Annotated in this window: 45 protein-coding genes (1 of these 45 running past the window's edge); 29 read left to right on the top strand and 16 right to left on the bottom strand. The window is 42.3% G+C overall.

The window, feature by feature from the left end:
* Positions 1 to 83: 83 nt before the first annotated feature.
* From ACFQZJ_RS08110 to ACFQZJ_RS08125, 4 genes are all read right to left on the bottom strand, one after another.
* Positions 84 to 440 carry a helix-turn-helix domain-containing protein gene (locus tag ACFQZJ_RS08110; RefSeq protein WP_379933717.1) on the bottom strand — a complete coding sequence of 119 codons (357 nt, stop codon included), beginning with the start codon at positions 438 to 440 and terminating at the stop codon, positions 84 to 86.
* Positions 441 to 466: 26 nt separating this feature from the next.
* Positions 467 to 736 (bottom strand): type II toxin-antitoxin system HigB family toxin, encoded by a 270-nt coding sequence (locus ACFQZJ_RS08115; RefSeq protein ID WP_449288672.1) that lies wholly within the window; start codon positions 734 to 736, stop codon positions 467 to 469.
* A gap of 69 nt (positions 737 to 805) precedes the next feature.
* The gene (gene nhaC, locus ACFQZJ_RS08120; protein ID WP_379933718.1) at positions 806 to 2,293 is read right to left on the bottom strand and encodes a Na+/H+ antiporter NhaC; all 1,488 of its coding nucleotides are present in this window, start codon (positions 2,291 to 2,293) and stop codon (positions 806 to 808) included.
* A gap of 68 nt (positions 2,294 to 2,361) precedes the next feature.
* Positions 2,362 to 3,585, bottom strand: coding sequence for an aminotransferase class I/II-fold pyridoxal phosphate-dependent enzyme (locus ACFQZJ_RS08125; protein WP_379933719.1), 1,224 nt, complete (start codon positions 3,583 to 3,585; stop codon positions 2,362 to 2,364).
* A 152-nt stretch (positions 3,586 to 3,737) separates the two neighbouring features.
* On the opposite strand from ACFQZJ_RS08125, the gene ACFQZJ_RS08130 reads away from it, so the two are divergent.
* Both ACFQZJ_RS08130 and lpdA read left to right on the top strand, forming a co-directional pair.
* Complete coding sequence (locus tag ACFQZJ_RS08130; RefSeq protein ID WP_379933720.1) at positions 3,738 to 4,196, top strand: Lrp/AsnC family transcriptional regulator; 459 nt, start codon at positions 3,738 to 3,740, stop codon at positions 4,194 to 4,196.
* A gap of 47 nt (positions 4,197 to 4,243) precedes the next feature.
* Complete coding sequence (gene lpdA / locus ACFQZJ_RS08135) at positions 4,244 to 5,650, top strand: dihydrolipoyl dehydrogenase (RefSeq protein ID WP_379933721.1); 1,407 nt, start codon at positions 4,244 to 4,246, stop codon at positions 5,648 to 5,650.
* Positions 5,651 to 5,757: 107 nt separating this feature from the next.
* On the opposite strand, the gene ACFQZJ_RS08140 is transcribed toward lpdA, so the two are convergent.
* Positions 5,758 to 5,988 (bottom strand): CDGSH iron-sulfur domain-containing protein, encoded by a 231-nt coding sequence (locus ACFQZJ_RS08140; protein ID WP_379933722.1) that lies wholly within the window; start codon positions 5,986 to 5,988, stop codon positions 5,758 to 5,760.
* 57 nt (positions 5,989 to 6,045) lie between these two features.
* Positions 6,046 to 7,239, bottom strand: coding sequence for a heparan-alpha-glucosaminide N-acetyltransferase domain-containing protein (locus ACFQZJ_RS08145; protein WP_379933723.1), 1,194 nt, complete (start codon positions 7,237 to 7,239; stop codon positions 6,046 to 6,048).
* Between the two features lie 116 nt (positions 7,240 to 7,355).
* On the opposite strand from ACFQZJ_RS08145, the gene ACFQZJ_RS08150 reads away from it, so the two are divergent.
* The 7 genes from ACFQZJ_RS08150 to ACFQZJ_RS08180 all read left to right on the top strand — a co-directional run bounded on the left by ACFQZJ_RS08150 (position 7,356) and on the right by ACFQZJ_RS08180 (position 18,001).
* Positions 7,356 to 7,892, top strand: a complete 537-nt coding sequence (locus ACFQZJ_RS08150) for an NADPH-dependent FMN reductase (protein WP_379933724.1) — start codon at positions 7,356 to 7,358, stop codon at positions 7,890 to 7,892.
* Positions 7,893 to 7,895: 3 nt separating this feature from the next.
* The gene (locus ACFQZJ_RS08155; protein ID WP_379933726.1) at positions 7,896 to 9,194 is read left to right on the top strand and encodes an anthranilate synthase component I family protein; all 1,299 of its coding nucleotides are present in this window, start codon (positions 7,896 to 7,898) and stop codon (positions 9,192 to 9,194) included.
* Between the two features lie 347 nt (positions 9,195 to 9,541).
* Positions 9,542 to 10,855 carry a tRNA lysidine(34) synthetase TilS gene (gene tilS / locus ACFQZJ_RS08160; protein WP_379933728.1) on the top strand — a complete coding sequence of 438 codons (1,314 nt, stop codon included), beginning with the start codon at positions 9,542 to 9,544 and terminating at the stop codon, positions 10,853 to 10,855.
* Positions 10,852 to 12,819 (top strand): protein-disulfide reductase DsbD family protein, encoded by a 1,968-nt coding sequence (locus tag ACFQZJ_RS08165; RefSeq protein WP_379933730.1) that lies wholly within the window; start codon positions 10,852 to 10,854, stop codon positions 12,817 to 12,819. Before tilS ends, ACFQZJ_RS08165 begins: the two co-directional genes overlap by 4 nt.
* 280 nt (positions 12,820 to 13,099) lie before the next feature.
* Positions 13,100 to 15,493, top strand: coding sequence for a penicillin acylase family protein (locus ACFQZJ_RS08170; protein ID WP_379933732.1), 2,394 nt, complete (start codon positions 13,100 to 13,102; stop codon positions 15,491 to 15,493).
* Between the two features lie 3 nt (positions 15,494 to 15,496).
* Positions 15,497 to 17,032, top strand: a complete 1,536-nt coding sequence (locus ACFQZJ_RS08175) for a YifB family Mg chelatase-like AAA ATPase (protein ID WP_379933733.1) — start codon at positions 15,497 to 15,499, stop codon at positions 17,030 to 17,032.
* 411 nt (positions 17,033 to 17,443) lie between these two features.
* Positions 17,444 to 18,001 carry an acyloxyacyl hydrolase gene (locus ACFQZJ_RS08180; RefSeq protein WP_379933735.1) on the top strand — a complete coding sequence of 186 codons (558 nt, stop codon included), beginning with the start codon at positions 17,444 to 17,446 and terminating at the stop codon, positions 17,999 to 18,001.
* A gap of 326 nt (positions 18,002 to 18,327) precedes the next feature.
* On the opposite strand, the gene ACFQZJ_RS08185 is transcribed toward ACFQZJ_RS08180, so the two are convergent.
* The 3 genes from ACFQZJ_RS08185 to ACFQZJ_RS08195 all read right to left on the bottom strand — a co-directional run bounded on the left by ACFQZJ_RS08185 (position 18,328) and on the right by ACFQZJ_RS08195 (position 20,950).
* Positions 18,328 to 18,756 carry a DUF6526 family protein gene (locus ACFQZJ_RS08185; protein WP_379933736.1) on the bottom strand — a complete coding sequence of 143 codons (429 nt, stop codon included), beginning with the start codon at positions 18,754 to 18,756 and terminating at the stop codon, positions 18,328 to 18,330.
* A gap of 811 nt (positions 18,757 to 19,567) precedes the next feature.
* On the bottom strand, positions 19,568 to 20,107 hold the full coding sequence (locus tag ACFQZJ_RS08190; protein WP_379933738.1) for a hypothetical protein: 540 nt from the start codon (positions 20,105 to 20,107) through the stop codon (positions 19,568 to 19,570).
* A 63-nt stretch (positions 20,108 to 20,170) separates the two neighbouring features.
* Positions 20,171 to 20,950 carry a 3-keto-disaccharide hydrolase gene (locus ACFQZJ_RS08195; RefSeq protein WP_379933740.1) on the bottom strand — a complete coding sequence of 260 codons (780 nt, stop codon included), beginning with the start codon at positions 20,948 to 20,950 and terminating at the stop codon, positions 20,171 to 20,173.
* A 611-nt stretch (positions 20,951 to 21,561) separates the two neighbouring features.
* On the opposite strand from ACFQZJ_RS08195, the gene ACFQZJ_RS08200 reads away from it, so the two are divergent.
* Positions 21,562 to 22,440 carry an alpha/beta hydrolase gene (locus ACFQZJ_RS08200; RefSeq protein ID WP_379933742.1) on the top strand — a complete coding sequence of 293 codons (879 nt, stop codon included), beginning with the start codon at positions 21,562 to 21,564 and terminating at the stop codon, positions 22,438 to 22,440.
* Positions 22,441 to 22,592: 152 nt separating this feature from the next.
* Here the strand turns inward: ACFQZJ_RS08200 and ACFQZJ_RS08205 are convergent, their stop codons facing one another.
* The gene (locus ACFQZJ_RS08205) at positions 22,593 to 23,708 is read right to left on the bottom strand and encodes a pyridoxal phosphate-dependent aminotransferase (protein ID WP_379933744.1); all 1,116 of its coding nucleotides are present in this window, start codon (positions 23,706 to 23,708) and stop codon (positions 22,593 to 22,595) included.
* A 203-nt stretch (positions 23,709 to 23,911) separates the two neighbouring features.
* Here ACFQZJ_RS08205 and ACFQZJ_RS08210 point away from each other — a divergent pair, with 203 nt between their 5' ends.
* From ACFQZJ_RS08210 to ACFQZJ_RS08230, 5 genes are all read left to right on the top strand, one after another.
* Positions 23,912 to 25,570 carry a solute:sodium symporter family transporter gene (locus tag ACFQZJ_RS08210; RefSeq protein WP_379933746.1) on the top strand — a complete coding sequence of 553 codons (1,659 nt, stop codon included), beginning with the start codon at positions 23,912 to 23,914 and terminating at the stop codon, positions 25,568 to 25,570.
* A 22-nt stretch (positions 25,571 to 25,592) separates the two neighbouring features.
* Positions 25,593 to 27,251 carry an alpha-glucosidase gene (locus ACFQZJ_RS08215; RefSeq protein ID WP_379933748.1) on the top strand — a complete coding sequence of 553 codons (1,659 nt, stop codon included), beginning with the start codon at positions 25,593 to 25,595 and terminating at the stop codon, positions 27,249 to 27,251.
* 340 nt (positions 27,252 to 27,591) lie between these two features.
* Positions 27,592 to 28,647, top strand: coding sequence for a Fe(3+) ABC transporter substrate-binding protein (locus ACFQZJ_RS08220; RefSeq protein WP_379933749.1), 1,056 nt, complete (start codon positions 27,592 to 27,594; stop codon positions 28,645 to 28,647).
* A gap of 114 nt (positions 28,648 to 28,761) precedes the next feature.
* Positions 28,762 to 30,354, top strand: coding sequence for an ABC transporter permease (locus ACFQZJ_RS08225; protein WP_379933750.1), 1,593 nt, complete (start codon positions 28,762 to 28,764; stop codon positions 30,352 to 30,354).
* Positions 30,338 to 31,351 carry an ABC transporter ATP-binding protein gene (locus tag ACFQZJ_RS08230; protein ID WP_379933752.1) on the top strand — a complete coding sequence of 338 codons (1,014 nt, stop codon included), beginning with the start codon at positions 30,338 to 30,340 and terminating at the stop codon, positions 31,349 to 31,351. Before ACFQZJ_RS08225 ends, ACFQZJ_RS08230 begins: the two co-directional genes overlap by 17 nt.
* Before the next feature lie 376 nt (positions 31,352 to 31,727).
* Here ACFQZJ_RS08230 and ACFQZJ_RS08235 read toward each other — a convergent pair whose 3' ends face one another.
* Both ACFQZJ_RS08235 and ACFQZJ_RS08240 read right to left on the bottom strand, forming a co-directional pair.
* Positions 31,728 to 32,297, bottom strand: coding sequence for a hypothetical protein (locus tag ACFQZJ_RS08235; RefSeq protein ID WP_379933754.1), 570 nt, complete (start codon positions 32,295 to 32,297; stop codon positions 31,728 to 31,730).
* A 10-nt stretch (positions 32,298 to 32,307) separates the two neighbouring features.
* On the bottom strand, positions 32,308 to 32,751 hold the full coding sequence (locus ACFQZJ_RS08240; protein WP_379933756.1) for a hypothetical protein: 444 nt from the start codon (positions 32,749 to 32,751) through the stop codon (positions 32,308 to 32,310).
* A gap of 209 nt (positions 32,752 to 32,960) precedes the next feature.
* On the opposite strand from ACFQZJ_RS08240, the gene ACFQZJ_RS08245 reads away from it, so the two are divergent.
* From ACFQZJ_RS08245 to ACFQZJ_RS08260, 4 genes are read left to right on the top strand one after another with little or no spacing between them, the layout of a single operon-like run.
* Positions 32,961 to 34,157, top strand: coding sequence for an Nramp family divalent metal transporter (locus tag ACFQZJ_RS08245; RefSeq protein ID WP_379933757.1), 1,197 nt, complete (start codon positions 32,961 to 32,963; stop codon positions 34,155 to 34,157).
* 57 nt (positions 34,158 to 34,214) lie between these two features.
* A complete protein-coding gene (gene pxpA, locus ACFQZJ_RS08250; RefSeq protein WP_379933759.1) occupies positions 34,215 to 34,934 on the top strand; it encodes a 5-oxoprolinase subunit PxpA in 720 nt (239 codons plus the stop codon).
* 17 nt (positions 34,935 to 34,951) lie between these two features.
* Complete coding sequence (pxpB, locus tag ACFQZJ_RS08255) at positions 34,952 to 35,689, top strand: 5-oxoprolinase subunit PxpB (protein ID WP_379933761.1); 738 nt, start codon at positions 34,952 to 34,954, stop codon at positions 35,687 to 35,689.
* Positions 35,682 to 36,521, top strand: a complete 840-nt coding sequence (locus ACFQZJ_RS08260; RefSeq protein WP_379933763.1) for a 5-oxoprolinase subunit C family protein — start codon at positions 35,682 to 35,684, stop codon at positions 36,519 to 36,521. Before pxpB ends, ACFQZJ_RS08260 begins: the two co-directional genes overlap by 8 nt.
* Here the strand turns inward: ACFQZJ_RS08260 and ACFQZJ_RS08265 are convergent.
* Positions 36,518 to 37,249 carry a nitroreductase family protein gene (locus ACFQZJ_RS08265; protein WP_379933764.1) on the bottom strand — a complete coding sequence of 244 codons (732 nt, stop codon included), beginning with the start codon at positions 37,247 to 37,249 and terminating at the stop codon, positions 36,518 to 36,520. The two genes, ACFQZJ_RS08260 and ACFQZJ_RS08265, sit on opposite strands and share 4 nt — an antisense overlap.
* 420 nt (positions 37,250 to 37,669) lie before the next feature.
* Between ACFQZJ_RS08265 and ilvD the strand changes: the two genes are divergently transcribed.
* The 8 genes from ilvD to ACFQZJ_RS08305 all read left to right on the top strand — a co-directional run bounded on the left by ilvD (position 37,670) and on the right by ACFQZJ_RS08305 (position 48,598).
* Complete coding sequence (gene ilvD / locus ACFQZJ_RS08270; RefSeq protein WP_379933766.1) at positions 37,670 to 39,346, top strand: dihydroxy-acid dehydratase; 1,677 nt, start codon at positions 37,670 to 37,672, stop codon at positions 39,344 to 39,346.
* A 90-nt stretch (positions 39,347 to 39,436) separates the two neighbouring features.
* Positions 39,437 to 41,170 (top strand): biosynthetic-type acetolactate synthase large subunit, encoded by a 1,734-nt coding sequence (gene ilvB, locus ACFQZJ_RS08275; protein WP_379933768.1) that lies wholly within the window; start codon positions 39,437 to 39,439, stop codon positions 41,168 to 41,170.
* Between the two features lie 27 nt (positions 41,171 to 41,197).
* Positions 41,198 to 41,782, top strand: a complete 585-nt coding sequence (locus ACFQZJ_RS08280; protein WP_379933770.1) for an O-methyltransferase — start codon at positions 41,198 to 41,200, stop codon at positions 41,780 to 41,782.
* Positions 41,783 to 41,937: 155 nt separating this feature from the next.
* The gene (gene ilvN / locus ACFQZJ_RS08285) at positions 41,938 to 42,465 is read left to right on the top strand and encodes an acetolactate synthase small subunit (protein WP_379933772.1); all 528 of its coding nucleotides are present in this window, start codon (positions 41,938 to 41,940) and stop codon (positions 42,463 to 42,465) included.
* Between the two features lie 66 nt (positions 42,466 to 42,531).
* Positions 42,532 to 44,007, top strand: coding sequence for a ketol-acid reductoisomerase (gene ilvC / locus ACFQZJ_RS08290; protein ID WP_379933773.1), 1,476 nt, complete (start codon positions 42,532 to 42,534; stop codon positions 44,005 to 44,007).
* Positions 44,008 to 44,050: 43 nt separating this feature from the next.
* Positions 44,051 to 45,301: a threonine ammonia-lyase IlvA gene (ilvA, locus tag ACFQZJ_RS08295; RefSeq protein ID WP_379933776.1), complete on the top strand. Its 1,251-nt coding sequence runs from the start codon at positions 44,051 to 44,053 to the stop codon at positions 45,299 to 45,301.
* Between the two features lie 11 nt (positions 45,302 to 45,312).
* The gene (locus tag ACFQZJ_RS08300) at positions 45,313 to 46,905 is read left to right on the top strand and encodes an NADP-dependent glyceraldehyde-3-phosphate dehydrogenase (RefSeq protein ID WP_379933778.1); all 1,593 of its coding nucleotides are present in this window, start codon (positions 45,313 to 45,315) and stop codon (positions 46,903 to 46,905) included.
* 421 nt (positions 46,906 to 47,326) lie between these two features.
* Positions 47,327 to 48,598: a serine hydrolase domain-containing protein gene (locus ACFQZJ_RS08305; RefSeq protein WP_379933780.1), complete on the top strand. Its 1,272-nt coding sequence runs from the start codon at positions 47,327 to 47,329 to the stop codon at positions 48,596 to 48,598.
* A 389-nt stretch (positions 48,599 to 48,987) separates the two neighbouring features.
* Here the strand turns inward: ACFQZJ_RS08305 and ACFQZJ_RS08310 are convergent, their stop codons facing one another.
* Together ACFQZJ_RS08310 and ACFQZJ_RS08315 are read right to left on the bottom strand one after the other, a co-directional pair.
* Positions 48,988 to 52,236: a WD40/YVTN/BNR-like repeat-containing protein gene (locus ACFQZJ_RS08310; protein WP_379933781.1), complete on the bottom strand. Its 3,249-nt coding sequence runs from the start codon at positions 52,234 to 52,236 to the stop codon at positions 48,988 to 48,990.
* 348 nt (positions 52,237 to 52,584) lie between these two features.
* On the bottom strand, positions 52,585 to 55,875 hold the full coding sequence (locus ACFQZJ_RS08315; protein ID WP_379933782.1) for an amidohydrolase family protein: 3,291 nt from the start codon (positions 55,873 to 55,875) through the stop codon (positions 52,585 to 52,587).
* A gap of 204 nt (positions 55,876 to 56,079) precedes the next feature.
* Here ACFQZJ_RS08315 and ACFQZJ_RS08320 point away from each other — a divergent pair, with 204 nt between their 5' ends.
* Positions 56,080 to 56,613: a hypothetical protein gene (locus ACFQZJ_RS08320; RefSeq protein WP_379933783.1), complete on the top strand. Its 534-nt coding sequence runs from the start codon at positions 56,080 to 56,082 to the stop codon at positions 56,611 to 56,613.
* 3 nt (positions 56,614 to 56,616) lie between these two features.
* Here the strand turns inward: ACFQZJ_RS08320 and ACFQZJ_RS08325 are convergent, their stop codons facing one another.
* Positions 56,617 to 57,216, bottom strand: coding sequence for a methyltransferase domain-containing protein (locus tag ACFQZJ_RS08325; RefSeq protein ID WP_379933784.1), 600 nt, complete (start codon positions 57,214 to 57,216; stop codon positions 56,617 to 56,619).
* Positions 57,217 to 57,550: 334 nt separating this feature from the next.
* On the opposite strand from ACFQZJ_RS08325, the gene ACFQZJ_RS08330 reads away from it, so the two are divergent.
* Positions 57,551 to 57,671, top strand: partial view of a S41 family peptidase gene (locus ACFQZJ_RS08330; RefSeq protein ID WP_379933785.1) — the start only. Its footprint extends 3,119 nt past the window's final position; the window shows 121 of its 3,240 coding nt (coding positions 1-121); the start codon lies at positions 57,551 to 57,553; its stop codon lies beyond the right edge, outside the window.

The following is a 57,671-nucleotide window of genomic DNA, read 5'->3' on the forward strand; positions in this document are numbered from 1 at the left end:
CAAACCCCGGATCAGTCAACAAGTCATATAGCGCTAGCCTATCGGCGCGCCATATGCTTAGTTATTATCTGCTGGCTTTTCCGCTAGTAGTCTTGAACCAATACTTCTGTAGGGATTTGTAGGGTAGAACTTAATTTTCTGATCATGTTCAAGGTCAGTTTGCGTTTCCTGTTAAGGATTTCACTCACCCGGCTTGTAAATCCGACTACCTCGGCCAAGTCCTTCTGTTTCATTCCCATTTGTTCCATACGGAACTTGATGGCCTCTATTGGGTCGGGCATTCCGATCGGATAATGCTCGTCCTCGTATTTTTCGATCAGGATGGATAGTACCTCCGCCTCGTCTCCTTCGGGAGTGTCCACCTCGGCGTGGAAAATCTTATCCAATCTCTTTAGTGCCTGATTGTAGTCCTCTTCGGATTTTATTGCTTTTATGTCCATATCAAATATTGTTTGCGTCGATTTTGTCATATTCTTTGTGGGTTCCGATAAATTCGGATGAACACCCATTTTCTTGGAAAGTTGATTTCGGTTAACAAACGGAATTTGTTCCCGCATATATTGAATACCACTCGGCTGTTTTTAAGGATGCCTGCGGACAGGTATTTTTCCTTTATCTGGTTCGGATTTTCCCAATCGGCCTTTGAGGCCTCTCTATACCATGAGGATAATTGCTGCTCCGATTCAGGATTTTTCTCCCAATATTCCCGCAATGTTCTTTTAGCTATAACCGTCAATTTACCATTTTGGTATTAAAGACAATAAAACAACTCCCAAAACGGTAATATTTTTTAGCTTGCAGCTACCTATTCGCTAACCTTATCGGCCAATTGTTTGATCTTGATTCCCAGTCCTGCAAAAATCAAGGTCATTATAGGGCTTAACCAATTAAAGATCGCAAACATGAAGTATTCGCCTACACTTACGCCCAACACCCCACTATGATAGGCGCCACAGGTATTCCACGGCACTAACACGGAGGTTACCGTACCGGAATCCTCTAAGGTTCTACTTAGGTTTTCTGGCGCCAGACCTTTGTCCTTGTAAGCTTTTGCGAACATTTTACCGGGCACTACGATAGCCAAGTACTGGTCCGACGCCGTTACGTTCAATGCCAAACAGCTGGCAACCGTACTTGCAAAAAGGCCAAACGTACTCTTTGCTAAGCTAAGCAGCGCAGCACTGATTCTTGCCAAAGCGCCGATTCCGTCCATAATGCCACCAAAAACCATAGCACATACGATAAGCCATATCGTACCAAGCATACCGGCCATTCCTTTTGCTGCGAACAGGTCTGTTAAGGCTTCATTATCCGTTGGTATCTCGGTGCTTACGGTAATGGCCTTTAATATGCCTTCATAACCGGATTCAAAGGTCAGTTCTTTCGCTTTGGTGATGCCCGCTACAACATCCGGTTGAAAAAATAGTGCGAATGCACCACCTAAAAGTGTTCCGATAAGCAGGGCCGCCAGTGGAGGTGTTTTCTTCACTATTAAAAAAATCACAACAATTGGCACCAGAAAAAGCCACCCACTAATGTTGAAACTTGCTTCTATCGACCTTAAAATACCATCTATATCCGCGGTTCCGGATGTATCTAGGTTCAGTCCTAAGATAATAAAAACGGTCAACGTAACTAAAATGGTAGGTACGGTCGTAATGGTCATGTATTTTATATGGCTGAACAATTCACCTCCTGCCATAGCCGGAGCCAAGTTTGTAGTATCGCTCAAAGGAGAAAGTTTATCTCCAAAATAGGCGCCGGAAAGGGCCGCTCCTGCCGTCATACCCAAGGAAATCCCCAAAGCATCTCCAATACCTATCAAAGCTATGCCTACGGTAGCGGACGTGGTCCAGCTACTGCCGGTAGCGACTGATATTATGGCACAGATAATCACACAGGCCGCAAGAAAGATAGTTGGATTCAAAATTTGGAGTCCGTAATAGATCATGGCCGGGATAATTCCGCTGATCAACCAAGTTCCTGCTAATGCGCCTACCATTAAAAGTATAAGTAGTGCGCCGGTGGTAGATTTGACATTTTCGGCCACTTCGGCAATCATAGTCTTATAGGAAACTTTGTTCCTGAATCCTACGATAGCTGCAACGGCACCACCTAATAAAAGTACAAACTGATTGGAACCGCTTAAGGCGTCATCTCCAAAGACATACACATTGTAGGCCAACATGCCTACTAGAACTATTACAGGAATCAACGCCTCCCATATACTCAACGCTTTGTTTTCGACAATGGTTTCGTTCTGTCTATGTTTATTCGGGTTTTGCTTGGCCATTAAATTTTGTTTGGTTATCCCGTAATATTACAACTTATGAAACGGATGTGCAAACAGAACAAAAGGTGTTATTTACGGAGTGTAATTTTATCCACTATAATTCCCAGCTGCTCCATACAGTCTTTCATCTGTTCGTAGGTTCTTTGGATATCGTTGTCCAATCCTATGGAGAAACGGATCAAACCGTCTCCCAAGCCCATTTCCTTTTGTTCTTCTATGGGAATTTCGGAAGAGGTAGAACTGCCCGGCGCACTGAACAGGGTTTTGTAGAATCCTAGACTAACGGCCAAATAGCCCAATTTTTTGTCTTGCATCAGTTCCATTAGCGCATTGGCTTGTTCCAGAGACCCCACATCTAGCGTTAGCAGACCGCCAAAACCATATTGTGGGTTCATTTGTTCTTTCATTTTCAAATGGCCCGTGTGGGTGGGAAGTCCGGGGTAAACGACCCGTAATCCGTCAGCTTCAAATTTTTGGGCAAGAAAAAGGGCGTTTTCACTGTGCTTTTGTATCCTGATGTGCAGGGTGCGCATATTTTTTAGGATGGATGCGGCGCGCTGACTGTCCAACGTACTGCCCAATAACATTCCGGCACCATGGTTCACGTCTTTTAGGCTAAGGCAGAAATCCGTTGTACCGCAAACAACACCTGCAACACAGTCACTTGTTCCGTTGATGAACTTGGTTAAGCTATGGATAACGATATCCGCACCCAAGGAAACCGGACGGATCGTAAGGGGAGAGAAGGTATTGTCAACTACTAACGGAATGTCTTGCTGATGGGAAATCTTGGCCAGGGCAGAAATATCGGCAACCTCCAATAGGGGATTGCTGACGCTCTCGCAATAGATCATTTTTGTTTTTGGCGTTATGGCCCTGGCCACGGCATCCATATCCGTAATATCGACGAACGATGTTTCTATAGCGAACTTTTTTAGGAAATTCTTCATAAAGGCATAGGTGCCTCCGTAGATAGTCCTACTGCTTACGATATGGTCACCTGCGTTACATAATTGAAGGATTACGGCCGTAATGGCGCCCATTCCGCTTGCGGTAACGTTGGCGCTCTCGGTGCCTTCCAAGGCGGCCAATGCCTCCCCTAGATACAGGTTGGAAGGTGAGGAGTGACGACTGTACAGATAGCAGCCTTCGGTATTACCTTCAAAGGTATCGAACATGGTCTTGGCCGATAAAAAGGTATACGTAGAGGAATCGGAAATGGAAGGGTTTACACCGCCATACTCTCCAAAATACTGTAAATCCTGTAAATCGTTCGCTGCTTTCCTGCTCATAATAGTATATTTTATAGGTAAACTTACTTTTTTGTGGATTAATTGTCAATGTTAAATCGGTTAAATGGATTTTAAAACTATTATTTAGGTATTTTTAGAAAATAAAACTGATTTGGGGAGCGTTTTGTCCTTAGAAAAGAAATCCTTTCATTATGAAGTTAGACAGTACCGATAAACAATTGATACGCTTGTTGCAGGACGATTGTAAAAAGACCACCAAGGAATATGCACTTCATTTGCAATTATCAACGACAGCGGTCTATGAACGCATTAAACGTTTGGAAAAAACGGGTACTATAAAGGCTTATGTCGCCTTAGTGGAGAAGGTCAAGGTAGCTAAAAACTTTACCGTATTCTGTCATATAAAACTGGTGCAGCATACGAAAGACAATATCAGGCAATTTGAGCGGGAAGTGGTGCAATTGACCGAGGTGGTGGAGTGTTACCACTTAAGCGGCGATTATGATTATCTTCTAAAAATCGTGGTCAAGGATATGGAGGACTATCGTAATTTTATGGTTTCCAAGCTTACTGCCATTAACCATATTGGGAGCACCCAGAGTTCGTTTACTATAAAAGAGGTTAAGCATTCTACGGCAATCCCGCTTTAAAAACAGAAAATAGTATTAATTTTACAGCAATTTGAAAAATAGAAAATATGAATCAATATGATGTAGCCGTAATAGGCTCTGGACCTGGAGGATATGTAGCTGCGATCCGTTGTGCCCAGTTAGGAATGAAGACCGCGATAATAGAAAAATATGACACCCTAGGGGGTACCTGTTTAAATGTTGGTTGTATACCTTCCAAGGCCTTGTTGGATTCTTCTCATCATTATGAAGACGCCGTAAAGCATTTTGAGAATCACGGGATAGAAATTCATGGGGAAATCAAGATCAATCTTGAAAAAATGATCGGTAGAAAGCAGGCTGTTGTGGATCAAACGACCAAGGGTATTGAATTCTTGATGGATAAAAATAAAATTGAAGTACTCCACGGTTTGGGAAGCTTTAAGGACGCCACCCATGTCCATATCGCAAAAGAGGACGGCAAAGTGGAAACGATCGGCGCTAAGAACATTATTATTGCTACGGGGTCCAAGCCTTCTACACTTCCTTTTATTACCGTAGATAAAGAGCGAATTATAACCTCTACCGAAGCACTGAAATTAAAGGAGATTCCGAAACACATGATCGTTATCGGTGGTGGTGTTATTGGGCTGGAACTTGGACAGGTATACAGAAGATTGGGTGCAGAAGTTACGGTGGTTGAATATATGGACCGCATTATCCCTACTATGGATGCCGCGCTCTCCAAGGAACTGATGAAGGTGCTTAAAAAGCAAAAAGTGAAATTCGCACTGTCACACAAGGTGAAATCCGTGGAACGTAAAGGCGACAAGATTACGGTAAAGGCAGACGACAAGAAGGGCAAGGAGGTTGTTTTTGAAGGGGATTACTGCCTGGTTTCCGTGGGAAGAAGTGCGTTCACCAAAGGATTAAATTTAGAAGCGGCCGGCGTTGAGTTGGACGATCGTGGCAGGGTAGCGGTAGATGGTCATTTGAAAACCAGCGTGGATAACATATATGCCATTGGCGACGTGGTAAAAGGCGCCATGTTGGCACACAAGGCCGAAGAAGAAGGTACCTTGGTGGCAGAGCAATTAGCGGGACAAAAACCCCATATCGATTACAATTTAATACCCGGTGTGGTCTATACTTGGCCAGAGGTTGCCGCTGTAGGCAAGACCGAGGAACAATTAAAGGAAGCCGGTGTGGCCTATAAAGTTGGACAATTTCCCATGCGTGCCTTGGGCCGTGCCAGGGCAAGTACGGATATTGACGGATTTGTAAAAATACTCGCCGATAAAGAAACGGACGAAGTCTTGGGCGTACACATGATCGGTGCCCGTTGTGCGGATTTGATTACCGAGGCAGTTACCGCCATGGAGTTCCGGGCATCTGCCGAGGATATTGCACGCATGAGCCATGCGCACCCCACTTACGCAGAAGCAGTAAAGGAAGCAGCTTTGGCAGCAACGGAAGACCGTGCTTTGCATATTTAAACGTAGCTAAGACTTTAGTCAACACTGTGTATATTAACAAAAAAAGCAGCCCGAAAACGGCTGCTTTTTTACTTTTAAAACTTCAAAAATTTTAACTTGACTAAAGACTAATTCTTATGGCTCCCATCACAATAGGGAGGATTACTTGTCTTCTTACATGTACATAAAAAGGCCGATTTATCTTCTGTTACGCTAAACCCCAAAGAAGGCGGTTTGTTATGTGCTCTATGTGCACCATCGCAAAAGGGCTGGTTGGCACTGTGGCTGCAGGTACACCAAGCGTATCTTTTGTCTTTTTCTAATTCTACTTGAATGGGAGAGTAGTTGTTATCGCTCATTTTTATTATTTTTTTGGACAAATTAAGCCAAAGAAGCGACAACTAAAACAGCGCAGCTCAATTCTTAATGAGTCCAAATAATTTGGCCAGCTTTAGGGAGAGGTTACGCAGGGTGCCAAAACCGTATATCAGTCCATTTTCAAGGGCTAGTCTGGCACTGTTGAAATAGGAACGCATCGTTTTTTTAATGGATATTTTGTTGTCCTCATAACGTAGGGCCAAATAGGAGCACAATACCATGAAGAGTATCGCTCCGCTTACCGCAATGTAAGGGCTAACGGAGTGGTTAAAGAAACCGTAGAGTCCAAGCCCCGTAAAGCTACCATAGAGTACTACGAAATGGATAACATAGATAGACAAGGTGCTCTGCCCCAAGCGCAGCAAGGTCTTATTGGTAAGGAAACTTCTGAATAACATGAACAGGGCAAAGACCAAAAGAACGTCGCCCAGACGGATAAAAAGATAGTTGTTATAAAATATATCGGCAAACAATGACGTACCCGTGGCCCGCGAAAGTGCCCAAAAAGCATCCGAGGAATAGAAAATGAGTAAGATGCCAAAAGCAGTGCAGACCATAATAGCCATTGGATATAGGTACTTATAATACTTGTATTTATGAAAAAGTACAGCGGTAAAACTACCAAAAGTGGCATAGCCCAACCAGGGTAAAATAGTGAATACGGAGCCGTTCGCTTTTGTAAAATAGTTGGCGATCCATTGCGGAAGCCACTGAAAACTGGCCGATTTGTACCAGGGTTCAAAAAGGAACAGCACCAAGGTGGTGGCCACTAAAACTGCAGGCAGCAGCCATTTCTTGCCGTTGGCCGTAATCAAGTAAAATCCGATAATGGCAAGAATGGATAGACCTATACAATGCAGCACGTCCACCAAATAAAAAGAACTGTACACTTCTCCTTTAAAGAGCCCAAAAATATTTAATCGAAGGAGGTAGCCAATGGCCAGCAACTCCAACCCACGTCTGATTCCTTTTTTTATCCTAGGGTTGTCCCACCCTATTTCTGGTACTTTTATTAATAAATAAGTAAAAATAAAACCCGAAACGGTAAAGAATACCGGAGCGGTGATACCCCTAAAGTATTTCCAGATACCGAACAGTAGGTTGGAATCGTTACGAAAGGCGTTGTCCAACAAGCCATCTATAAAATGACCTTGTAGCATCATTAGGATTGCCCATGCGCGAATGGCATCAATAAAATATAGGCGTGTATTTTTGGTGTTTAATTTGGTCATACTAGTGCTATATACTTCAATACGAGTACGTTTGGACGTTCCGGTCGGCAAAATTAGACAAAATACTGGCAACAAAGCGGTATTTGAGGTATTTTCGTAATTCAAAAAAAAGTCACATGTCATATATATTAGGATTCGCAGGAAGCAATTCGTCCACTTCCATAAATTACCAGCTGGTGCGCTTTACGGCATCCTTGGTACAAAATAATGAAGTAAACCTGCTAAACATGGCCAAACATTCCTTTCCCATGTTTAGCGAGGACTATGAAAAAGAAAGGGGCCATCCGGATGCAATCGTTTCCTTGAGCAAGAACATACAAGGAGCGGCAGGAATCATCTTATCTGTAAACGAACACAACAGTAATCCATCGGCCTATTTTAAAAATGTGATAGACTGGCTTTCTAGGGTGGATAGGGATTTTATTAGGGATACCAAGGTATTCCTAATGGCCACATCTGGCGGAAAGCGTGGGGCGCAGAGTTCATTGGAAGTATCCGACAAATTGCTTTCACGTTTTGGTGCTATTGTGACGGATACGTTTTCCCTCCCCGGTTTTGCGGATAATTTTGATGTGGATAAAGGTATTTTAGATACGCCCTTGGCTGCCGAACACGCAAAAAAACTTCAGTCTTTTTTAGATGCAATCCGCTAGTTGTTGAGAACTACCATTTGTTTTACTGTTGCCGATGTTCAAGGGTTTAAGGATGCGCTCCTGGAGTGGTCCCGCCAGTACCATGAGGTGGCTTGGTTGGATAGTAACGGACATAAAAGCTCTTATAGTTCCTTTGACGCGCTCTTGGCCGTGGACGGACTTACAGGAATTTCTACCGATGCACAACATGGTTTTAAAGACCTGTCCGAATTCCAAAGCCAAGCGAACGACTGGATTTTTGGCTACCTATCCTACGACCTTAAAAATGATGTAGAGTACCTGTCCTCTAAAAATTATGATGGTGCGGAATTTCCGGAACTCTATTTTTTTCAGCCCAAAAAAATAATTAGTATGCAGGGGGAAAAGGTCGAGTTCTGTTATCTAAATATGGTAGCCGATGAAATAGAAACCGATTTTGAGACCGTGACCAAGGGAACATTTCGGCCCGAGGAAGTGAATGCTTCGGTTGGTGCCGTACATATTAAAATGCGAATTTTTAAGGACGAGTATTTTTCCAAGGTCAACAGGATGCTGTCCCATATTCACAAGGGGGATATCTATGAGGCCAATTTTTGTCAGGAATTTTATGCCGAGAACTTGCAGATCGATGCCATAAGGACCTACAAAAAACTCAATACCATTTCAAAACCACCGTTTGCCACGTATGTTAAACTTTTCGATAAACATTTGCTGTGTGCCAGTCCGGAACGGTATTTAAAAAAAACAGGAACAAAAGTAATTTCCCAACCCATAAAAGGCACCGCCCCCCGTTCTAAACATGATGAAATTGATGCCCAACTTATCAGTAATCTACAAACAGATGAAAAGGAGCGGTCCGAAAATATTATGATCGTAGATTTAGTACGGAACGATCTTTCCAAAAGTGCTCTAAAAGGAAGTGTTGTGGTTGAGGAGCTTTGTAAGGTCTATTCTTTTGACCAAGTACATCAAATGATCTCTACGATATCGGCGACTGTGCCAGATGATGCCGACCCCATAAAATTGCTCAAAGAAACTTTCCCCATGGGCAGCATGACCGGTGCGCCTAAAGTGAGTGCCATGAAGATTATAGAGGAACTGGAATCCTTTAAACGAGGCCTGTACAGTGGGGCAGTAGGCTACTTTACACCCGAGGGCGATTTCGATTTTAATGTGGTCATTCGTAGTATTCTATACAATGCAACCAATAAATATGTGTCCTACGCAGTAGGCAGTGCCATTACGGCCAAATCGGTTCCCGAAAAGGAATACCAAGAATGCCTATTAAAGGCCAAGGCCATGCGGCAGGTGTTAGAGGAGTAGGGGCAAGGTGTTAACTGCAAATACAAAAATCAAACACAAACTAAATGAGCAAGCCCGCCCCCCGCAGGAGAGTTCAAGTGTCAAAATATAAACTACGCCCTACCTGCTTATTTCAACAGATTGCCACATCGCTTTAACCTTTCTAAATCATTTCAACCTTCGTTCCGCTCCTCGTAAAAACGAACAACCAAATTTAGTCCGCCACTTAGTACTTATTACTGCCACTGCTAATTGCTACCTGTCCTACTGCCCACTTTTTTGCTTTCTACTAGCCTCTAATGCCTCACACCTAAATCCGCAGGTATAAAATCTCAAGCCTAACCTAACCAAATCCTTACCTTTGCCAAATGCTTACCAAGTTTAAAGCACATATAGACCTAAATTTTCCTTTACTCCCAAATAACAGGGTGCTGATCGCCTGTAGTGGGGGTCTGGACAGTGTGGTGTTAAGTCATTTATGTCATGCGGCCGGGCTTACTTTTGCCATTGCACACTGTAATTTTAGATTGCGCGGAAGGGACAGTGATGCCGATGAAGCTTTTGTCAAGGAATTGGCCCAGCAACTTGGGGCTGAGGTTTTAGTTACCCATTTTGATACGCTTGGTTTTGTGAACCAACAAAAGGTTTCCGTACAAATGGCGGCTCGTGAACTTAGATATACTTGGTTTGAAGAGCTTTTAGAAACCCATGGTTTTGAAAAAGTGCTAACGGCCCATCACTTGGACGATGCGCTAGAAACTTTTCTTATCAACTTATCAAGAGGTACGGGAATAGACGGACTCACAGGCATGCCGGAGCAAACGGAAACTATTGCCCGTCCGCTTTTGAAGTTCTCTAGAGTAGAACTCTTAGCCTATGCAAAAGCAAACGGATTAACGTGGAGAGAAGATGCCAGTAATGCCGACGTTAAGTATTTACGCAACAAAATTCGTGCTGAGGTAGTTCCAGCACTAAAGGAATTGCATCCCAACTTTTTGGAGAATTTTAAAAAGAGCATAGGCTATTTGGATCAGTCCGCCATTATTGCCGAAAACCATATCGCCCAAATTAAAGATACTTTGTTTCTTCCTAAAAACGGATTATTTAAAATAGCCATTGGACGATTAAAAGAACTAAATCCGTTGGAGGGCTACCTCTACGGACTCTTTAAGGACTATGGTTTTACGGATTGGGAAAACCTTACCGATTTGTTGGGGGCGATGAGCGGAAAATATATGGAATCCAGTACGCACAAATTGTTAAAAGATAGGGAGTATCTCTGGCTTTCGCCTCTGGTCGGTACCACTCAGGGTAATGAAACCTACACGATTGCGAGAGAGGACACCAAGTTGACGGAACCCATACCAATGGAACTTTTGGAAGTACCCGAAAGAAATGAGAACACCGCAACTATAATTTATGTGGATAAAAATGCGTTAAAGTATCCGTTACAGGTAAGGAAATGGAAAAAAGGCGACTATTTTTATCCTTTGGGTTTCAAAGGGAAAAAGAAGTTGGCAAAGTTCTTTAAGGACGAGAAAGTGCCTGTAGCCCTAAAGGAGCGACAATGGCTGCTCTGTTCCGGCGAGGATATTGTTTGGATTATAGGAAAAAGGGCCGATGAACGCTTTAAAATTAAAGACGATACAAAGGTGGTTTTAAGAATAGAAGTGAAGTTATGAGATTAGTAATTTTAAGTATTTTCTTTGTTGCGTTACCCTTTTTTGGACTGGCTCAGGACGATGAAAACCCAGTAGTGTGGGAAACCAAAGTAAATCAACTTTCCGATACGGAGTATGAGCTTATTGTAGAAGGTAAGATCTTTGATGGTTGGTACGTCTTTTCCCAGTATACGGCGGAAGGCGGTTCCTTGCCTAGCGAATTCACTTTTAAGGAAGTAGGAACGGATTATGAACTTGTGGGGACTGCGGAAGAAAGCAAAACGGTGACCGAATACAGCGAAATTTTTGAAGTAGAGGAAACCTTTTTTAGGAAGGAAGCAATCTTTACCCAAAAGATAAAACTAATAAACCCGGATGTATCACAAATAAAGGTCAACCTGTTTTATCAAGTCTGTAAGGATGTCTGTATTCCCGCGGATATCGATTTTGTGTTTTCGCTAAACGGAGAGGCTGTCGCAACCAACGATGTCTTAAGCGTAGACGACCGGAGCAAGGCACTTTCAGCGGTTTTGAAATTGGACCTTAAAAATAAGGAACTGCTTACCCAGGGACAGGAAGAGATTGGAGCAAGTACCAGTTTATGGGTCATTTTTGCTTTGGGATTTCTAGGAGGGCTCATCGCCTTGCTTACGCCTTGTGTATTTCCAATGATTCCATTGACCGTATCCTTTTTTACCAAGCATTCCCATAAAAAATCCAAAGGCATCGCGAATGCTTTGCTCTATGGCTTTTTCATTGTATTGATTTACTTTTTGTTAAGTCTACCTTTCCATTTGTTCGATTCGGTAGACTCGCAAATCCTTAATACCATTGCCACCAATGTATGGCTCAATCTGGCCTTTTTTGCCATTTTTGTCTTTTTCGCTTTTTCCTTTTTTGGATATTATGAACTAACGTTGCCTAGCTCATGGGCCAATAAAATGGACGCTGCCTCCTCTAAAGTAGGCGGAGCTTTGGGTATCTTTTTTATGGCGGTTACTTTGGCGATTGTTTCGTTCTCCTGTACGGGACCTATTTTGGGCGGACTTCTAGTAGGAACGACCTTGGCAGAGGGCGATGTGGCCATTAACCTAACCGCAGGTATGACCGGTTTTGGCGTGGCGCTCGCCTTGCCTTTTGCTTTGTTTGCCCTATTTCCTGCGTGGTTAAATTCCCTGCCGAAGTCCGGAGGATGGATGACTACGGTAAAGGTAGTACTGGGTTTCCTGGAACTGGGTCTGGCCCTAAAATTCCTTTCCAATGCCGATTTAGTGGGGAATTGGGGTATTTTTAAAAGGGAGATTTTCCTAGGGATATGGATCCTGATTGGCCTGCTCATGACCTTGTACCTATTTGGAATAATACGATTTCCACACGATGGACCAAAACAAAAATTAGGCTTGGGCAGAAAAGTTACGGCCATTCTTAGTGCCGCGTTTACCGTCTATCTTATCCTTGGGGTAAGCAAGGTATCCAACCTCAAATTATTAAGTGGGTTTCCACCTCCGGAATTCTACAGTGTTTTTGAGCAGGAAAGCGACTGTCCCTTGGGCATTGAATGTTTTAAGGACTTTGAAGCAGGTCTGGCGCATGCTAAAGAAATCAATAAACCTATCTTACTCGATTTTACCGGATGGGCCTGTGTCAACTGCAGGAAAATGGAGGAGAACGTATGGAGCGAACCTGATATTTTCCCCATCCTTAAAAATGATTATGTGCTTATTTCCTTATATGTCGATGACCGAAAAGAGCTCCCAGAGGCGGAGCAGTTCAATTTTCAATATGCATCTGGCCGTGTAAAGCGCATCGAGAACATTGCACAGAAATGGGGAACTTTTCAGGATATTAACTTCAATGCAGTTTCCCAACCGTTTTATGTGTTGCTTTCACCCGATCTTGAGGTACTCAATTCGTCTATTCAAAATAGTGATTCGGACACCTACAGGAAGTGGCTTTTAGAAGGGCTTCGGAATTTTAGGGAGTAGCTTCGTCAAAAGCTTTTAGATAGTCACCTTTAATGTATCATTCTGGGGGAAATTCCTCGCCTTCAGGCGACGACTTTTGTAGCCCCCCCCGAATAGTTATCGGTCAATAGTTATTTGTTATTAGGTCGTAAAATTTGGGGTTTCGGTTCTTTAGTCGCCTTTAGGCGAAATAAAACCCATCGGTCTTTAGCCGATGGTAGTTTAGTAAAATACAGGGCTACACGCTTTTTTTGTCAAAATTTAGTCATACCTTCGGCACGTTATCCCCCTAAATATAGATATGAAAACGCTGAAGAAAATAGGTTTTATTTTACTGGTATTGGTTATTGTAATAGCCATAACCGGTGTAATTTTTATCCAAACTTTAAAACCGGAGTATTCCGGTAACAAAACCCTGCCAAAACTACAACATGAGGTGCAGGTGTACTATGATACTTACGGGATACCGCATATCTATGGAGCAACGCAGGAAGATGCCTTTAGGACCTTGGGTTATGTGCATGCGCAAGACCGACTTTGGCAGATGGAACTCTTACGTAGAATAGGAAGTGGTGGACTATCGGAAGTTTTTGGTGCTGATTTATTGGATACCGATAAATTTTTCTTGGCCTTGGGCATCGATGACGCCTCGGTGGTAACCGTATCCAAGTTGGATAAGAACAAGGAAGCCGTAAAAGTAGCTCAGGCCTACTTGGATGGTGTCAATCAATTTATTGCAGATGGGCCAACACCGGTGGAGTTTTATTTAACAGGTATCGATAAGACCCAATTTTCTTTAAAGGATATGTACAACACCATGGGGTATATGGCCTTTAGTTTTGCCATGGCCCATAAGACAGACCCACTACTTACCAATATAAAGGACAAATTGGGACCTGCTTACCTTGCCGATTTGGAAATAGCTTCGTCAACAGATCTAGAGTGGATAAAGAATTATCACCAAAAACCGGCGGACTCTATTCAAAATACGATTGCATCCCTAGTTTCAGATGCGCTTGGAGAATTGAATTTACCTCTGTTCGAGGGCAGTAATAGTTGGGTTTTGGCACCGGACAAAACAAGGAACGGAAAAGTAATTTTTACGAACGATCCCCATATTGGTTTTGCACAGCCCTCGGTCTGGTTCGAGGCGCACATAGAAACGCCCAGTTATTCCAAGTACGGTTACCACATGGCGGGCATTCCCTTTCCCGTTTTAGGTCATGACCGAAACTTGGCCTATGGGGTTACCATGTTCGAGAACGACGATGTAGATTTTTATTTTGAGGAAAACAACCCCTCCAACCCAAACGAATACAAAACCGTAAATGACTGGAAAGCCTATGAAATCGTTAACAAAACCATAACCGTTAAAGATGCGGAGGATGTTTCTTTTTCCTATAAGAAATCGGTTCATGGGCCTGTTTTAAACGGAATTGCGGATCAGGTTACCGGTGAGCGCCCTATAGCCATGTCTTGGGCATATACCCAGATGGAAAACGAGGTTATAGATGCGTTCTATGGTATTAGTCAGGCTAAGAACCTATCGGAATTCAAGAAGGCCCTGCCCAAAATTCATGCACCCGGACTAAATATGATGTATGGCGATGCAGAGGGAAACATTGGTTGGTTTGCCAGTGCCCAACTTTATGAAATACCGGACAGTGTAAACACCAAACTGGTTTTTGAACCCGGTACCGGTCTACCCTTGGATAAAACACTGTTGGATTTTTCCAAAAACCCACAAGCTGTAAATCCGCCATGGAACTATGTATATTCTGCCAACAATCAGCCCGATTCCATTGCCGGCATGTTGGTCCCCGGTTATTATCTTCCCGAGAACAGGGGCAAGCGTATCGTTGATCTTTTGGAGCCAAAGAACGATTGGGATTTGGATAGCGCCAGTGAAATGATCTTGGACGTAACATCTTCGGTCAACCCGGAAATTGTTCGGGAATTGGTCAAGAAAATAGATATTTCGGTACTTAGTGAATTACAGCTAAAGGCTTTGGACGAACTAAATGTATGGCAGGGCGATTATCCTCTGGAAAGCGTTGCGGCAACCATATTTACCCGATGGGAATATTTTCTACTGAAGAACACCTTTAAGGACGAGTTGGGCGAAGAACAGTTTACACAGTTTTTAAGCACCCATTTTCATAAAAGGGTGATTGCTCCCATGTCGGAGAAGTCTAGCTCTGTTTGGTGGGACAATGTGAATACATCGGACACCAAGGAGACCGCCGAGATGATTGTACAGGACGCATTCCTAAAGGCACTAACTTCTTTGGAAAATGATTTTGGTGCTGATTTATCCGCATGGACATGGGGCAAGGTACATACACTTGAACATCCACATCCGATCGGACAAGTGGAGGCCTTGAAGTCCTTCTTTAACGTGGGGCCCTTTCCGGTACACGGAACCCGGGAGGTAATCAATAATATGTATTTTGGCTATGATGGCACGAGAATGTACAAGACTAGTTCAGGACCTTCAACACGCAGGGTAATCGATTTCTCAGATGTGGAAAACAGTGTGAGTATCCTGCCTACGGGTCAGTCCGGAAATCCGTTTAGCAAACATTATAAGGATCAGTCACAATTGTATATCGATGGCAAATTTCGAAAAATGATGATGAACAAGGAAGAAATACAAAACTCCCAAGAAATCCTTATTTTTAGTCCAAAGGAATAAAGAATGCTTACAAAGGTGTACGGGAGTGCCGTTTTTGGGGTGGAAGCCACGACGATAACGGTTGAGGTAAATATTGATAAGGGTATAGGTTATCACCTTGTAGGACTCCCCGATAATGCCATCAAGGAAAGTAATTATAGAATAGCTGCCGCGCTGCAGAACAACGGCTATAAAATCCCCGGTAAGAAAATAACCATAAACATGGCACCTGCCGATCTTCGAAAGGAAGGTTCCGCTTACGACCTTACGTTGGCATTGGGTATTTTGGCGGCATCTAGTCAGATACAGTCGGAGGAAATAGAAAAGTACATTATAATGGGGGAACTGTCGCTAGACGGTAGTTTACAGCCCATAAAAGGAGCCTTGCCCATTGCGATAAAGGCACAGGAAGAAGGCTATACAGGCTTTATTCTGCCAAGCGAAAATGCTAAGGAAGCCGCTATAGTGAACGACTTAAAGGTGTACGGTGTCGATAACATCAAACAGGTATTGGAATTTTTTGATCAAGGCACGCCTTTAGAGCAAACCATTATAGATACCCGGGCCGAGTTTTATAAAAGCCTTGATTTTCCCGAGTTCGATTTTTCCGATGTAAAAGGACAGGAAAGCATTAAACGCTGCATGGAAATTGCCGCTGCAGGTGGACATAATATTATCCTGATCGGGCCTCCCGGTGCCGGTAAAACCATGTTGGCCAAGCGATTGCCTTCCATCTTACCGCCCATGACCCTGCATGAAGCCTTGGAAACTACCAAGATACATAGTGTCGTGGGAAAGATAAAAAACATGGGTTTAATGAACCAACGGCCGTTCCGTAGTCCGCATCATACCATTTCTGACGTTGCCCTTGTTGGCGGTGGTTCCTACCCGCAACCGGGCGAGATTTCACTTTCTCATAATGGCGTATTGTTTTTGGATGAACTACCGGAATTTAAACGAGGGGTGCTGGAAGTATTGCGCCAACCTTTGGAAGACCGTGAAGTTACGATTTCAAGGGCACGGTTTACGGTAACCTATCCGAGCAGTTTTATGTTGGTGGCCAGTATGAATCCGAGTCCCGGAGGCTATTTTAACGATCCGGATGCTCCCGTAACCTCTTCTCCGGCAGAAATGCAACGGTATTTGAGCAAGATATCCGGACCTTTGTTGGACCGTATCGATATCCATATCGAAGTAACGCCAGTACCCTTTGAGAAATTGTCCGAGGACCGAAAAGGGGAGGGGAGTGTAGAAATCCGCAAAAGGGTAACACAGGCCAGGGAAATCCAGACCCAACGGTTTAGAGAACTGGAAAACGTGCATTACAACGCCCAAATGAACACCAAACAGATACGGGAGTTCTGTCGTTTGGACGAGGCCTCCAAATCACTCTTAAAAAATGCCATGGAGCGCCTAAACCTCTCTGCACGCGCCTACGACCGTATTTTAAAAGTAGCCAGGACCATTGCCGATTTGGCCAACGAAGCCGAACTGAACGGGAACCATATCGGAGAGGCGATACAGTACAGAAGTTTAGATAGAGAGGGGTGGTTGGGGTAGAAGCCCGCTCCGCCCCCGATGGGGGAACTTTAATTCCCCTGCTGACGCGAGCAGAACTGGAACAGCAGAGGGCTTGTGCGAGCTTCGCGCTCGTAACGTCATCAAGAAGCAGGGCCGAGTAAAAGAGTTGAATAAGACGTAAAAAATAGTTGAGAAAAACAAAGGTTAAAAATTAATAAAATAGAAAGGCAAAGCTTTGTGCGCACGAGCGTGACGCTCGCGCTGGCTGGGGATTTAAAACGAAATTATTTAAACTTTCATTTGCATCCGTTCTTGTAGCCTCAAAATCGGGAGACTTTGCGGAGCCGGAAATGATTTTGCTCTTGTGGGCATCAATTAAAAATCATCGCCAAAGGGAGCAATAACCATAACCGTTACAATAATATATTTTGATCTAAGTTTTTGATAGGTATGAGGAATATTATAATAGCAGGTGTAATACTAGTTTCCGGTATAACGCAGGCCCAGTTTGTAAAGGAAAAATCTATAAACGTTCAAATTGGTTATGGCCTAAGCATTCCTTATAACAGTATGGATACGATAGGGGATGACGGTTTTTATGCTCAGGGAGAACTCGTTCTAAAGATAACTTCGTGGTTTCAGTTAAGACCTTATGCGGGTGTTGTATTTACGAACTCTAACGGTACAACGTTAGGTGGTAAACCTACTAACGAACTAGCGGAGTCTAATGCTTTTCTGCTCGGTGGTAAATTCCGTTTACGTGCTCCAATACCGTATGTTGCCCCATATGTTGAACTTGGAATAGGGACATCGGTCGGAAAATTTCAAACAAAGACCTTTTTTGATAATGTGACTTCCAAAGGTTTTATCTACCATATTCCTTTCTCGATTGGATTGGAGCTTGGTAAGAATAACAATGTTGATATAGGGTTAACTTACTATGCACAACCACAAATAAGGCAGTTTGTTGGTGCATTTGCGTTTGGGCTGTCTTTCCCACTAGATTAAATCAAAAGGCTTATAATAGAGCTAGTTTCCAACCAGTTCCAAAAAGAGTTGTTCATAACAAGCTTTTGTAAAAACCCTCTAGAGTCAGTTTGCAACTGATGCTTAACCGAGTAAGAAAACCACCAAAGTATCTATGCTGCCCCTGCTAGCGCAAGCGTCACGCTTGTGCCGTCATAAGTAAGTCTCCATTAACAACCTTTTACAACTTATCCCCCGCTACCGCCAACTTGCAGCTGGTTCGGTTACAAGTCAACTACTAGTTAAATTAAAAAGCCACGCTTTCGAAATTTGAAAGCGTGGCTTTTTGTGTAGTTGATTAGTACAATTCAAACCCTGTAAAAATCTGGTCTCCAATTTTTTATCAGCATTTTTATTTCTTTATTGGTTAAGTTTTCCTTAACTGCTTTTTCCACTAAGGGTAAAAACTCTTCATCACTTGCAAAACGCAGGGCTATGATTTGGGATATGTTTAGTTTTTTGGGGAATAATTTGCCCGTTAGTACATAATACCTCAAATTTTCCTCTGCTTTTATGGCTCTGTCCTGGGCTTTTAAAGGAAAGCTACGAACATACCATGCCATAATCAAAAATATAATAGCGATCAGTACTACCAAAGAGGCCAAATACAGGTTGTCACTACTGCTACGAATAAGATTGTTTACAGCCCCGATCAATAAAGCAAGTATCCCAATAAACAAGAGTCCATGAAACCCTTTAACGAGTTTACCATGATTTTTAAAATTCTGTTCTTTCATTTTTAAAGTTTGAGTTAAAGATAATGGTAATAATAACAAGTGCGTATCTAACAACTAGGGAAATCAAAAAACTGGTATACCTGCTAGTGGTCTTTACTTGGTTCACGAGAATTCGGGGTATTTGAAATTAAATTTAGAATGCTCTGCGCTACCTGAGATATATGCCCAGTAGGACATCCAGAAACCAGCGGCTGTAAAATAGAAGAAAAGAAATAGAATAAGTTAATACTTGTCTACGCTCAAAATTGGTCGTATAACAACGGTAATTTCTACGTATTCAAACCTAGTAATTATGAAGTTAAAGTAATAGGGTAACTAAGATTGTTTGGCTCTGTCAATCTCGTTGAGAATGGCTATAATTATTAAAACCATTACTACAAATGACATTACTATTTCTGAAACACTTAATGTGAATATGTCCATTAGTTAAATATTGTTCAATGAAAACGCCCTAATTCATGGCTTATTATACAGCTATTTAAAAAAATGGTTTTAAGTTTTATTCATTTCATAAGATGCTTGCCCTTTTAAAATAGCGAGACAATAAATGCTATGAAATAATGAGCGTTACAATACCAAATGTTAAGGCTAAGTTGCACAATTCCGATAAGGGTCGGCATATATGCCACGTTTTTGGTACATTAGATTCCCCAACGCTCTGGCATCTTCAAGCAAGCGTTTTCAAATAGGTAGACTATTTATATTTTAATAGCTATACTAAGCAAAACCCCATGCGCGGTAGTAGGCTAATCTGATACCAACTTTACTCGAGGTTTTAAAAATTGTTTTGGTTTTGGAAGGGATTGTTAATTTAGTCCAACAACTCCCATTCTTCTTTGGTGGCTCTGGTTTTTTGGTATTCCATGACCATCAGCCAAGTGGTACCACGTTTTACGAGTAGTGCATCAAAATGTATATATTGTTTTGGACTTTCGGTACCGGTGCCATCGTTGGATCGGAAGGCAAAAATCCCTGTTTCATGCGCTGTAGTTTCATCACCTACCCGCTGCAAAAATCGAAACTCCACGCTATTCTGTGTTTTGCCTGATTTGGTGTCAATGAAATCTTGCTTCCAATTTACTAGTGCTTTGGTGATGGACATAGATAATTTTTTTTCACCGGTAGTAAATACAACGACCGCATCTTCATGGTAAGTAGCCTTATACCCTTCAAAATCTCCCTCGTGTACAGTTCGAGAAACCTCATTCCAAAAGGTGTTCAGTTCTACTAGCCGCAATGAGTCGTTTAGGATTTGTGTTTCAGCCCTTGGAGCGCCATTAGGGTTGCTTGCGTAGGAATATGTAATTAACAGTATAAAAACTAGACTAAAAATTGTTATGTTTTTTTTCATGGGTATGGTTTACTGGGAACACGTCTATTTTTTGGTTTCCGTTAGTTGATTTTAAAACCTCTTTTAAAAATTGGTATTTGCTTTCTTTAGGTTTAGCTCTTTGATCCAAATATTCCGGTACAGTACATCATGCCCTTCGGCCTGTAATTTTATACCGCCTGGAGCATCCGTTAGTTCAACACCACCGTCCAAACCGGAGTTAACGCCGCCCCACACCTTATCAATGGGGAAATTTTCATGTACTTTTTTACCGTTAAAGTAAACGGTTGCCCTGGCCTTTTCGGTGCGGATCCCATTTTTAAACCGCGCTGCGCGAAACCTAACGTCGTAGGCGTTCCATTTACCAAGGCCGTTGTACGCATGGTAGGGCGATTCGGATTCATTGATAATGGCGCCCATACCGTGTTTGGTGCTGTCGCCGTCCAACACTTGAATTTCATATCGGTTTTGTAGGTAAACGCCACTATTTCCTCCTTCGTTGACAATCAAGAATTCTACGTGAAGCCTAAAATCGCGGTATTTGGTTTTGGTAACGATATCCGCCGCGCCGTACTTTCCATCGGCTGCGGCCGGGTCGTTGCTATTGACCGCGTTGCCGTCATCTACCGGGTCTTTTTCTATTTGCCATTTAATAGGTAAGGTAGCGGCCAATCTTGGTCCTTCCCAATAGGTCCAGTTTTCATCCAAAAGAGCTCTAGAACCATCAAATAGAATAGAGGCATCTTTAGGTACTTGGGCGGCCACACCTATATGTTTAGCCTTTTGGCCGTGTACGCCAATAGTTAATAACATAAATGTAAGGATGCCTGGGATACATGGTACTTTTTTTAAAAATTGCTTCATGTTTTTGTAAGTATTTGTGGAAGTTGTTTTGTGATGCTAGGAATATAAAAAATTGATTTTAAAATGCTTACGTGGTAATACTGGAACAAGGTAGTCAATTATCCCTTATTTTGGTTTAAGAAAAAGAGGAGTTTTAGTCTGGTATAATCTTGTTTTTAAGGTAAAAAAGAAGTGTATGCCATAACCACAAAATAGGGTGCCGCAACATGGATAGTGCTATCCAAGTCATTTTTGCCTTGAAGTGTAAAGTAATTGGATATATGAATCCACTGCGTTATTCATGATACTATATGCCGAAGTAAAATCTGACTTTTAATGAACGATACCCACGTATTGAAAAGGTTTTGTTATCTTAACGCTACAAAGTATGAAAGCATTGGTCGGTTTATACCAATTTAAGTTTTGAATCTCGTATTGAAAATTTGAATTATTTTTTTCTCAGTTTAGGAATGAAATCCAAGCATGGCATTAGCTATGGTTCTATTTTAAGACGATAAATGAGTAAAAAAGAAACTTGTTTTGTGCGACATCTAGAATTTAAATTGGTAATACCCCAACAACTCAAAAATTGATGTACTGATGCTACCAGCGATTAAAAAAAACCACCCATCATGAAAAAACATATTTTATTTGTACTGCTATGTACCATTACTTGTACTCTTTTTGCCCAAAGCAAGGTATTGGAAAGCTTACCTATGAAAAGCGAACTATTGAGCACGGATATTCATTACTCGGTCTATTTACCAGATGGTTATGCACATTCTGAACGCCATTATCCGGTGGTATATCTTCTAAATGGCTATACCGGTAACGAAACGGACTGGATAGAATCCGGAGGTATGCAACACATCGTAGACCATGAAATTGCAGAAGGAAACATCCAAAAAATGATCATTGTAATGCCAGACGGGGATGATAGGCTGTATATGAACAGAACGGACGGCACCTATCCTTATGAGGATATGTTGATCAAGGAGTTGCTGCCCTATATTAAAAGTACTTACCGTGTTCGTGAGGGGAAACGCTATACGGGCATTAGTGGTCTCTCCATGGGAGGCGCTGGTTCTTTAAAATTGGCTTTAAAGTACGATAAAATCTTTGGTGCTTGTGCCGCATTCAGTTCTGCCGTGTTTACCGAGGAAGAGGTAACGGATTCCGAACAAGAGGGTATGGATGGTTATGTAGCTAAAGCAATGCCGGATATGGTGGGTAAAAAAGGTAAAAAAAGACTGAACAAAAGCTATGAGGCTTATGACGTGCTCCACCTGGTGAAAACCAAAGATCCAGCACTCTTAAAAACGGTAAAACTCTATTTTGACTGTGGAGACGATGATTTTCTTACCTTGGGAAATGCCGAATTGCATAAAGAACTTACCCTAAGAAAAATACCGCATGAATATCGCGTTCGAGATGGTGCGCACACGTGGCCTTTTTGGCGCGAGTCGTTACCCATTGGATTAAAGTTTATCAGTGATTCTTTTTGGAAATAGCATTGTGCTAGGCAATCAGTATCTAAATCCTGCACGGAGATTGCCAAAGGGAGCGCTATCTAGCTAAGTAGATCTCTTAAAGTGCTAATACATTTGTTAAAAATGATTTGTATCGCTACGCTTCGCCCAAGGTCGTCATTAGCAAGTTAAGATTATCCCATTACTTTTCGCAAGGCTTTGTCAAAAAGAGCCATATCGTCCATTGTGCCGGTACTTATGCGTGCCCATTCGTAAAATGGGGGGAATGGTCTTCCGATCTGTACGTTTTCCTTTTCCATTTCGGGTATTAGTTCATCGATATGCCTTCCTGTTTTAAAGAAAACAAAATTGGTATGCGACTCAATGTACTCTAAGCCTAGGTCTTTCAAGGTTTTATAAACAGCACTTTTTGCCTCCATATTTTTAGCGATGCTAAACTTGTAAAACTCATCATCTATTAGGGCTTCCTTTGCCGCTTCTATAGCGAGGATATTGGTCATGGCCATGATGTTTTTCCTAAGCCTTGCCGCTATATCCGGTCTAGCGATCAAATACCCTATCCGTATTCCGGCCAAGCCATATACCTTGGAAAATGTTTTGGAGACGATTACGTTCATATTCTCCTTTACCAGGCTTACCATGGAAGGATAATCGGGGTCCGTAATAAAATCGTAATAGGCCTCATCGCTAAAAACCATGGTTTTCTTGCTTACCGATTGGCAAAAATCCTTGAGTTTGTTTTTGTCCAATAAAGTGCCTGTCGGATTGTTTGGATTACAAATGAACACCAATCCAGTTTTGGAGCTAATTCTGCGTTCCATCTCATCCAGGTCATGTCCCATCTGTTCATCAACCGGAACACGATGTATGTGTGCCCCAAAATTTTCTGCATAGGTCATCAAGGATTGAAACGTAGGCTCCGCAGCAACGATTTCTCCGCCGTGAAGGCCATAAGTCAACCCCGCAGCTTTAAGACCTTCTGTAGACCCTCCTGTAACAACGATATGTTTGGTGGAGACTCCTTCTTTTTCCGCAATCTGCTCCAATAAAGGCTTGAAAACCATTGACGGATATCTGCATGCGATATCAAATGCCTCCGTAATTTTTTTACGTACCGCTTTGGATGGGCCAAAGGGATTTTCGTTGGAATTTAATTTGGCCATTGGTTCCAAGGCAGTCTTATTATTGCTAGGCAGGTCCATGGCCATGGTACTTAATCCCCCTAAAAAAGTAAAACCGCTGGAAAGTCCTGCAGTTTTTAGCCATTGTCTACGATCAAAATTGTTCATATTAACTGAATTTTGGTTTAAGATACGATAATCTGGAATAAAGCGTGGTAATTAAAAAATACCTGACCATTGGTCATGAGTTTGCATTTCTATAACGTTTGCGCTACAATTTTGAGTCAAATCCGTGTCCGAAATCCATGAATTAGTTAGAAAACATCCTTATTTTTAGGGCATTGCCCATAACCAACTAAACATATCTAATTTTGGGAACACTCACCATTGCCTCTTTTTTAGGATTTACACTTTTTGTTGCCATTGTCGCTTGGTATGCCACGCGTAAAACGGATGAAAAATCTGCCGACGGCTATTATTTGGGTGGTCGTAGCCTTGGTGCGGTAACCATTGCAGGATCATTATTATTAACCAACCTTTCAGCGGAGCAAATCGTAGGACTTAACGGTCAGGCCTTCACTGAAGGGCTAATGGTCATGGCTTGGGAAACCTTGGCCGCCATTGCCATGATATTTACGGCTATTTATCTCTTGCCAAAATACATGAAAAAAGGAATTACCACGATTCCCGAATTCATAGAAAAACGATTCGACAAAGAAACAAAGGCACTATTATCCTTGTTGTTCCTATTTGCTTATGGCATTGTTTTATTACCTACCATTTTATATTCGGGTTCTCTGGCATTTAGTACCATGTTCGATTTACCCGAACTGATGGGCGTAGAACCATGGACCGTCATTTGGATCTGTGTATTGACCATAGGAAGTATAGGTATGGTCTATGCCATTTTTGGAGGATTAAAAGCGGTAGCGGTGTCTGATCTGATCAATGCGATCGGACTGTTGATCGGCGGACTCCTCATCCCTATTTTTGGCTTACTACTGATAGGCGACGGCGATCTAGGAAAAGGTTTGGGAATTCTTTGGGACACCAATCCCGATAAATTTCAAATGAAAGGCGCGGTGGATTCTTCCATACCCTTTGGTACCGTGTTTACAGGAATGATGTTGGCACAGATTTATTACTGGGGAACCAACCAATCTATATTACAGCGTGTTTTTGGGGCCAAAAGCCTTAAGGAAGGGCAAAAGGGAATGTTGCTTGCGGCTTTTATTAAGGTAGTCATACCTATTATCGTGGTATTACCGGGTATTATTTCGTGGCATGTGTTCGGGGGAGAGTTGGACAATCCCGACCAAGCCTATCCCGCTTTGGTGGCCAAGGTCTTACCGGGCGCTTTTACGGGCTTTTTTGCAGCCGTGCTCTTTGGAGCCGTGCTTAGTTCCTTCAATAGTTTGCTGAACAGTAGCGCTACACTCTTTGGTTTTGATCTGTACCGTATGTATTTTAATAAGCAGGCATCCGATATTCAAACGGTAAAAGCGGGGAAAACATTTGGTTTTGTACTCGGTGTGATTTCCATGGTAATTGCACCATTTATTGCCTTTGCACCGGACGGTTTGTTCAGCTATATACAACAATCGCTCGGTAGTCTAAGTGTTCCTATATTGGCGGTAGTAATGACCGGGATCCTAACCAAAAAAGTACCGGCGATAGGGGCAAAGGTTGTCATGATCGGTGGCGTGCTATTGTACTTGTCCAGCCTGCTCTTTTTTGAGCCTTACTTTAGAGAAGCGGCGCTAGAACTGGCACAATCACAAGGAATCACCAATGCCAAGGAACTAAGTGTCGTAGTAGCTGAGGCTTATCCACATTACCTGCATGTGATGGGTATTCTTTTTGTTTTTAATATCATCGTGATGCTGGTTTTCGGCAAATTGAAGCCTAAAACCGAGGTGCTGGAAGAAAAATCCACGGATGTAATAGACATCACCCCGTGGAAATATGCGTTTGTAATCGGTACCATTATTACCGTGTTGGTGTTTAGCACTTATTTTATTTTCTCTTAAATTTTAAAGGATTGTAACGAACATGAAGAAAACGTGGTGGAAAGAGAGTGTGGTATATCAGATATACCCTCGTTCGTTCAAGGATACTACAGGTAATGGAATTGGGGATATTTATGGTATCATAGAAAAGTTGGACCATATTAAATCACTAGGCGTAGATGTCATTTGGTTATGCCCGGTGTACGAATCCCCGAACGATGACAATGGTTATGATATTAGTGATTACAGAAAGATTTCGGAAGATTTTGGTGGTCAGCCGGCTTTTGACCAACTGCTGAAAAAAGTACATGAAAAGGGATTGAAACTCGTAATGGACCTTGTAGCGAACCACACTTCCGACGAGCATTATTGGTTTACGGAATCCAAAAAATCAAAGGATAATCCTTATCGGGACTATTACATTTGGAAGGATGGAAAGAACGGAGGGCCACCAAACAATTGGGAGTCTTTTTTTAACGGTAGTACTTGGGAGTACGAGCCCAATACGCAACAGTACTATCTGCATTACTTTACCAAAAAACAGCCCGATTTAAACTGGGAGAATCCCAAGGTGCGAAAAGAAATTTTTGATGTGCTCGAATACTGGTTTCAACAAGGGGTAGACGGTTTTCGGATGGATGTCATTTCCTTAATTTCCAAGAATCTTGACTATCCGTATACCGGGTTCGAAAAACTTCAGGATACCATTGTCAACTACTACGCAAACGGCCCTAAAATTCATGATTACCTACATGAAATGAATCAAGAGGTGTTGCGTAAGTATGATATCATGACCGTAGGCGAGGGCCCAGGAATCGATTTAAAGAACGGACCGCTTTATGTCGACGCTGCCAGACAGGAATTGGACATGGTATTTCATTTTGACCACATGTTTATCGACTGTGGCCTTGGCGGAAAGTACGATCCGGTTCCGGTCGATTTTCAAACCTTTAAAAATGTTTTTGGCCAATGGGACGCAGCACTCAAAAATGGAGGTTGGGGCAGTATTTTTTTAGGCAATCACGACTTTAGCAGAATGGTATCTCGCTTTGGTAACGATAAGGAATACAGAGAAGCATCCGCAAAACTTTTGGCAGCCCTGTTGTTCACCTTACGCGGAACGGTATATGTATACCAAGGTGATGAAATAGGGATGACCAATGTCGCTTATGACAGTATAGACGATTACAACGATGTGGAGACATGTAACGCTTGGAAAGCGGCAAAAGCAGCCGGACAGGATATGGATAAGTTTCTGGATATTGTGCACTCCCAAAGCAGGGATAATGCCAGAACGCCCATGCAGTGGGATTCGGGCTTATATTCGGGCTTTTCTGCGGTCAAACCTTGGCTTGGGGTACATCCCAATTACAAAACGGTAAACGTAGCGGCACAAGATAAGGATGCGGATTCCATTTTAAATTTTTACCGCGATATGATTGCGTTTAGAAAAGAGCATAGAACCCTTGTTTACGGCGACTACGAATGTCTTGATGAGGGTCATGCTTCTATCTTTGCCTATAGGCGTTGGGATACCGACCATGAGTTTTTAGTACTTCATAATTTTTCCGATGCCACCGTATCTTTTTCAAGTGATTTGGATGGCGAGGCCTATGTCCTCCTAAAATCAAATCTAGCGCTACAACAACAGCATCAGTTTGAGTTAGCTCCTTGGCAAACCAAAATACTAAAGTTGACATAGGACAAACGATTTCCTTTACAGGCTGTGTAAGTGGTTTTTCATTGGCACAGCCAATGGGTTTGATACTCCGAGGCTCGCCCCCAGGTAGTTTACTTTGACGTACCTAGGTAATGCAAGGCAACCAACGCAAAATTCGGTTTTTGGGAGCTAAAGTCTTCCATGCATCGAAATAATAAGAATTAATTTATCATTATTTAGAACGAATAAAAATTGTATCGTATTTTTACGCAAATTTAAATACGCTCCTTTTGCATTTTGCAAGGTGTTTGGCTTAGGTGCGAAAAAATATACCTAGTTAACTTAATATGTAAAAAGGGGGGTGGCAAAACAAAAGAATACGATGAAAAAACTATTTTTAGTATGCTTGGGCGTCTTAGCCATAGTCTCATGCAAGGAAAACACAAAGGATAAGCCAGAATCGGCAACCGAAACAAATGCCGAAGTGCAGGAAGTAAATGTATACACACACAGACACTATCCTGCAGATCAGGAACTGTTCGCCAGTTTTGAGAAGCAGACGGGTATCAAGGTAAATGTTGTAAACGCCAGTGCCGATGAACTTATTCAAAAAATGACGGAGGAAGGAAAGCAGTCCCCTGCCGATGTGCTAATTACGGTAGATGCCGGTCGGTTGGTGCGCGCTAAGGACAAAGGATTGTTGCAATCCATAGAATCCGAAGTACTGAGCAGTAAAATTCCACCCCACCTTAGGGACGTAGACAACCAATGGTTCGCTATTACAAAGCGCGCTAGGATTATTGCGTATGCCAAGGATAGGGTAAACCCAGAGCAGCTTTCTACCTACGAAGACTTGGCCAGTGCTAGGTGGAAGGATAAAATACTGGTTCGTTCATCGGGCAATATTTATAACCAGTCTCTAATGGCATCCATTATTGCGCATACCGATGAGGCCACGGCCAAGGATTGGGCGGGAAAAGTCTTGAACAATATGGCACGGGACCCCAAAGGGAACGACCGTGATCAAGTAAAGGCCGTCGTGGCCGGAGAAGGGGATATAGCAATCGTAAATACCTACTATATCGGAAAATTGCTAAATTCCGAAGATGCCGAGGAAGTAAAGGCCGGAGAAGGTGTAGGCATCTTTTTTCCAAACCAAGGAGATCGCGGAACACACATAAACGTAAGTGGCGCAGGTGTTGCCAAATACGCACCAAACAAAGCAAATGCAACTAAGTTTTTGGAGTTTTTGATCGGTAAGGAAGCGCAAGATGTCTTTGCGAACAGTAACTATGAATATCCGGTGAATCCAGAAGTTCCCGCATCCGAACTCCTTCAATCATGGGGTTTTTTTAAGGAGGATCAACTCAATTTGTCTGCCCTAGGGGACAATAATAAGAAAGCGGTCCTAGTTTTTGATGAGGTGGGTTGGAAGTAAAAAAATGGGTGGTATGTTCAACCTCACCAAAGTGCTAGCATCATAAAATTGGTCTTATAAGATTTGAAAGATATAAAACCAGTATACCTGAAAAGGGATTTTAACAAATGGTCAATGGCTACATTGACCATTGTTGTGTTTATGGGGCTACCCATTTACACCATAGCCCTACGTTTATTTTCAGGGCCTGGCGAGACATGGCAGCACCTGGTAGACCATGTTCTATTTGATTATCTCCTTAATTCCTTTTGGCTTTTATTGGGATGCATATTATTAACCTTGGCCATGGGCGTTTCCGCTGCCTGGATAGTTAGCCGCTATCGTTTATTCGGCCATAAATGGCTGGAATGGCTATTGATTTTACCCTTGGCCTTTCCGTCATATATTACTGCGTACGCCTATGCAGGCTTTTTTGATTATGGAGGCACGTTAATGCGAATAACCCAGGTTCTTGGACTCGGTTCCCTGCGTATTGATATTATGAACGTGCCCGGCCTTATTTTTGTCCTGAGTGTTTCGTTGTTTCCCTATGTGTATGTAGCGTCGCGTGCTGTTTTTGTATATCAATCGGGACGCTTAATAGAGGCGTCCAAACTATTGGGTGCCAATGAAGCCAAAACGTTTTTTAAGATTGTATTGCCCATGGCTAGACCCGGTATTATAGCCGGACTGGTATTGGTGATTATGGAAGTGCTCAACGATTACGGTGCTGCAAAATATTATGGTGTCAGTACTTTTACAACAGGTATTTTTAGAGCTTGGTTTGCCCTGGAAGAACCTGCTACGGCCATCTATTTGTCCGCCATCCTATTGCTTATTGTTTTTGCCTTTATTTTCTTGGAACGGTGGCAGCGCGGAAACAAAAGTTACGAACTGGCCTCGAAAAGCAAAATAAGGCTTCCACAAATTGAAGCTACCAAAAGTATCCGATTTATTTTTTTATTGCTCGTTTTTTTACCCATACTTTTCGGTTTTCTGCTACCGGTATTACAATTGGGATATTGGAGTATCCTGACGTTTGACAAAGTAGCCTCTACCGAATTTTTTACCACTGCGCTGCAGAGTTTAGGAATTGCTTTATTAACGGCACTCTTTACGGTACTTGTGGCATTGATGACCTTGTATTTCCCCGTTTGGAACCGATTAAAATTTCTTAAAAAAAGTGGAAGTCTTGCCATTTTGGGCTATGCCGTTCCCGGAGCTGTGTTGGCCATTGGCGTTATGATTCCTACCTTACAATTGGACCGTTGGTTCATTTCCATAGGGGAGCGGCTTTTTAATATGGAGCTAGGGCTGTTGCTCAATGGAACCCTGTCCGTGCTTTTGTACGCTTATATTATCCGGTTTCTGGCAGTTGCGGCGAACCCCGTTCTCTCGAACCAACTCAAACTTAAAAAATCGTTTTCAGATGCGTCAAGGCTTCTGGGAAGAGGGCCTTTTAAAACCTTTTTGGCAATAGATCTTCCACTTTTGAAGCCAAGCCTATTGGCGGCATTTATTCTTGTTTTTGTCGATACGATGAAAGAATTACCGCTAACCTTGATCCTAAAGCCCTACGATTTTAATACCTTGGCGGTAAAAGCCTACGAATATGCCAGTGACGAACAGATAATGGAAGCTTCCTTACCTGCATTGTGTATCGTTTTAACAGGCGTAGTGCCCATCATTTTATTGAACAGATTTATCCTCAATGACAAGCACAATTAACATGAATCCCTTACTGGAAATTGCGTCCCTACGTAAATCGTTCAACGGGGGAAAGGATTTTGTCGTAGATGTGGAAAGGTTGTCCTTGAATAAAGGAAAAATATTGGCGCTTGTAGGGGAGAGCGGCAGCGGTAAAACAACTTTGGTGCGGTTGATTGCAGGACTGGAAACATCCGATTCGGGATCAATTTCGATTGGGGGACAAACCGTGACCTCAAAAGACATTTTTGTTCCGCCCGAACAGCGTAAAATTGGGATGGTCTTTCAAGATTATGCACTTTTCCCGCACCTAACGGTGTATGAAAACATTACTTATGGCTGCAAGCATATCAAAAAGGAACAGTTAACGGAACTGCTGCAATTGGTGGGCCTTGTTGGGTATGAAAAGCGTTACCCACATCAACTATCGGGAGGTCAGCAACAACGCGTGGCTCTGGCCCGCGCATTGGCACCCAGACCTCAATTGCTGATTTTGGACGAACCTTTTAGCAATCTGGATATTGCATTAAAACTACAGCTACGAAATGAGATTTTTGATATCATACAACAATTGGGCATAACTGCAATTTTTGTAACGCACGACACTCAAGATGCGATCATGATTGCGGACGATATCGCAGTATTGCGAAAAGGCGCCATTATACAGCAGGGCAATGCAAGCACCTTGTATAGATCGCCCAATAGGTTGTATGTGGCAGCGCTCTTTGGACCGGTGGTTCCTTTGACTATCGAAGAACTGTCCTTTTTTGGGTATCCCTATAAAAAAGGAGAAAACTGTGCCATAAGAATGGAACAGTTTCAGGTAAATAAAAATAGTCCTTATAGCGTTAGGGTCCATGTAGAAAGAAGCCTTTTTTTTGGTCAACAGTACTTGAACACCTGTAAATTACCCAATGGGAAGCTGGTCAGTTTTACATCGGTACAAGGGTTGCACGATGAAATTGAGCTTGGATTTGGGCAAGGTTCTGTGCTTACTTTTCCAGATAATATCACTTGACAGTTGGGAATAGGATACTTCTTTAACTTTTTTGATTTTGGCCTAACTAAACTGTTATGGATTTTAATTCCATAGGTCTTAATGAAGCATTGAAATTGCGAATGGTTATTGTGGTAATAGGTTTTTCGGTTATTTACTTCCAATTACAGAATAACCCGTTAATCACTAACCCAGTAACCAAAGCGGCTAAAATAGTTATAGAAACTAGAGTTGTTGCACTAAAATTTAAGGGTTGGAACCTTTAATGGAAAAATAAAAAAAGCTGCTGGAAATTCCAACAGCTTCTCGCCATTCTCTTTGCTCTAGATCCTTCGTCAAGTGAGTACTTAAGTCACCTTAAAAGGACTAGAAAAGTAGGTAATTAAAGATTCTGGGATTATTGTTCTACGCGTAATTCTTTATTATGTTCATCGGGAGCTATTTCCTTGCTAGGGCTAAAAACATCTTTTAGGATATAAGCCGTAACAATGGTTAGGCCAACGGTTAAGGTAGTTATGGAGTATTCCCATTCCATGAGGTGCATTAGCCCACCACCTATAATGATGAGTACACCTACGACCATCGTGAAATTCCAAAAGATTTCTATGACGCTGTTTCTTGCTTTTCGGTCTTCATCCATAAAATAAGCGGTGCCTTCCATTGCAAACCAGGTAACAAAGGTAATGGCAGTTCCAATTTGAAATATAAGGGTATAAGGGAAATCCATAATACGTAATAATCCGTTTGTGGTCCAAAAAAGAACCAACATCATTTTTACGTATGCCACCGGTTTTTTATTATCCTTTTTGGAAAATCGTATGGCGTAGAGGGTTCCTAGAGCTAGAAAAGATGTAAATAGCACTCCAGCTGCATAAGGCCAGTCCAGTATACGCATTACCATACCGATCAAAAGGGCAACAAGTGAGACACGCAAGGGGGTTTTAAGTATTTTTTTATTGGGTTCCATGAGCTTGTGTTTAAATCATCTTTATGTTGGCTTTGAGACCTTCCATAATACCCACAATGTTTTTTACAGTCTCGTTTAGGTAATACCGTACTACAATGTGGGGAATACGGATTGTCGTAAATCCGTTTTTAAAGGAATGCATGGCCTGTTCCAAGTTATTGATGGCCTGTTCCTCCGTTAGTTTTTCGTATTCGGAGTCGATTTCAATATTCAACTTTACCCGAGAAATGGCAATATCGATAGACTTATGACCGTCCCACCATTCTAGCATGGCATTTACTCCGGCTTCTTTTAGTCCATAATACAGTTGTATGGCTTCTAACGGGGTATCGTTTTTCACTATTAAGGCTTTCATGCGCTTATGGTGTTCAAAACAAAGTTCAACACCTAGGCTGTCCATTGCATTTTTATGGTCTACGTAGCCTAATTCTTTTTTACATTCTAAACAAATCATTAAGTAGGTTAATTTTGGTTTGGGGATTATTATAACCTTAGAATTTTTGGATTAGTATGATTGATCGATGTATGGTACCCAACTTTTAGACGAACTGCATTTTTTTAGATGAACGGCACTCCAAGATGTTAAAACTGTGGTGAAAATGCCTATCTCGTTTTTGTTATTTTTCACATTTTGCATCTATATTTACAAAAATCCAAACGGGTATGTTCAAAAATAGTGGTCCCGGTGTTTTAATTGCCGCAGCTTTCATTGGTCCAGGTACCGTAACGGCATGTATACTTGCCGGTGTCGGTTTTGGGTATGCATTGCTCTGGGCAATGGTATTATCTATATTAGCTACCATTGTATTGCAAGGCATGGCAGCTAGACTTGGTATAGTTACGCAGCAAGGTCTTGCAGATGTTATAAAGCAGGAATTACGAACAAAATGGTTGCGTGTTGCGGTGGTTGGGGTAATTTTGGCCGCTATCGTAGTCGGGAATGCCGCTTATGAAGCGGGCAACCTAGGCGGTGCCGTACTGGGAATGCAGGCCTTGTTCGGACATGAGAATAGTGGGGTATATCCTTATATAATAGGAATGGTAGCATTTGTTTTGCTATATCTAGGCAACTATAAAGTTTTGGAAAAGGTATTTGTTGCCTTGGTTTTGGTAATGAGTATCTCTTTTGTTCTTACCGCAATACTTACAGGGCCCGATTTGGCGGCCGTGGTAAAAGGACTCTTTATTCCTAATGTTCCTGAGGAAAGTATACTCTCTATAATTGCCTTGGTAGGTACTACGGTAGTTCCGTACAATTTATTTTTACATGCCTCTTTGGTAAGCGAAAAATGGAAAACAATTGATGGGCTACCGGCGGCAAAAAGAGATACTGTCCTTGCTGTAGTGCTTGGAGGTTTTGTTTCTATCTGTATTATTGTATCGGCATCCGCGATAACGAATACCGAGGTTGCTAACGTTATGGACATGGCCCAAGCCTTGGAACCACTTTATGGTGCAGGCGCTACCTACTTTATGGGAGCCGGACTTTTTTCGGCAGGGATTACATCTGCCATTACCGCACCGTTGGCGGCCGCTTACGTAGCCAATAGTTGTTTTGGTTGGAAAGCGGGCCTAAAGGACAAACGGTTTAAATCTGTTTGGATGCTTATTTTAGGTTTGGGGATATTCTTCTTGTCCTTTAATATAAAACCGATTGAAGTTATAAAATTTGCCCAAATTGCAAATGGCATCCTACTTCCCGTGATTGCCATATTCTTACTATGGGTCGTGAATAGAAAATCGGTCATGGGGAAGTATAGCAACACAAAATTTCAAAATATATTGGGAATCGGTATTATTGCCTTAGCTATAGTATTGGGTATGAAAAGTATATTTACGGTACTTGGATTTAGCTTTTAGCCCTGCTATAACGGGCAGACCTAGAACTAGAAACCTTGAAACCTTGAATCTGAAACTATGAACCAGCAAATCGACATAAATTGTGACCTAGGGGAAGGCGTTGGCAATGAGGCCGAGGTACTCCCATTAGTATCGTCTTGTAATATTGCCTGTGGCGGACATGCCGGAGATGAAGCTACAATGCAATGGGTGGTTTCGCTCGCCAAAAAGCATCAGGTAAACATAGGTGCACATCCCTCATATCCGGATATGGCTAATTTTGGTAGGGTTTCAATGGAGTTGACTCCAAACGAATTGATAGCCACTGTTCGTGAGCAAATAGACAGGTTGGTTTTGGTTTGTGCCCACGAAGGAGTAAAGCTACATCATGTTAAAGCACACGGAGCCTTGTACAACGATATCGCAAAAGGAGGTGGCTTGGCCCAAGTATTTTTGGAGGCAATTGAACCCTATAAGTCCGATATATATCTTTACGTTCCTGCAGAATCCGAACTAGAAAAATTAGCGGTGCAAACTGGTTTCAAAACAAAAAGAGAGGCCTTTGGAGACAGGAATTATAATCCCGATCTAAGTCTCGTCTCAAGAAACGAGGCCAATGCACTTATCGTTTCTCCCAAATCGGTTTTGGAACATCTGCTACGAATGGTAAAAGAGGGCAAGGTACTTACGGTTGCAAATACGCTAATTGAAATACAAGCAGATACATATTGCATACACGGAGATACGCCCAATGCTTTGCAAATATTAACGTATCTTTCAAACGAATTACCAAAGTAAAACAACAGGTTACCATAGTGATATTTACTAAAATTCATACAAAACCCTTTGGCCCGCACGCAGTTTTGGTAGTGTGGCCCTCCGAGGTCAGTGAACTTATCTTGAACAGGATTCTACAGTTTGAGAATTTTTTAAAGAACCAATGTTTAGAAGGTTCGGATTGGGAATATGTTCCAGCCTATAATTCCCTCTTGGTCGTAAATAAAAAAGTGACGTTGGATTATCTTTCCTTTAGCGAAAAACTGCGAAATTGGTATCTGAACATGGGAGAGATAGAACCCTACGAACGATACTTATGGCGACTTCCGGTATCCTACGAAAAGGAATTTGGAATAGATTTAGAGGAACTCTCGTCTCAATTGAAGATTGATGTGGATGAAATCATTGCATTGCATACGAATCACATATACACAGTTTACGGCATTGGTTTTTTACCAGGTTTCATGTATTTGGGGGGATTACCAAAATTATTGGAAACAACCCGTAAGGACACACCACGTATGGTCGTAGAAAAGGGAGCGGTAGGGATTGCCGGGAAACAGACAGGTATATATCCGCAAGAATCGCCTGGTGGTTGGAATATTATCGGAAACTGTCCTGTACCTATTTTTGATACCACTAAAAAGGAACCTTGTTTTGTATCGGTTGGTGACCAAATTCAGTTTTACGAGGTGTCCAGGGCAAAATACAACCTTCATCGGATAGAGGTTGAGGTAGGGATATTTCAACCGGAAAAAATAAAAATTGATGCTTAAAGTACTAAAATCAGGCTTTTTTACCTCGGTTCAGGACTTGGGTCGGTTCCATTACCGAAATAAAGGGGTGCCTGTTTCTGGAGCAATGGACCAGTTATCGGTCTTTAAGGCAAATACACTCTTAGAGAATGATCCTACCGACGCGGTATTGGAGATTACGATGACCGGACCTACTTTGTTGTTCGAAGAGCCAACGTATATTGCAATGTCTGGTTCGGAAATGTCGGTAACGCTGAACAATGAACCTGTAAAAAATTACAAAGTATATCAAATTGATGTTGGGGATATCTTGTCCTACGGAAATCTGGAGGCTGGTTTTAGAGGGTATTTAGCCGTTAAAGGTGGCTTTAAATCAAAATCCGTTTACGGAAGCCGCTCGTTTTACAAACCGTTAACATCTGCCAATAGGTTGATGGACGGAGATGTGGTTCCCTTTGAGTACAATAACGTGTTCAAACCAAAAATTTCTGAAATAAAAGTCGATTCCTTTTTAAACGAAACGGTTTTGGAAGTGCATAAAGCCCCGGAATTTGATTTGCTGACCAATAAGCAGTTAGAACGGTTGTTTTCCGGTGAATTTCCGGTTGCCAAGGAGAACAATAGGATGGCGTATCAACTTAATGAACTCATTACAGGACATCAGATAAGTATGCTTACCTCTGCAACATTGCCGGGTACCGTGCAGTTTACTCCGGCCGGTAAGTTGATCATTCTCATGAAGGACGGACAAACAACCGGCGGTTATCCCAGAATATTACAATTATCGGATAAGGCGATTGCTATTTTGGCCCAGAAAAGGGCTGGTGCCGTCGTTTCCTTTAAATTGGTTTAATCCAACTTATAATAGACTTCTTCAAACGGAACTCTAAAACGTGGCCCGTATATACCATTCTCTGCTCTAATACCACAGGCAACGACCATATTGATTTCCGCACCTCGTGGCAGTTTTAAAATCGATTTCACCAGCTTGGTGTCACTTCCTTCCATGGGACAGGTATCATAGCCTATTGCGGCCATACCGGTCATAAAATTCTGTGCTGCTAAACCAGCACTTTTATGTGCTACTATCCGCATATCCGAATTTCGCACTTGGCGGTATATAGGCTTAAACAGGCCAATAGCTTGGAAAACAATAAATTTTAAACCTCCAAGAATTCCAAGGAAATCAAAGTAGATAGAGGGTATCAGTTTTTCATAATAATTTAAGGCGAACTTTTCCCTTTTGGTGTATTCGGTTTTGTCTTTGCTTCCGTATTGCGATTTTAAAAAATCGACATTGGCTTTGGCACGTTTTCGCCACAAATCTTTTCGCGTTACGATAACTACCAATTGTTGCGCTGTTTTTGCAGCATTTTGCCCCAAACAGGCCTTGGTCATTTTCTTTAAAAGTTCCTCGTTTGTTATTTGGTAGAACTCCCATAACTGCATATTGCTACTTGTAGGTGCCAATACAGCATTGGCAATACAGTCTTTTACTTTGTTGTCGTCGAGAGGGGTGTCCGGTTTAAATACACGAACAGACCTTCTAAATTTTATCGCCTCCGATACTGTTTTTTCCATGGTTGCTCCAGTTTGTTTGACCTAACTGCGAAATTAATGAATATGTATCCTAAGTTTTTTGCATACTGGCCATTTTTATCTATTATTGCGGTATGAAATTAAACTGCAACAGTATACTTTCTGTCATTATTATTCCGGAGATGGAATGATATAGCTTTTTAATTACGTTAAAAAACCTGTATCAGATAAATTTGATACAGGTTTTTTTTGTGTTAAAATTAAAATTTGAAGAAGATGATTTTTTATTGAATATGATAAAAGTACAATTATTATATGCTTGATTATTAGTGGTTTAAATCTATTTTGATAAAACTGAATTTGAACCATCGTTGGGGAATAGAAGAATTAGGGGATATAAACTTTTATCTTTGATAATTAGGTCTAAAACAAGCTATAAACCACGCATACCAGAATATAAAAATGGAATTGAACAAACACAGTAAAAACGTAACCCAAGACCCAACACAACCAGCGGCCCAAGCCATGCTTTATGCCATTGGTTTAACCGAGGAAGATTTGAAAAAACCATTGATCGGTGTTGCCAGTACGGGTTATGAAGGAAACCCCTGTAACATGCACCTGAACGATTTGGCACTAGAGGTCAAAAAAGGGATAAACGAGTCCGGTGCTGTAGGGCTCGTGTTCAATACGATTGGCGTTAGCGACGGAATTTCAATGGGAACCTACGGTATGCGGTATTCCCTGCCATCAAGGGATATTATTGCGGACTCTATGGAGACCGTGGTACAGGCCATGAACTATGATGGTTTGGCTACCGTTGTGGGATGTGATAAGAATATGCCCGGTGCCTTGATCGCCATGATCCGGTTGAACAGGCCCTCTGTTTTGGTCTATGGCGGTACAATTGCTTCAGGTTGTTTTAAGGATAAAAAACTGGATGTTGTCTCTGCTTTTGAGGCATGGGGAGAAAAAGTGGCCGGAACCATGAACGATGAGGATTACAAAGGTGTAATACAAAATGCATGTCCGGGAGCCGGTGCCTGCGGTGGCATGTATACGGCCAATACTATGGCATCTGCCATTGAGGCCTTGGGTATGGCCATGCCGTATAATTCCTCCAACCCTGCGGTAGGTCCGGCAAAACAGAACGACGCTATAAATTCAGGTAGGGCTTTACAACAGTTGTTGGAGAAAGATATCAAACCAAGCGATATTATCACTAGGAAATCAATGGAAAATGCCGTGCGGTTATTGACCTTGCTAGGAGGTTCGACTAACGCGGTACTTCACTTTTTAGCAATAGCCAAGGCAGCTGATGTTGAATTTACCTTGGATGATTTTCAACGCATTAGCGATACTACGCCGTTTTTGGCCGATTTAAAGCCAAGCGGAAAGTATTTGATGGAAGATCTGCATAGAGCAGGAGGTGTACCGGCGGTTATGAAATTTATGCTGGAGAATGGAATGTTACATGGTGATTGTTTAACGGTAACAGGAAAAACGATAGCCGAAAACTTAGCTGAATTGCCTGGATTAAAGGAAGGACAAAAGATAATGAAACCTTTGAGTGCGCCTATAAAACCAACAGGACATTTGAGGATTCTTTACGGTAATCTGGCAGAAAAAGGTTCGGTAGCCAAGATTACCGGGAAAGAGGGAACCTACTTCTCCGGACCCGCTAAAGTATATGAAGATGAGTTCTTTGCGAATGCGGGTATAGGTAAAGGAGAAGTGAAAAAAGGAAACGTGGTCGTTATACGTTACGAAGGTCCCAAAGGGGGACCTGGAATGCCAGAAATGTTAAAGCCAACTTCGGCAATTATGGGCGCAGGTCTAGGTAAGGAAGTCGCTTTGATAACAGATGGTCGCTTTTCTGGCGGAACGCACGGGTTTGTAGTGGGCCATGTATGTCCCGAGGCACAGGAAGGTGGATTGATCGGACTCGTAAAAGACGGGGATATCATTACCATAGACGCAGAGAAAAATCAAATTACGGTTGATTTGACCGATGAAGAAATTGCGGAACGAAAAGCAAATTGGGTGCAGCCCGACCTAAAAGTAAAACGAGGAAGTTTGTACAAATACGCTAGAACGGTATCTGAGGCATCCAGTGGATGTGTAACGGACGAATTTTAAACAACAGTCGACACCAGTGGCGTTTAGCTGCTTGGTGATAATAAAGGGATCGGGCTTTTTTCTGCTTGTGAACTATTTAGAAGTGGAAGTATGGAAACAGTAAAAGAGAAAAAAGCAGTGTCCAAAACTAAAGAAACAATAACGATTTCAGGCGCGGAGGCTATTATCCATTGCCTTCTGGAAGAAGGAGTCGATTTATTATTCGGTTACCCTGGTGGCGCCATTATGCCGGTCTATGACGAATTATACAAATTTCAGGATAGGCTTACCCATATTTTAACCCGTCATGAGCAAGGTGCAACCCATGCAGCGCAAGGATATGCGCGCGTTTCTGGTAGAGTAGGAGTAGCCATGGCAACTTCGGGTCCGGGAGCTACCAACTTGGTAACAGGTTTGGCAGATGCGCAAATAGATTCTACACCAATGGTCTGTATCACCGGCCAGGTACCCAGACATTTGTTAGGTTCAGATGCTTTTCAAGAGACCGATATCATAGGGATATCTACTCCGGTCACCAAATGGAACTGTCAGGTTACAGAGGCATCCCAGATTCCAGAGGCCATGGCCAAAGCTTTCTATATTGCCAGATCGGGTCGGCCTGGACCGGTTTTGGTAGACATAACAAAAAATGCCCAGTTCGAGGAATTGGAATTCTCTTATGAAAAATGTACGGGAGTCCGAAGTTATAATCCTAGGCCAACACCAAGGACAGATGCAATTTCGGAGGCGGCCGAACTTATAAACTCGGCCAAAAAGCCATTTATCGTCTGGGGGCAAGGTGTTATCCTCGGAAAAGCCGAGGAAGACTTAAAAGCCTTTGTTGAGAAAGCCGGAATACCAGCGGCATGGACCATTATGGGCGCATCCGCGCTCGATACGGCACATCCGTTAAACGTAGGTATGGTAGGGATGCATGGAAATTATGGACCTAATATACTAACGAACGAATGCGATGTATTAATCGCCATAGGCATGCGTTTTGATGACCGGGTAACGGGTAGATTGGAGGACTATGCCAAACAGGCCAAGGTCATCCACTTTGAGATCGACCCTGCCGAAATAAACAAAAATGTACATGCAGATGTCGCGGTTTTAGGCGATGCCAAGGAGTCTTTGGAACTTTTACTTCCTTTGATAAATGCAAATTCCCACGAGGCTTGGCACAATCTATTTAAGGAAAAGTACAAGATTGAATTTGATACGGTAATTAAAAACGATATTCATCCCACCAAAGAAGGCTTGACCATGGGCGAGGTTGTCGAGGAAATAAATATTGCCTCGGGGAATAAAGCGGTTATTGTTACAGATGTGGGGCAACACCAGATGATCGGTTGCAGGTACGCAAAGTTTAAGGAATCAAAAAGTAACATTACCTCTGGTGGATTAGGAACTATGGGCTTTGCCCTTCCGGCCGCGATTGGTGCCAAGATGGGTGCTATGGATCGTGAAGTGGTCGCTATTATTGGAGACGGAGGTTACCAGATGACCATACAGGAACTTGGTGTTATTTTTCAACATAATGTGCCCGTAAAAATTGTGGTATTGAATAATGATCACTTGGGTATGGTGCGGCAATGGCAAGAGTTGTTTTTTGAGAAACGTTATGCATCTACCGTTATGGTAAATCCTGATTTTGTTAAAATCGCTGAAGGCTACCATATTGAAGCAACATGCGTAAGTGAACGTAAAAATCTAAAGGATGCGGTACAAAAAATGATGGCATCCGATAAGCCCTTCTTTTTAGAAGTAAAGGTGGAGCAGGAAGACAATGTGTTTCCAATGATTCCGTCAGGAGCATCGGTTTCTGAGATTCGATTGAAATAGTAAATAGGTTTACGAGTGTAAAACAGTATGAACGATACCAAAATACAGGATATTCCCGGTATTCATCCAGAAATAGAGCGTAGATCCAAAGAAATTGGCTTTACGATGCCTTCGGATGTACTAATTGGCACATTCTTAAAAACCTTGATTTCGAGTAAACCCGGAGGACGATTTTTAGAGTTGGGAACAGGAATTGGTCTGTCGCTTTCTTGGATGATAGATGGTATGGGGAGCGATTCCACTTTGGTTACAGTAGATAATGATCCAGAACTTGTTGAAATAGCGGGGCAGTATTTTGGAACCGATAGTAGGGTAAGCATTATCTGCGAAGATGGTACAAGCTGGATCAAAACGTATAAAGGCAAGCATTTCGATTTGATTTTTGCAGATGCTTGGCCAGGAAAGTATAGTGAAATAGATGAAGTTTTGGATTTGGTCAACATTGGAGGGTTTTATGTTATAGATGATATGAAACCCCAACCCAATTGGCCGGAGGGCCATGATAAACATGTAGATAGGTTGGTATCTTATCTGGAAAATAGAAAAGATTTTAATCTGACCAAGATGAACTGGTCTACAGGGTTGATTGTGGCGGTAAGGGTTTCTGATTAGGTCGGAGAGCGATACAATGACTGTATTGACTGAAAATTGAACAAAGTAGTAAATAAAAATTAATCTTAGAATAATGTCATCCTGAGGGCAGTATGAGGACTTTATATCAAAAATGTCTTCGACTGCGCTCAAACTGGCAACAGGAACAGCATAAAATGGAAAAAAAATGGTTCACCATGTCGGTGTATTCGGAAAACAATGTTGGTTTACTGAATAGGATATCTGGAATATTTTTAAAGCGACACATCAATATAGAAAGCTTAAATGTTTCAAAATCGGAAATCGATAACGTCTCTAAATTTACCATTGTAGTCCACACGACAGATAAATGGGTAAAGAATATTGTAGGGCAGATAGAGAAACAAATAGAGGTGATAAAAGCCTTTTATCATACGGACGATGAGACTATATATCAAGAATCTGCCTTATTTAAAATTGCCTCGGACCTCTTATTCGATGAGCGTCAGATACAGAATATCATCAAAGAAAGTAATTCTCAAATCGTTACTGTGGCCAGGGACTTTTTCGTGCTCGCAAAAAGCGGTAGAAGACATGAAATCGATGAAATGTACGAGGAATTAAAACCTTTTGGTATTATGCAGTTTGTTCGCTCTGGTCGTATTGCCGTCTCAAAAGAGGAGATGCAGATATCGGCTATGTTAAAAGAATTTCAACATCAATAAACATAAATAAATACGTAAATCGAATGCTGAATATTTTCGGCGAATAAATTAAAACAGAACAGAAAAATGGCGAATTATTTTAATACACTATCGTTAAGGGACCAATTGACGCAATTAGGAAAATGTAGGTTTATGGAGTCTTCGGAATTCTCCGATGGTGTAACTGCCCTAAAAGGAAAAAAAATAGTAATTATTGGATGTGGTGCACAAGGGCTGAACCAAGGACTTAACATGAGAGATTCCGGTCTTGATATATCCTACACGTTAAGAGATGCAGCCATAAAGGAGAAAAGACAATCGTTTTTAAATGCCACTGAAAACGGATTTACCGTAGGAACCTATGAAGAATTGATTCCGAGTGCCGATTTGGTCATCAATTTAACTCCGGATAAACAGCATACTGCAGTTGTTGGTGCCGTGATGCCCCTGATGAAGAAGGGAGCAACACTGTCCTATTCCCATGGATTTAATATTGTGGAAGAAGGAACGCAGGTGCGTGAGGATTTAACGGTAATCATGGTAGCCCCTAAAAGTCCCGGTTCCGAGGTACGGGAGGAATATAAAAGGGGGTTTGGAGTACCTACGTTAATTGCGGTACACCCGGAAAATGACCCCGAAGGTAAAGGTCTTGCACAAGCTAAAGCTTATGCTGCCGGTACAGGAGGCCATAAAGCAGGTGTGTTGGAATCCTCATTTGTTGCAGAGGTAAAGTCCGATTTAATGGGAGAACAGACGATCCTGTGCGGCTTGTTGCAAACCGGTTCTATCCTTTGTTTTGATAAAATGATCGAAAAGGGAATAGATGCGGGCTACGCCTCAAAGTTGATACAGTACGGTTGGGAAACCATAACGGAGGGCATGAAATACGGTGGTATTACCAATATGATGGACCGTTTGTCCAACCCGGCTAAACTAAAGGCGTTTGAGCTTTCCGAAGAGTTGAAAGAGATCATGCGACCGTTGTTCCATAAACACATGGACGATATTATGACCGGACATTTTTCCAAGACCATGATGGAAGATTGGGCCAATGATGATAAAAATTTATTGCAATGGCGTGCAGCAACCGGGGAAACCGCATTTGAGAAAACTCCTGCCGGAGACCAAGAGATTACAGAGCAAGAGTTTTACGACAATGGTGTTTTAATGATCGCCATGGTACGAGCCGGCGTGGAACTGGCCTTTGAATCTATGACGGAATCCGGTATAATTGCAGAATCTGCCTACTATGAGTCGCTACATGAAACACCGTTGATCGCGAATACGATTGCCAGAAAAAAACTGTTTGAAATGAACCGTGTAATTTCCGATACGGCTGAATACGGTTGCTACTTGTTCGATCATGCCTGCAAGCCTTTGTTAACGGACTTTATGAAAACCATAGATACCGATGTAATAGGTACAAAGTTCGGAGCCGGAAGCGACAATGGCGCTGATAACGCAACTTTAATTGCCGTGAACGCAGCTTTAAGGGAGCATCCGGTAGAAATCGTTGGCGCAAGATTACGGGCCTCAATGACGGCTATGAAACCTATTGTATAATGAAATTTTAAATTTAGGTTGAAGGATTCTTCAACCGTACTGGATGGATTATTTTCCCAACGTAGCAGCTATTAAAAAAGCGGTGTTAACCATAAGGCAAGTTGCCGAGGTAACACCGCTTATGCATAGTATTCGGTTGTCCAAACAATATCATGCCGAGATATTATTAAAACGTGAGGACCTGCACAGGGTACGTTCGTATAAAATACGTGGGGCCTTCAACAAAATTAGCTCTTTGACCACAGAGGAACGTAGTCGGGGTGTGGTTTGTGCAAGTGCCGGAAACCATGCCCAAGGTGTTGCGTTCGCTTGCAACTATCTCGGGATAAAAGCTACCATTTTTATGCCGGTGGTAACTCCTAAGCAAAAAGTAGAACAAACGAAAATGTTCGGAGATGCTTGGGTAACGGTTGTTTTGGAAGGAGATACTTTCGATGATTCGTATACCGCGGCGATGGCCTATTGCAATGATAAAGACGCATCGTTTATTCACCCTTTTGACGACCCAAAGGTAATAGAAGGACAGGCTACCGTAGGTTTGGAGCTTTTGGATCAAATAAAAAAACCGCTCGACTATATTTTTGTTGCTGTTGGCGGTGGCGGATTGGCTTCTGGGCTAATCGGTGTTTTTAGTCAGTTATCGCCACATACCAAAATTATAGGTGTAGAGCCCCAAGGGGCACCCTCTATGCTTACCTCTATTACAAATGATAAAAACACGAGTTTGCAAACTATAGATAAGTTTATAGACGGAGCTGCCGTAAAACGCGTTGGCGATCTCACCTTTGCTATTTGTAAGGACAATCTACATAAAATGGTTACCGTACCCGAAGGCAAGGTGTGTCAGACGATATTGGATTTGTACAACAGGGACGCCATAGTGGTAGAACCGGCCGGCGCACTTAGTATTTCGGCACTGGATATGTTTGCGGAGGAAATCAAAGGAAAGCAGGTCGCCTGTATTATTGGTGGTAGTAACAATGACATCACAAGAACGGCCGAAATAAAGGAAAGAGCGCTGCTGTACGGACAGTTAAAACATTACTTTATAGTCCGTTTTCCGCAGCGCCCGGGAGCATTAAAGCAATTTGTGGCGGAAATACTTGGCCCTAACGATGATATCACCCATTTTGAGTACAGTAAAAAATCCAGTAAAGAAAATGCACCTGCTATTGTGGGAATAGAATTAAAACATCCATCCGATCTGGTCCCATTAATGCAACGGATGAAAGGGAATAATTTTTTTGGAGACTATTTAAACGATAAACCAGACCTGTTTCAATACTTGGTCTAAAATAGAACAACATGAGCAAAACAGATACTTCAATACCAGCGGAATACGCAATCAACGAAACTATCCATCAAAAACATTATTTGGTGAATGGGGAATTGAAAACATGGCAGGGTGAAACCACCGAGGTCTATTCTACCATTTCTTCCACGGAAGTATATAAGCCTACATTATTGGGTAGTATTCCGGATATGCAAGAGGTCGAAGCTTTGGATGCCCTTGATGCCGCTGTGAAAGCTTACGGTAAAGGTCAAGGTATTTGGCCAACCATGCATGTTAAAGATCGTATAGAATGCATGGAGGTCTTTGTAGAGAAGATGAAGTCCAAACGGACACAGATTGTTAAGTTGCTAATGTGGGAAATTGGAAAATCCCTGCCCGATTCACAAAAAGAATTTGACAGAACGGTCGATTATATTTTGGATACCATAGAGGATTACAAGCAGTTGGACAGGGATGCGGCCAAGTTTCAAAAGCACGATGGGGTTTACGCACATATCAAAAGAGGACCCCTGGGTGTGGTACTCTGTCTTGGCCCTTACAATTATCCTTTAAACGAAACTTTTGCCCTGTTGATTCCTGCGATAATTATGGGGAATACTACCATATTTAAGCCGGCAAAACACGGGGTTTTGTTGATTACTCCGTTGTTGGAGGCGTTTCAGTCCAGTTTTCCAAAAGGTGTGGTCAATATTATTTTTGGAAGGGGTAGAGCCGTAGCGGCACCGATTATGAAAACAGGAAAAGTAGATGTACTTGCTTTAATAGGCAACAGTAAATCTGCCAATGCGCTACAGGAACAACATCCAAAAAGTAACCGTTTACGCTTGGTATTAGGTTTAGAGGCTAAAAATCCTGCCATCATCTTACCCGATGCGGATATGGAGTTGACCATCAACGAATGTATTGCCGGAACGCTTTCTTTTAATGGACAGCGTTGTACCGCCCTAAAAGTGGTCTATGTACATGAAGATATTCAAAAGAAATTCAATGAACGTTTTGCGGCCGCTGTAGATGACCTGAAATTTGGAAACCCTTGGGACGATGGCGTGAAACTAACGCCCCTGCCAGAACCTCAAAAACCGGCGTACATACAAGAGCTTATCGACGATGCGGTTTCGAAAGGTGCCAGTATTTTGAACAAAAAAGGCGGAAAACATTTTAACAATTATATTTGGCCTGCGGTATTGTATCCTGTAACAAAGGATATGCGGGTATATCAAGAAGAGCAATTTGGCCCCATTATTCCTATTGTTCCCTTTACGGATATTGAGGAGCCTTTAGATGATATGGCCGAAAGTAATTACGGACAGCAAGTGAGTCTGTTCGGAAAGGACGTCTATGCGCTCGCCCCATTAATAGATACGTTGGTCAACCTAGTATGTAGAGTGAACTTAAACAGCTCCTGTCAAAGAGGACCGGATGTTTACCCATTCACTGGGAGAAAGGATTCCGCACAGGCTACTTTGAGTGTCCATGATGCGTTGCGTTCCTTCTCAATAAGGACATTCGTAGCCTTTAAGGATAACGACCTTAATAATCAAACCATACAGCAGCTTTTGGAAACCAAACTTTCTAATTTTGTGAGTACGGATTATATACTGTAAATGTTTGGTGCGTTAAGAAGTGGTGGTCCTTGCTTGCTTGTTTTATTGTTCGATTGCGAACTAAAAAACGGCGTGCAAGTAGGTATTTGAAAGAAAATCCCCCTAGGTTATACCAATTTAAGTTTTGAATGTCGTATTGAAAATTTGAATTATTTTTTTCTCAGTTTAGGAATGAAATCTAAGCATAGCATTAGCTATGGTTCTATTTTATGACGACAAATGAGTAAAAAAGAAACTTGTTTTATGCGACATCTAGAAGTTAAATTGGTATTAAAAGGAATACGTATTTTTAATGGAGGCTTATACTGCTGTACTACTACATTATGGTTAAGGGATAAAACATTTTAAAAATTGAAACGTTACTGTATGGTGTAAACCGTAAGGGAATTTTTTTATACCAATCAAAATTAAATCTAAATCCGTGAAGTATCTCAAAATTTTGTCAGTTAGTTTGGTTATTGGCATCATCTTCAGTATCACCACGGCGTTTATAAAAGCTTCTACTACAGTTAACGAAACTGTTACCGTGGAGGATTTGGTTATGGATAGTATCCGTAAGGAAAAATTAAAGATTTATAAGGAACGTAAGTTAGCACTGCAAGAGGCATTGGAGCTATATTTCCATAAGGCGATAAGTGCCGGGGATATTGTTGGTGCTGGAGTTAGTATCGTGCAAGGGGATTCCATTGTTATTTCCGACGGATTTGGAAAACGAAGTATAAAAGAGAATGCCAAAGTTGATGGTGAGACCGTATTTAGATTAGGATCGTTATCCAAAGGATTTGGAGGTGTTTTAGCGACCAGTTTACAGGCTGATGGCAGTCTTAGTTTTGATGATGAAATAGTAAGATATTTGCCCGATTTTAAGTTTGGGGATGTAAATAATACCCAAAAAATAAAAATAGAACACATCCTTTCCCATACTTCCGGTACCCCATACCACAGTTTTACCAATTTGGTAGAGGCAGGAATCTCAGTAGCTAAAATAGCCAATAGGTTCAAGGAGGTTACGCCTATAAGTGCTCCGGGATTACAGTATAGCTACCAAAACGCAATGTTTTCTTTAGGTCAGGAAGTCATGCGGAAAGCTACAGGTAAAGACGTTAAGACCTTATTGACCAATACGTTTTTCAAACCATTGAACATGTCGCACATCTCTATGGACCATAGCGATTTGCTAAAGGAAGAAAACATAGCCCTTCCACATAGAAGAAGCGGTAAAAGCTGGCAGACTACCCCATTAACAGACAAATATTATAATGCGGTATTAGCGGGTGGAATCAACGCGAGTTCTTTGGATATGGCAAAATGGATGCGGTTTCTGCTCGGTCATAATCCAGATGTATTGGAACCTGTTGTGATGAAGCAGGCTTTTGAGCCCTTTATAACCCTTGGAAACAATAATAAATATTACCAACGATGGGAGGGTCATGTGAAATCCTCCTACGGTTTTGGATGGCGAATTCATGAATATATGAGAACAGCCGATACCACGGAAACCGTTTGGCACCATGGTGGAAGCGTAAATAACTACAGAAACGAGATTGCCATCTATCCAGATGCAGACCTAGGGATTTGTGTGCTGATTAACGGGAATTCTAAACTTGCTAGAAACGTAATTCCCGACTTACGCGCCATTGTAGAAAAAGAATTCCAAGTGAAGGAAGTAGTTGGTATTGCTGAAAAGGGATAATTTTTCGGTCCTATTCACATTTTAAAGCTTGCTAACTTAACCTTAGCTGCCGATTACACCTGTATTTCACTAAGTTTTTTTGCACTGCTTTCAACCCAATAATCATTGGGTATTTGAGATAAGAACAGCTTTTTTCGGTAAGGGTATCAAAAGTTATAAGCCTTGCTAATCGTTGGTTTTACTAATTTTGCCAAGGAGTTAAGGCATGGGTATACGATACACCTAACTTACTTGGACTATAGCATAGCATCCTCACAGTCACCTGTTTGAAATCAGATTTAAAGTGAAACAGCGCTAGTACGGAGCAAAGTCACATACAAGCGCTGTTTCATAAAAAGGCTATTCGTAGTTATCCGTAATATTTTTAGCTACGGTACCTTATTTGGACATTATTTAAGAGTAAACATCTTTATGTTCTTAAAAGGAGAACTATCCAATTTTTCCATATCCTCCGTATACCCGCTCCATTTCGTGTTAAAAAACGAATTGGTTTTTTCCAGGGCCTCTTTAAGTTCCGCCTCCGCATATTGGATAAGATCGCGCTCTGTTTTTGTTATACCTGTTTTTCGTGTATTTGTATAATAGTTGGCAGTCCTGATACGTTGCATTACCGTAACTTCTGGATTACGGGTAATCCCTTGGCGTTTGTCTACCTTGCCCAAGTACAAAGCAATAATGGAATCTACCTGTTTCATCATATCCTTGGAAGCTTTGATCTGATCTTTGTATTTCTTTTCATCTAGGGCTTTTAGGTCTTTGCTGTATTTTTCAGCAACATTTTTGCTCTCTACCAATTGTTTAACGGCATCTGCCGCTGTTTGGGTCATTTTTTCTATACTTTTCCCCGTTTCGTAAACTTCGTTTATGGCAGTGGTATTTAAAGGTAGTCTTGGGTCCGGCTTTACGGTTATCTCAGTCTCGTCCGTAAGAGTTCCATAACGCATTTTTATGGTATAGGTACCCGGTTTTACATCCATTCCTCCAGATTCCCGTTTGTTTTTTTGAATGGTTCTAGAAGGCCTGTCCGGTCCTTTTTCATCCATTTCCCAATAGATTCTATGAAACCCTGCTTTTTCCGGTGTTTTAAATTTTAAGGTACGTATCAAACGTTCACCATCATAAAAATCGAACTGTATGGAATCCTTTTTTTGCACGCCCGTTAGCTTTGTGCTGCTAGCTGCAGCACGGCTACCGCTATCGTTATTGGCTTCCTCGGTGCTGTCGTCTTCTTTATCACCTATGTTTGATTCGCCGTTTTTCTTTTTTCCTTCTTTTAGGAAATAGGTAATCATAGCACCTTCTTTTCTGTTTTCGGCGTTGTACATGGCATCCGCACCAAATCGGCTTCCTGTGGGTTGTTGGTAGGCAGCTTGGTACGCTGTTGGCGGGGTAAAGAGTTTGGCATCTTTTTCTAAAATGGATTTGTCCGCCGCCAACGCACGCAGTGGTCTAATATCGTCAAGTACCCATGCCGCACGTCCAAAGGTGCCAATGACCAAATCGTGCTCCCTAGGGTGTATTACCAAGTCTTTTGTAGAAACAGTGGGGTAGCCCTCTGTCCATTTTTGCCAATTCGCTGCGCCATCAAAGGAAATATAAAGTCCATCATCGGTTCCCAAGAACAGCAGATTCGGATTTTCAAGATCTTCTATGATACTAAGTGTGTAGCTTTCTACGTCATTACCGTCTACGATTCGCTCCCAGGTCTTACCATAGTCCTTGGTGCGGTAGGCATAGGGCGTATAATTAAACCTGCGGTAATCATTGGCCAGCAAAAGGGCTTCGCCCTTATTTTTGTTGGAGGCTTTTATTTGGGGAATCCAGCTGCCGGCGGGTAAGCCTTTTATGTTTTGCGTTACTTCTGTCCAGCTTTTCCCACCGTTTTGTGTATAATGTACTTTGCCGTCATCCGTTCCTACCCAAAGCATATCCTTTTCTACCGGTGAAGGCTCTATAACCAAAATAGTAGTGTGGTTTTCGGCTCCGGTGGCATCCATACTTAATCCGCCACTTTCGCTTTGTTTTTGCTTTTCCGGGTCGTTGGTGGTCAAATCCGGTGAAATAATGGACCATGTAAGTCCCTTGTCCGGTGTTTTATGTACGAACTGACTCCCAAAATAAGCGGTACTGTTGTCAAATGGGTCTTGTCCAATGGCCGCGTTCCAATTGAATCGAAGCTTGGTGTCGGCATCCGGTGGAGTAGGTTTTACCGTGTAATTGTTGCCCGTAATATGGTCGTAACGTGATACATTTCCCTGCTGGCTCATGGTATATCCAAATTGTGAATTGTCCAGATCGGGTACTACGTCGAAACCATCGCCAAAACTGATTTCCTGCCAATAGCTGTTTCGAATTCCTTGATCGCGCCAAACATAAGCCGGTCCTCGCCAGGAACCGTTATCCTGCATGCCGCCATACACATTGTAGGGAAATTCATGGTCTACGTTAATATGGTAGAACTGCGCCACAGGAATATTACCCACAAAACGCCATGATTTTCCGCCATCCCTGGTAATGTTCATTCCACCATCGTTCCCGTCCATCATAAACTGTCCGTTCTCCGGGTGTATCCACCAGGCATGGTGGTCCGGATGCACTCCGTTATCCACTCGGTACGCTGGCATAAGTTCTGTGAAGTTCTTACCGCCATCCTCTGAAACATTGACGTAAGTAAAAACCGAATACACGCGATTTTCGTTTTGGGGGTCTACGTAGATTTCTGAATAGTAGAATGGTCTGTTTCCGATGTCGGATTTGTTGTTGATCATCTTCCAAGTAAAGCCTCCATCCTCGGATTTGTAGAGCGCATTCTTTTTTGCTTCTACCAATGCATATACAATATCTGGTTTTCCGGGGGCAATAGCAATACCAATACGGCCTAGGTCACCTTTTGGAAGTCCGTCTTCCTCCATAATTTGTTTCCAGTTTTTTCCACCATCATGCGTCATGTACAAGCCGCTGCCTTTTCCACCTGAAGTAAAGAACCAAGGTTCGCGCTTGTGTTCCCACATGGCCACAATGAGTTTGTTTGGATTGGAGGGGTCCATAACCATATCGGCCACGCCGGTTTTGTTGTTTACAAAGAGAATATTCTTCCAAGTTTCTCCGCCATCCGTACTCTTGTACACACCACGTTCCGGGTGCTCGCCCCACGGCGAACCAATAGCACCCACATAGATGGTGTTGGGGTCTGTTGGGTCTATTTTTATGCGATGGATATGTCTGGTTTTCTCCAAGCCCATGGCCTTCCAGCTTTTACCTCCGTCTAAGGATCGGTATATGCCGTAACCACCATTAAGGCTGTTACGAGGGTTTCCTTCGCCCGTGCCCACCCATATCACCGACGGATTGGATTGCTGTATGGCCACCGCACCGATTGATGCCGTAAGTTCGTTATCGAAAATAGGGTCCCATTTGATGCCTCCGGAATTTGATTTCCAAAGTCCGCCAGAAGCAGTACCCACATAAATGATTTCAGGATTGTCCAATACCACGTCAATGGCCGTAACCCTGCCGCTCATGCCGCCCGGACCAATGTTTCTTGGTTTGAGGTCTTGCATTAATTTCATGTCTAAATTCTGTGCAAGTGCGGCACTGATACTAAAAAGAAAAACTAGGGGTCGTAAGAGGTACTTCATCGGATAATGGTATTTATTGGTTTATGGTAACTATGGATTTATAATTATTTAGCACATATTTTAAGTTCTGAGCATGCACGGGAGTGTTTCGTTTTAAGTAGTGAAAGTGTAGTGTCAACAGTACCTGAATGCGGTTGGTCTCAAGAAGAAAAAAGTAAATAGGGTCGCTTTTTTTTTGATTTTGCAAGTAAATACGGTTTTTTCTAACATCTAACATCTAACATCTAACATCTAACATCTAACATCTAACATCTAACATCTAACATCTAACATCTAACATCTAACATCTAACATCTAACATCTAACATCTAACATCCAACATCCAACATCCAACATCCAACATCTAAATTAATCGTGCCCCAAATCGCATCCACAACCCGGTCTTGTAAAGCTTTGGGCTGCTTGGTGCCAGGGGAATGCTTCGTTGTACTTGTTGTTTTCCCACCAGAACTCACTTCTTTCGGTCTCTATGTTGCCTATTTCGTTCATGGTTTCGGTATCATACAGCCTGCCGTTGACCATAGTATGGGTAACCGTCTCGGTGTTCCGGATGTCTTCGAGTGGATTTTTGTCCATGACGATAAGGTCTGCCAGTTTCCCTTCCTTTAGCGATCCTATTTCGTTGCCGGCTCCTATGTAATGTGCACCATTGATGGTGGCGGCTTCCAAGGCTTCCATATTGCTCATGCCACCTTGATGCAACAACCAGAGTTCCCAATGTGCCCCTAAACCTTGTAATTGGCCGTGTGCGCCAAGGTTCACCTTTACACCCTTGTCCGTCAATGCCTTAGCTGTTTTGGATACCAGTATATGTCCGTTTTCATATTCTTCGTCCGGAATCATGGTGCGGTATCGGGAGCGCGCATCTACAATTCCCCTTGGGGTATATTTTAGCAATTTTTCATTCTCCCAAACATTATCCTTTTGGTAGAAAAAATATTCTCCATTGATACCGCCAAAAGTAACGATCAAGGTTGGTGTGTAGCCTGTTTTACTGGTTTTCCAAAGTTCAAGCACGTCCTTATAAACCGGAGCTACGGGGATGTTGTGTTCAATTCCTGTATGGCCGTCCATGATCATGCTCATGTTATGGTAGAAGGTAGAACCGCCTTCTGGTACCACGTTAATGCCCAGTTCGCGTGCCGCTTGCATCACCTGCTGCCGCTGTTCCCGTCTAGGCTGATTATAGCTTTTGACCGATTGTGCCCCGTATGCTTTTGTTCTGCGGATAGAGGAGCGTGCATCTTCCAAACGGTTGATGGGTGCCTTAAAATCGCCATCCGCACCATATAGGATGATGCCCGTGGAATAGAGCCTAGGCCCCACCATTTGTCCGCTTTTAATGAGTTCGGACATGGCGAAGATAGATTCCGTATTGGCGGACGGGTCGTGCGCTGTAGTTACCCCAAAGGCCAGGTTGGCATAAAACTGCCAATGTTTTTGTGTGGTAAGTCCGTACCGGAAACCGCCAATATGTGCATGGGCATCTACGATGCCGGGCATAATCGTTTTGCCGGTCGCATCTATTACGTTGGCATTGTTGGGGACGCTAATATCCGAAGCATTTCCCATGGCCTCTATTTTATTGCCGTTAACCACCAAGGTTCCGTTTTCAATAACCGTTCCGTTCTCCATGGTAAGGATACGGGCGTTGGTAAAGGCTATCCTCCCTTTGGGCTTGTCCATTTTTGCCGTGAGTCCTACAGCCACACCAACGGTATCCATGGCAGGTACCGTTTCTGGGGAACCTTCTAAAAAGGTATACCTGTCCTTAATGTCATTTGAAAAATAACGATTTCCCAAGGTCCAGTGCACCGTTTTACTATCCTTGGACCAATGTAGGTTTATACCGGCATCTTTGGCAATTTGTGAAACGGGTACGAAGGTTGATTTGTCATCCAAATCCAACGTTTTTCCGTTCAGTACCAAAGGCGCTATATAAGCCTTATGCAGGTTGGTAAAGGCGATCCATTTGTTGTCCGGACTGGGCACCAACCGGTTCGCGTATTTGGATTTGATGTGTGTGCGTTCGTCCGAGCCGTTTAGGTCAACAGATTTTAGTTCCTTGGTAAGACTTCCAAAATAGGTACCTCCTGTTTGGTAGAAGATGCGGCTACCGTCTGCCGTATATTGTGGATATTCTCCCTCTTTCGTAAGTCTTTTTAGGGCACTTCCATCGTTTTTCATGGTGTAAATACCCGAATTTTTGCCAAAACTCAGTCCTTGGTCCGTATTGCCTCCTTCTTTATGAAATACGATTGCCGTCCCGGACGGACTAAAGGCAGGATTTCTGTAGATACCCTTTTCCGTTGTTAGTTTTTTAGAGGTTCCGCCTTGTGTGGGGATGGTACGAACGGCACCCAATTGCGTGTCGTTCCAGGTAACGTATACCAGTTTTTTCCCATCGGGCGAAAAGGCAGGTTCCGCTTCAAAGTCGGTCGCATCCGTTAATCGTTTTGGGGTGCCATTGGGCAATCTTTTGGTCCATAAATGACCCAGCGCATTGAATACCATAGTTTTGCCATCGGGCGAGGTGACCGCATGGCGAATCACTTTGGGGTCAAAAGTATCCATGTCTACCGGGTTGTTAAAATGCACGGTCTCCGCTATGGGAATTCTTGCATCTACCGTAAAGGGAATGTTGGTAACGGCGAGGGTTTCAATGTTAATTTTATGAATTTTCCCCTTGCTCCAAAATAGGAGTTCTTTGTTTCCGGGCATCCAACTGTAATTGGGATAGACCCCAAAGATGGCCCAAGCTTCTTTTTGGTCCTTGTTTAAATCGTCAAATAGCGGCCATTCTTCACCGGTGGTCAAATCGTGTAGATAGAGCACTGTTTTGGTGCGAACCCGCTTTACAAAAGCGAGAAGTTTTCCGTCCCTTGAAATTTGCGGTCTTGCCGCGCCGCCCGGCCCACCCGTTACCGTTGTGGTCTCACCTGTCTCAAATTCATATCTTTTTATGGTGTAAATCTGCTTATTGGGGTCCTTATTGTATTGAAAGAAGCCTCCGGGATATACATCTTCACTGTAATACAAATACATCCCATCTGGCGATACTGTAGGCTCGTTAACATCTTGTTGGTCGTTTTTACGTTTGGTGAGCTGCAACCCTGAACCTCCCGTCTTGTGATATTGCCATATTTCCCCTGCACCCAAGGAACGCGTCCCTGTAAAGTGTTTTCTGGCAACGATATAATTCCCGTCAGGCATCCAGTAGGGGTTGTTCAATAGGCGGAAGTTTTCTTTCGTTATGGCCTTGGCGTCCGCACCATCGGCCTTCATTATCCATATATTGTCCCCACCACCGGCATCGCTGGTAAATGCGATATGCTTGCCATCGGGACTAAAACGTGGTTGTACCTCAAAGGGGATTCCGCTGCGCAGGGCTTTTGCCTTACCACCGGTGATAGGCATGGTGTAGATATCGCCCAATAGGTCGAATACGATTGTTTTTCCATCGGGACTCACATCCAAGTTCATCCACGTACCTTCATCCGTGGTAAAGGCGTGGTCCTTGTAATTGAACTCGCTTCCAGGGTTGTATACGTCCCATGTTTTGGTGTCTTTTTTGTTTTCTTGGGAATAGGTAAAAAGGCATGTAGATAGCAGTGCTGTGAGCAGTAGTTTTCTGGTCATTTATGGTACGTTTTTTAGTCGGTTAAATATAGTGAAAAGGAAGGGTGTATTTCTTAAAAACGTGTTAACAGTACTTCCAGTGTCATAGTTGTTTTTTCAAGTTACTTAGCATTAAATCGGTTGGATTTGTAGCAAAGTCGGTAACGTCCGTAACAAACGGTGTAAAACTGCGTCCTACTTAGTACATCAATCAAATCAAAACCTATGAAAAATCAATTCTCTCAAAACCTTAGAATTTTAATTACCACAGTAGTTACTTTACTGGTATGGGGACATATCGCTTGGGACTACTTTCATGAAGGCATCCCTACGCATTATATATTTCAAAGCGACGATATGCCCGGCCTACCTAATTGGTGGGGCGGTATCGTTTTGCCTTTCTTTACGTATTTTTTATTGTTCCGTATTTCAAAAAGGCTAAATCAACCTGAAAATGGAGAATCGTTACAACTAATTGGTTTACGTTTTTTTTTGGGTGTTTTATTTGCAATGAGTATCTCCGTTGCATTTATGAACGGTATTGACATTACCGATTACATTATGGGATCGATATTTCTATTGGCGTTTGTTTTTCCTTTGTATAAATCCGAATATTTTTTGGGCTGGGTTCTTGGTAGCTCATTTACTTTTGGGGCAATAATCCCCATACTGTTTGGAAGTATGCTCTGCTTGATTTTCTTTTTAAGCTACCAATTGGTACGTGTGATTAAAAAGCTGTTAAGGCCTAAAATGAATTAGCACTTAATTTTTTTTAAATATCCCAAAAAGTTCCTTTCCCTCTCTTGGTCCGATAGAGTTGTAACACCTTTCAAAAGTAATGGTTTCAAAATAGAGGCTTAAGTATTTAATATATAGGGATTTGTTTCCTCCAAAAGGACGTTTTTCCATATCGCCGGTCAAGGGGAAATCGAACCAAAGGCCTACTAATTTTCCATTTTGTTTTAAAAGTGAGGCCATCTGTTTGGCATATCTATTACGGTTCTCGTCCGTGGGAACAAAGGAACAAAAGAAGGTCTGTTCTAGAATAAGGTCATATCTTCCTTTATGTTCAAAAAAGTTCCCATGGATCACCTGCTTGTCCGGAAAATCCGGATTTCTTTTTTTGAAAGTTGAAAGGGGCAAGTGTGCAATATCGATAAGCGTTACGTTGTTAAACCCTTGGCTCCAAAGATATTCCGCCTCATAACCGTTGCCTGCACCCGGAATCAAAATACGGATGGCTTTATCCTCCAGTTGGTCAATATAGGTTTTTAAGGGAGTGGACGGGTATCCGATGTCCCAACCTGTACTTTTATTTTTGTAACGCGCTGTCCAATATCCTTTTTCCGTGTCGGTATCCAAGTTGCTTTTGTTTAGTGTTCAAGACAAAGATAAGCGTATGCAGTTAACAGTAATCAGTTTTAAGTAGGCAGTAATCAGTAAGTAGTATTCAGTAAGCAGTAGACAGTAACTTGAAGGCTACTTTGACTGGCAGGCTAGACTTTTGTATTTGTACTTGTCTAGGTATTTGAGCGTAGACTCGAACTTGATTTAGCTTAGCTTCAACCTTGAACTTGGTTTTGTATTTGAACCCTCCTGCGGCGGGCAGGCTTGACACTTGAACTTTAGCTTCAATTGGTACAATACCCGCAATTCCCTATCTTGGAACACTTTTAATCGTCATGAAAAACATAAAATGAAAAACCAACTCTTTACTACTATTTGTATCCTATTCGTTAGTGCACTCCAAGCGCAGGTAACACCGCAATGGGCTAGGTATTCCGCAGTTTCTCCAGATGGGGAGATCATTGCGTTTA

Source organism: Maribacter chungangensis, from assembly GCF_042676845.1.
In the GTDB taxonomy this organism is placed as follows: domain Bacteria; phylum Bacteroidota; class Bacteroidia; order Flavobacteriales; family Flavobacteriaceae; genus Maribacter; species Maribacter chungangensis.

Excerpts from the sequence above, each read along its gene's own strand:
- ACFQZJ_RS08230 (WP_379933752.1), top strand. The coding sequence starts at position 30,338 with ATGACAAGCACAATTAACATGAATCCCTTACTGGAAATTGCGTCCCTA.
- ilvA (WP_379933776.1), top strand. The coding sequence starts at position 44,051 with ATGGATTATTTTCCCAACGTAGCAGCTATTAAAAAAGCGGTGTTAACC.
- ACFQZJ_RS08125 (WP_379933719.1), bottom strand. The coding sequence starts at position 3,585 with ATGAGCAGGAAAGCAGCGAACGATTTACAGGATTTACAGTATTTTGGA.
- ACFQZJ_RS08170 (WP_379933732.1), top strand. The coding sequence starts at position 13,100 with ATGAAAACGCTGAAGAAAATAGGTTTTATTTTACTGGTATTGGTTATT.
- ACFQZJ_RS08235 (WP_379933754.1), bottom strand. The coding sequence starts at position 32,297 with ATGGAACCCAATAAAAAAATACTTAAAACCCCCTTGCGTGTCTCACTT.
- ACFQZJ_RS08195 (WP_379933740.1), bottom strand. The coding sequence starts at position 20,950 with ATGAAGCAATTTTTAAAAAAAGTACCATGTATCCCAGGCATCCTTACA.
- ACFQZJ_RS08265 (WP_379933764.1), bottom strand. The coding sequence starts at position 37,249 with ATGGAAAAAACAGTATCGGAGGCGATAAAATTTAGAAGGTCTGTTCGT.
- ACFQZJ_RS08110 (WP_379933717.1), bottom strand. The coding sequence starts at position 440 with ATGGACATAAAAGCAATAAAATCCGAAGAGGACTACAATCAGGCACTA.
- ACFQZJ_RS08225 (WP_379933750.1), top strand. The coding sequence starts at position 28,762 with ATGGCTACATTGACCATTGTTGTGTTTATGGGGCTACCCATTTACACC.
- ACFQZJ_RS08150 (WP_379933724.1), top strand. The coding sequence starts at position 7,356 with ATGTCATATATATTAGGATTCGCAGGAAGCAATTCGTCCACTTCCATA.
- ACFQZJ_RS08165 (WP_379933730.1), top strand. The coding sequence starts at position 10,852 with ATGAGATTAGTAATTTTAAGTATTTTCTTTGTTGCGTTACCCTTTTTT.
- ACFQZJ_RS08140 (WP_379933722.1), bottom strand. The coding sequence starts at position 5,988 with ATGAGCGATAACAACTACTCTCCCATTCAAGTAGAATTAGAAAAAGAC.
- ACFQZJ_RS08190 (WP_379933738.1), bottom strand. The coding sequence starts at position 20,107 with ATGAAAAAAAACATAACAATTTTTAGTCTAGTTTTTATACTGTTAATT.
- tilS (WP_379933728.1), top strand. The coding sequence starts at position 9,542 with ATGCTTACCAAGTTTAAAGCACATATAGACCTAAATTTTCCTTTACTC.
- ACFQZJ_RS08180 (WP_379933735.1), top strand. The coding sequence starts at position 17,444 with ATGAGGAATATTATAATAGCAGGTGTAATACTAGTTTCCGGTATAACG.
- lpdA (WP_379933721.1), top strand. The coding sequence starts at position 4,244 with ATGAATCAATATGATGTAGCCGTAATAGGCTCTGGACCTGGAGGATAT.
- ACFQZJ_RS08240 (WP_379933756.1), bottom strand. The coding sequence starts at position 32,751 with ATGATTTGTTTAGAATGTAAAAAAGAATTAGGCTACGTAGACCATAAA.
- pxpA (WP_379933759.1), top strand. The coding sequence starts at position 34,215 with ATGAACCAGCAAATCGACATAAATTGTGACCTAGGGGAAGGCGTTGGC.
- ilvC (WP_379933773.1), top strand. The coding sequence starts at position 42,532 with ATGGCGAATTATTTTAATACACTATCGTTAAGGGACCAATTGACGCAA.
- ACFQZJ_RS08220 (WP_379933749.1), top strand. The coding sequence starts at position 27,592 with ATGAAAAAACTATTTTTAGTATGCTTGGGCGTCTTAGCCATAGTCTCA.
- ACFQZJ_RS08205 (WP_379933744.1), bottom strand. The coding sequence starts at position 23,708 with ATGAACAATTTTGATCGTAGACAATGGCTAAAAACTGCAGGACTTTCC.
- ACFQZJ_RS08310 (WP_379933781.1), bottom strand. The coding sequence starts at position 52,236 with ATGAAGTACCTCTTACGACCCCTAGTTTTTCTTTTTAGTATCAGTGCC.
- ACFQZJ_RS08175 (WP_379933733.1), top strand. The coding sequence starts at position 15,497 with ATGCTTACAAAGGTGTACGGGAGTGCCGTTTTTGGGGTGGAAGCCACG.
- ACFQZJ_RS08185 (WP_379933736.1), bottom strand. The coding sequence starts at position 18,756 with ATGAAAGAACAGAATTTTAAAAATCATGGTAAACTCGTTAAAGGGTTT.
- ilvB (WP_379933768.1), top strand. The coding sequence starts at position 39,437 with ATGGAAACAGTAAAAGAGAAAAAAGCAGTGTCCAAAACTAAAGAAACA.
- ACFQZJ_RS08215 (WP_379933748.1), top strand. The coding sequence starts at position 25,593 with ATGAAGAAAACGTGGTGGAAAGAGAGTGTGGTATATCAGATATACCCT.
- ACFQZJ_RS08260 (WP_379933763.1), top strand. The coding sequence starts at position 35,682 with ATGCTTAAAGTACTAAAATCAGGCTTTTTTACCTCGGTTCAGGACTTG.
- ACFQZJ_RS08245 (WP_379933757.1), top strand. The coding sequence starts at position 32,961 with ATGTTCAAAAATAGTGGTCCCGGTGTTTTAATTGCCGCAGCTTTCATT.
- ACFQZJ_RS08200 (WP_379933742.1), top strand. The coding sequence starts at position 21,562 with ATGAAAAAACATATTTTATTTGTACTGCTATGTACCATTACTTGTACT.
- ACFQZJ_RS08145 (WP_379933723.1), bottom strand. The coding sequence starts at position 7,239 with ATGACCAAATTAAACACCAAAAATACACGCCTATATTTTATTGATGCC.
- ACFQZJ_RS08320 (WP_379933783.1), top strand. The coding sequence starts at position 56,080 with ATGAAAAATCAATTCTCTCAAAACCTTAGAATTTTAATTACCACAGTA.
- ACFQZJ_RS08300 (WP_379933778.1), top strand. The coding sequence starts at position 45,313 with ATGAGCAAAACAGATACTTCAATACCAGCGGAATACGCAATCAACGAA.
- ACFQZJ_RS08130 (WP_379933720.1), top strand. The coding sequence starts at position 3,738 with ATGAAGTTAGACAGTACCGATAAACAATTGATACGCTTGTTGCAGGAC.
- ACFQZJ_RS08280 (WP_379933770.1), top strand. The coding sequence starts at position 41,198 with ATGAACGATACCAAAATACAGGATATTCCCGGTATTCATCCAGAAATA.
- ilvN (WP_379933772.1), top strand. The coding sequence starts at position 41,938 with ATGGAAAAAAAATGGTTCACCATGTCGGTGTATTCGGAAAACAATGTT.
- ACFQZJ_RS08315 (WP_379933782.1), bottom strand. The coding sequence starts at position 55,875 with ATGACCAGAAAACTACTGCTCACAGCACTGCTATCTACATGCCTTTTT.
- ilvD (WP_379933766.1), top strand. The coding sequence starts at position 37,670 with ATGGAATTGAACAAACACAGTAAAAACGTAACCCAAGACCCAACACAA.
- nhaC (WP_379933718.1), bottom strand. The coding sequence starts at position 2,293 with ATGGCCAAGCAAAACCCGAATAAACATAGACAGAACGAAACCATTGTC.